The sequence below is a fragment of the Bacteroides sp. RCH18 genome (genome assembly GCF_058231005.1).
The window spans coordinates 2,537,542-2,595,212 of sequence record NZ_JBIPTC010000001.1; the positions used below are offsets into that span (position 1 = coordinate 2,537,542).

Sequence of the window (57,671 nt, forward strand, 5' to 3'; positions counted from 1 at the left end):
TACAGGTGGGTTCTTCGAAAATTCAGCAAGAAATAATGAGAAGGTAGATAAAAGCAATGCAGGCGGTGGGCGTTTCCGTGGCATCTATATGCCTACATCCAATCTGAAAATAGATATGGCTCTTAGTTATGAATATAGTGATCAGGGCGGCTATCCTTATTATTACACTGGGATTACTCAAAACGGCATAGCAGAAGCCAAAGAAAAAGGAAAAGTGCTTACTGAAGACCGGGCAGATTATATCGGAAAAATTTCATATAATGACCGGAGCAGCTACTATCGCGGACTGCTCAATACAGGTATTAACATTGAATATCAAGCTCAAAACTTTATTTTAAGTGCCGTAACAGGGTATCAGAATCTGAAAGACCGCATGTTTCTCGATCAAGACTTCACTGAACGGGATATCTTCAATATTGAACAGAAACAACGGTCTAATACCATCTCCGAAGAAATTATCCTAAAAGCTAAACCGGGGAAAAGATGGCAATGGGCAACAGGAGCTTTCGGATTCTATCAATGGCTGCACACCACAGGTCCTGTATTGTTCAAAGAAGAAGGGGTCAAAACGATGATAGAAGATAACGCTAATAATGCTTTTGCAGCAATGGAAGGCAAAGGCCCAACTATGCGCATGACTATACATAACCCCACATTGAGTGTCGGAGGCACTTTTGACACCCCCACCCTAAGCGGCGCCCTCTATCACGAATCAACTTTCAATGACCTATTTACAGAAGGACTTTCTTTCACCGCCGGACTTCGACTCGACTATGAAAAGATAAGCATGAAGTACAATTCAGTCAGCACTCCGGTCGATTTTGACTTTGACCTGAGCATGGCAATGGGGCCTGCTTCACTCAATCTTAGTGATCATAATATGAAAGCTCCTACTTCCTTTGTAGGAAAGTTATCAACAGACTATTTACAACTTCTTCCTAAATTTGCCATCCAATATGAATGGAACAAACGCAATAATATTTATGCTACTGTTGCTAAAGGATATCGTTCGGGAGGATATAATATACAAATGTTCTCTGACCTATCCCAAACAGAGATGACTCGTTCTATGATGAATGCTATTATGGAAAGTCCGAATCTTGGAAAGCATCCCCAATACGGAGCCATATTTGAACAGATGTTAAGTTCCCGGATACCCAATGAACCAGATGTAAAGAAATCCACCACATACAAGCCCGAATATTCATGGAACTATGAGTTGGGAAGCCATCTTACCTTATGGGAAGGCAAACTTTGGGCAGACTTCGCAGTATTCTACATGGATACCCGCGACCAGCAAATTTCCCAATTTGCGGCAAGCGGTCTGGGACGTATCACTATCAATGCCGGAAAAAGCCGCAGTTACGGTGCAGAAGCATCCCTCCGTGCCAGCGTGACCAACGAACTAAGTCTGAACGCAAGTTACGGATATACGTATGCCACCTTTACCGACTATATTATAAATGAAGCAGACAAGGATGGCAACCTGACTGTAAAAGCTGACTACAACGGCAAATATGTTCCCTTCGTCCCCAAGCATACGCTTAATATCGGAGGAGAATACGCCATCACCTGTAGCTCCCGTTCCATCTTCGACCGCGTTGTATTCCAAGCAAACTACAATGCTGCCGGACGCATCTACTGGACCGAACAAAATGACGTCAGCCAAGCCTTCTACGGCACACTGAACTGGCGTGCAAATCTTGAAAAAGGGAATGCAATGATCAGCTTCTGGGCACGCAACTTCCTGGACAAAGACTATGCAGCCTTCTACTTTGAAACGATGAACAAAGGATTTATGCAGAAAGGACGTCCCGTACAATTCGGAATAGATCTCCGCTGCCGATTCTAAGAAATAACAGATCAACTGTTCATATAATCCTTTGGAGACATACCAGCACAGCGCTTAAAGAACTTCCCGAAGAATGATTGATTCGAGAAGTTCAGCTGTTCGCTGATCTGCTGAATGGTCAGCTTCCCTGATTTTAATAATGTCTTTGCTTCAAGTATTACATAAGCATCAATCCACTGCCCTGCCAACTGCCGGCTGACTTTATAAACTACAGTAGAAAGATATTTAGGAGAAATGCACAACAAGTCCGCATAAAACTTCACACTGCGTTCTTTCCGATAGTGTTTCTCCACTTCACCGATGAAACGCTGAAAGATCTCTTCCTGCCGTGTGCGTGAATATTTTGATTGCGATTCTTCCTCTTTGATTACTATAGGCAGCATTCTGTAATACAAAATCTGTACGTAAGACTGCAACATAGGAATCTTGAAAGGATGATCCGACTCCTGCAAAGTCGCTTTAGCAGAACGATAGATCCGGACAAATTCTCCCGCTTCCTTTTCTGCAAAAGTGAAGCAGTGTCTATTCTGCAAACATTTATAAAAAGACATTACCTGAGTCGTCTTTTCCGTAGTAGGCATAAAGTCTGTTCGGGTAGCTATCATAAATCCACGAAAGTCATAACTGATGGAAAGGACTTCAAAAATCATTCCCGTGATTATAACACAAAACATATTCGGACGCAAGACATATTCCTTCAAAGAAATTCGTATATGTATCTCCCCCTCCAGACAAAACAGCACGATAGACATTCCCGCCTGAACAGGAAAGTTGTTTTGTGGTAACTGCTCTACAGGTTCGGAGAAAGGGACCTCTATATTGTCCGATAACACAATCTCCCCTTTTATAAAAGAAGTCATCCCCGTTTCTGTCAGATGCGAAATATCAAGCAAAAAGATACCATTACCCATACTTTATTATTTATTAGAGTATTCAGCAACAAAATTAAGCGATCCGGAACATAAAACCGCCATCATTCGACCTATTGACCAAAATGTTAGACCTTTCGGCCTTGAATCATTATTCAATCAAAAGGAAATTTCAAAGTAATAGGGAAAGGCGGGAAAGTATGGCGGGCACATTCTCTTGCACCAGTTCAAGCCACTTTGTCCCCTGCGGTGAAACTATTAGTTTCAATGCTTGAAACCATTCGTTTCAAAGGTTGAAACCAACAGTTTCATGCCTTGAAACAAAGTAAGGAAAAAGGGGTAGCCGAAAAAAACGATTAGTCTTTATCAAAGGGCAAGTATTCTTTGGTAAGCAATGCGCTCTGTCCCGTTCTTGACATAGATGATGCCACAGCGCTGAAAGCCGTATTTCGTCAGAATGTGCTGCATAACTTTGTTATCCCGATGTGTATCCACACGGATATTCTCAAAATGTTCAAAGCACCAGTTCAGACAGGCTTCCGATACGCCTTTCCTTTTACCGCTGGCAGCCATCCGGTGGATGACACCGTAAGGTTCGTCATTGAGCCACGCACCTTCATAAATATTCAGATAAGTAGGATCTTCGCCTAATATAAAGCAGAAAGTTCCCAATATCTCCCCTTGTTCGTCCGTACAGACAAAGCTATGACCGTCTTCTATCTCCTGACGGATAAATGATTCGGACGGATAGCCGTCAATCCATTGGGTCGCATTCCCATTGGCACGCATAAAAGCACGGGCATAATCATAAATCTCCATCACCAAAGGGAGATCTTTCAATTCGGTAGGTCTGATTTCCATCATTCAGAAGTATGATTTGAATATAAAAACAAGATATAAAAGATTATTCATTAATCGCTCCGCAATGGGGGCAAATACCTTTCTCCTTCAACTTCTCCCCGCAATGTCCGCAACGATACTTATAGCTGATATTCCGATGCACCTTCTTCGCAAAAACCCAGATAAAGAATGCAAGGAACAAATAACCGATATAAATATGTGTCATCAGGATAAAGAAGAAATAGCAGAAAATACAACTGGACATCAGTCCCAGCAGATAAAAGACCGCAGCCGCGGGAGTCAACTGCCGGAACAGGTCATCAAGCACCGCCAAAGCGACAATCAGAAACAACCAGATGCTCAGCAAAAAGACTGAAAGTATAAAAGGTACTTTAAAAGGCGATAAGGTGGGATTGAAATAGAAATGTTCCCACGTATCCGGCACAAAGACCTGCATCGATTCGTAAACCGTCGCACTGAAAGCCATCAGCAGGCAAAGAAACAACGGATAGACACTGTCAATATCATTAAAATAGACCAGTTGCAACTGCTTCCGGCGGAAAGCGCGAAACAGATAGACCCCAACAAACAACGCGAAGATAATCATGAAATAAGAAGCATGCGTATCACTGAAAAAATGGATAGCCTGCGAAATACTGTCCGTCGGCACAAACGATTCTTTCAATTCTGTTTCACGTATCCACCCTTGCTCCTCTTGTGTATGTGCCAGCTTTACCCAAACACTGTCCACACTATCGGCAGGGTGAATGGCAAACTCGGCAACAACCACCCGATCTCCTTTATACAATGCAATGTAGGTGTCCTTGATGGGCAGGCACTCCATTGTTACCGAGTCGGTGGTTACTTCCAGATTCGTATTCCAGGTATAATGCCGGTCATAAAGATAGTTCAGAGAATCTTTTGTCTTCTCCGACAGTTCCTCGGAAGTAAGATCGGGACGCGTATAGTGACAGGATGAAAGGAACAGCAAAGTCAACAGCAGCCCCACGACAGAACAGCACAAAGCGGTACGAAACTTATCTCCGCCGAAAACAAGCTCCGTTACACTCTGCATATCTCTGCCGGGGAATCGTTTCATTGTGCCGCTTTTACTTTCATTTGACAGTTTTTGCAATCGAATTCAAGGCGGAAACGTTTTCCGTCATTCGATACCAGATAATAGGGCTCTTTATAAGGCGAGCGCACTCGTTGATGGATAGGACACCAGCCCATGCTATAACGCAGGCAGTGTTTGCAGAACATCAGCACGGCATCTTCCACCCGTTCCTTTTCATAAGCCTCAGCCACTTGCTGCACTCCATGTTCCCGATAAAAAGAAGCTGCACGGGTGTTCATCACGTTTCCCAAATAAGTAAGTGCAGCCTGCGGAAAAGCATGTGAAGTCGGCTTCCAGACAGCCAGTTCCTGACGGTAATTGATGCGTCGGGCAGCAATCAGCTTTTCTATCGCCTGACGGCGGAAGTCCGCCAAAACAGAAGCCGGTAAGAACCAATTCTCCGAAAAGGAGATTTCGATCTTTTCCGCTTCGAAAGGCGTGTTTCCCAATTTAGCAAGCTGCGTCTTCAAGTTATCAGCCTGTGGAGTCCGAGCCGGCTCTTTCTCACGAGACAGAGTGAGCGTAACGCTGTTATCGTCCTCATCCGTCAGTGTCAGAGAGAAACCGAAGTTGTTATCTGCAAGCAGTATGCTAACGGCAATCTTCCGTTCGGCCGACTTGCGGGAAAGTATGCGTTCAAACTCCTGATCGAAGTTACGATAGAGCTTGGTACGGGGCTTGATGCGGGGCATCTCCTGAGGATAAAGTTTGTTTCCATCCACCCGATTAATCCGGAATCCCTGCAAACGTCCCTGTTCATCAATATAGCAGACACCGTCTCCGTTATTGAATGATTTCAGTCCGGCAACGGTCAGAAAGTTGCCACGGGCTTCTTTCATTGTGCCCATCTCCTCTCCCAATGATTTCGGAGTATCGAAAGAAAAAATATCCTCACTGCGGCCATGCAGGAAGTAATGAGTAAATCCGCGACTGAAGCTCTTGTCCAGCTGCGGTTTAAAGTCGAAACGGCAAGTGCCGGAAGAAGCGCGCACATATTCCGGTCGGCGGGCAAAGACGGCATCCAGCTTCTGACGATAGGCAGCCGTTACATTCTTCACATAAGACACATCTTTCAGACGTCCTTCTATTTTGAATGAGGAAGCTCCGGCATCCAGCAACCGTTCCAGTTCGTCACTCTGGTTCATATCTTTCAAAGAGAGCAAGTGCTTGTCTTTCACAATCACTTTTCCTTCCGAATCGACAAGACTGAAAGGCAAGCGGCAAAACTGCGCACACTCTCCCCGATTCGCGCTGCGCCCGAAACAAGCCTGGCTAACGTAGCACTGACCGCTATAGCTTACGCAAAGCGCCCCGTGTACAAACACTTCCAGCGGAACTTCGGGACAAGTTTCGTGTATCTTCCTTATTTCACGGATCGACAATTCCCGTGCCAGAACAACCTGACGGAAGCCCGCTTCCCAGAGGAACTTCACCCTTTCCGGTGTCCGATTGTCCATCTGCGTACTGGCATGAAGAGGTATCGGCGGAAGATTCAGTTTCGTGATTCCCATATCCTGCACAATCAGAGCATCCACGCCAACCCGATACAGGGCGTGGATCATCTCTTCCGTCTCTTTCAGCTCTTCTTCTTTCAGAATCGTATTGACTGTGACATAGATACGGGCATTATACAAGTGAGCATGTTTTACCAACGCTTCGATATCTTCCAGAGAATTCACAGCCGCTGCACGGGCGCCAAATTTAGGTGCACCGATATATACGGCATCTGCTCCGTGATTGATAGCTTCGATACCACATTCCAGATTCTTCGCCGGGGCGAGAAGTTCTATTTTACGCTGCTTGATCATTCAATATCATTAATGTTGTAAGGCGTTTCCTGATAAACAAAGTAGTTCAGCCAGTTGGAGAACAAAAGGTTGGCATGAGCGCGCCAACGGACCAACGGACCTTTGTCCGGATCATCATCTACGTAATAGTTACGGGGAACTTCGATCGGCAGTCCTTTACCCAGATCACGACGATATTCCGTATCCAAGGTATAGGGAGAGTATTCCGAATGTCCGGTCACGAAGAACTCACGTCCGCCACGTGCCATAGCCATATAAACGCCCGCATCTTTCGATTCGGAAAGCAATGTCAGTTCCGGCACTTTGAGGATGTCTTCCCTGCGTACTTCCGTATGGCGGCTATGCGGCACATAGAAGCAATCGTCAAATCCGCGGAAGATAGAATGGAAAGGTTCCAGTACCCGATGTTCGAAGATTCCGAACATTTTCTGGTCCAGTGGATACTTGGGAACTCCGTAGTGATGATACAGTCCGGCTTGCGCAGCCCAGCATATATATAAGGTAGACGTCACGTGCGTACGTGCCCAATCAAATATTTCGGTAATTTCCTCCCAATAAGTCACTTCCTCGAAGTCCATCTGTTCCACCGGAGCACCGGTGATGATCATGCCGTCGTATTTCTCATTACGCATTTGCTCGAAGTCGGTATAGAACGTTTGCATATGTTCTATCGGCGTATTCTTGGATGTATGACTTTTGATCTTCATAAACGAGATTTCTACCTGGAGAGGCGTATTCGAGAGCAGCCGCACCAAGTCTGTTTCCGTTGTAATCTTCAACGGCATCAGGTTCAGAATCACAATCCGCAACGGACGAATATCCTGTTGCGTAGCACGCGAAGTATCAATTACGAAAATATTCTCTTCCTTCAATAATTCTATTGCAGGGAGCTTATCGGGTAAATTTAAAGGCATAATCGCTATATATTAGTAATTTGGCTGCAAAAATACGAAAAATATAGCACATAATAGGGAGGTTGCTTATTTAGAAGACGTACAAATTAAGTCAATTTAATCAAAGAAGCATACCAAGTAATGAATAAAAGCTTTATTTTTGCCGAACGAATTAGTACTAATAATTTAAATCTTAAAAAAATGGCTTACGTAATTAGTGACGATTGTATTGCTTGCGGAACTTGTATCGACGAGTGTCCGGTAGAAGCTATCTCTGAAGGTGATATCTATTCTATCAACCCAGATGTATGTACTGACTGTGGAACTTGCGCAGACGTTTGCCCGTCTGAAGCTATTCACCCGGCTGAATAATACAATCTACAAAAAAGTATAGGCTGCTTTCTACGGAAGGCAGCCTTTTTTATTTTATCGCTACGGACAAAAGGAAATTGCATAAAAAAACGGTAGACTTTCTTTTTCAGGAGATAGCCTACCGTTCTATATTCTTTAAGATTGCTTATTTCAATTTAGCCAATGCTTCCTTGATTCGGCGGATAGCTTCTACAATGTTTTCATCACTTGTAGCGTAGCTCATACGAATACATTCAGGAGCACCAAAGGAAGTACCGCCTACACAAGCTACATGAGCATCTTCGAGCAGGTACATTGCCAGGTCGTCCGAGTTTTCAATCTTACGTTCGCCGTTGCTCTTTCCGAAGAAGTAGCTACATTTCGGGAACAGATAGAAAGCGCCTTGCGGTACGTTTACTTCGAAACCCGGCACTTCTTTAGCCAACTTCACGATCAGGTCACGACGACGTTCAAATGCCTTCTGCATTTCTTTCACCGGTTCTTGTGTACCTACGTAAGCAGCCTCAGCAGCTTTCTGAGATACCGAGCAAGGACCTGAAGTGTATTGTCCCTGAAGCTTGTTACAAGCTTTCACAATCCATTCCGGACCAGCAATGAAACCGATTCTCCATCCGGTCATTGCATAGGCTTTGGATACACCGTTCACGATCACTGTACGTTCTTTCATTTCCGGGAACTGAGCAATGCTCTGATGTGCACCGATATAATTGATATGTTCGTAAATCTCGTCAGCAATTACCACTACTTGCGGATACTTAGCCAGCACGGCTGCCAGTCCAGCCAGTTCTTCTTTGCTGTAAACAGAACCTGTCGGGTTGGACGGAGAACAAAGAATCAATGCTTTTGTTTTCGGAGTAATAGCTGCTTCCAGTTGTTCCGGAGTAATTTTGAAATCTTGTTCGATGCCGGCAGAAACAATGACAGGAGTACCTTCTGCCATCTTCACCATTTCCGGATAGCTCACCCAGTAAGGAGCCGGTACAATTACTTCATCACCCGGATTTACCAATACCAGGATCGCATTACATACAGATTGCTTTGCACCATTGGCACAAGAAATCTGAGCAGCAGTATATTCTAGACCGTTCTCTTTTTTCAGCTTCTCAACAATCGCATTGCGTAAAGCCGGATAACCCGGTACCGGAGAGTAGCGAGAAAAGTTATCATCAATGGCTTTCTTCGCAGCTTCTTTGATGTGGTCAGGAGTATTGAAATCCGGTTCTCCTACACTTAAGTTAATAACATCAATACCCTGCGCTTTGAGTTCGTTGCTCTTTTGCGACATGGCAAGCGTCGCCGACGGCGACAAGCTGTTCAAACGATCTGATAATTGATTCATTTTGTATCTATTTTATTGTTGTTGAGTGAAATTCGTTGCAAAATAAGCGATAATATTCGACATATGAAAACAAAATGGCATTTTACTTATTAAAATGTAATGTATGTCCCATTCTTTCTTTCTTTGTTCTCAGATATCGCTCATTATAAGGATTAGGAACTGTTTCAACAGGTACATTTTCTACAATTTCCAGTCCATAGGCTTCCAGCCCTACACGTTTCACGGGATTATTTGTCAGAAGTTTCATTTTGTGCACTCCCAGTTCACGCAGAATCTGGGCTCCCACTCCATAGTCGCGTTCGTCTGCCAGGTGTCCTAAGCAAAGGTTGGCGTCAACGGTATCCATACCGTCTTCCTGAAGTTTATATGCTTTCATCTTTTCCATCAAACCGATTCCACGACCTTCCTGATTCAGATAAACCACCACACCTTTTCCTTCTTTTTCAATCATTTCCATCGCTTTATGCAACTGCTCGCCACAGTCACAACGGTGTGAGCCAAGAATATCACCAGTAGCGCAAGATGAATGGACACGCACCAAGATAGGTTCGTCTTCATTCCATGTACCTTTAAATATAGCCATATGCTCCAGTCCATTCGATTTCTGACGGAAAGGAATCAGACGGAACATACCATGTTCGGTCGGCATATTTACCTCAACACCTTTTTCTACGATTGACTCCTGTTTCAGACGATAAGCAATCAAGTCATGAATGGAAATCAGTTTCAGTCCATGTTCATCAGCCATTGCACGAAGTTCCGGCAGACGTGCCATCGTACCGTCATCGCTCATTATTTCCATCAGAGCACCTGCAGGGTAAAGTCCGGCAAGGCGTGCCATATCAATGGTAGCTTCTGTATGTCCGGCACGACGAAGTACTCCTTTTTCCTGTGCATACAGCGGATTAATATGTCCGGGACGTCCGAAAGTAGCCGGTGTAGAAGCAGGATCGGCCAACGCCTGAATAGTAGCAGCACGGTCGGAAGCAGAAACTCCGGTACTACAACCTTCCAGTTTGTCAATTGTCACTGTAAAAGGAGTGCCCAATACAGAAGTATTATCACTGACCTGATGCGGCAAATCCAGTTCTTTACAACGCGACACCGTGATAGGTGCACAGAGCACACCACGCGCATGTTTCAACATAAAGTTAACTTTCTCAGGAGTTATCTTTTCGGCAGCTATGATTAAATCACCTTCGTTTTCACGATCTTCATCATCCACTACAATGACAAACTTGCCTTCTTTGAAATCGGCAATCGCATCTTCTATTCTATCCATTTTAATCTCTTCCATAACACTTATTTATTAATATTCTGTATGATGAATTGAATTTGTTCATTGTTTTTTATTATCCGTTCCATATCTTTCGCCAACCGGACACGGAATGCCCAGATGCGGAAATAAAAGAATAATCCTATAGGGAAAATAACCCCGGCAGCCAGATTCAGCCAATAGGTGTGGAACGGGCGTATATGAGCAGAAACGGAAATAATCGGATAATTGTTTAATGTATTCAGCAAAGTCACAGACTTCGTATTGGACATCTCCTCTATGAGTGTCTCTAACTTTTCATTGATAGATATCATCTCATCATCCTTCTCGCCCGACATCCACAGCTTAAAATAGTTCGGAGCTTTCATCAGGCGATTTTTAGCTATATACTCTTTGCACTCGTCAGTAAGCACCTGCAAATCACCCGGTATGCGAGTATAATCCGGATCGTGAATCACCACCTCTTTCTTGAATAAATGGCGTATGTTACGGATACCGACAATCTTCTTAAACCAATTGATATACGCATCGGCATTGAGCACTACAGAGTCTTTATTTGATTTGTAAGTCAGGAAAGCACCCAACGGGGCAAGCACGGCACTACTGGTCCACACTCCCATCCATACGACCCATCTGCCGTCACGTGCCATCTTATAGCCCGTATTGTCTATGATATAATAAATGATGAATACCATCACCGAAACGATGACCGGCATACCGAGTCCTCCTTTACGGATAATTCCGCCCAATGGGGCACCAATGAAGAAGAACAGCAGGCAGGAAAGTGAAATAGTGATCTTTTTATGCCACTCTATCTCATGCTTCCGCATACTATAATCATGGCTACCCATCGTATAACTCTTGAAGTTTATATCACTGCTCAGGTTTTCCGCACGACTTGCAGCGGATGAAATCACCTTCTGCTTCTGCATCAAAGGAGCTACCTCATAGAGACTGTCGATATTATATTCAGTAATATTCGCCTCCATAATCTTGACCGTATCCTCCTTTGTCAATCCATAGGTGGTACGGAAATTCCCTTCAGAAACTTCCCGGTAATATTGTCTTCCGATACTATCGCCCACCATTTTCATTGAGTCGATGGAGGCTTGCAGCATCGACATATCTTTGGCAGCAGATGTATTGCTCATAATACTGGCATCCGCCATATTAAAGTCTGAGTCAAACTCAATAATCGTATGTTTTTCCCGGAATTCTTCCCGACGATACGGCACATTCTGAGATTTCATACTCTGTGATCTCAGGTTTTCAAATAAATCACCACTGTACAAATGCAGCCAGAGATGCTGCTTGTCTGCAGTCATTTCCATTCGTCCGGAATCTGCATAAATAATATGTGCGTTCTCAAATCCGTCTTTCAGGTTATAGATCAGCACATCATACATCATACCTGTTTTCCGGTTCTTCTTGGCTATCTTCAGGTTATAATCCGGTATTTCCGAATAAAACACCCCCTCCGGGATATCCAATTCCGGAGACTTTTGTTTCATCGAAATAATCAGTGTGTATAGTTTCGTCTGAGCAATAGGCCCCACGACATTTTGGAAATAAAAAGAGACAGCAACCAAACCACAGACAAAGAAAGCCAGCGGGCGCATAATTTTAAGCAAGGATATACCCGCAGCTTTCATTGCGAGCAACTCGTAACGTTCGCCAAAGTTGCCGAAGGTTATTAAAGAAGCCAGCAATATTGCCAACGGCAACGATATTGGCACCAGTGTCAATGCGGAATAAAAGAAGAACTGAGCTATCACACTCATATCCAGTCCCTTTCCGACTAACTCGTCTACATATCTCCACAAAAACTGCATCATGAAGATGAAGAGACAGATGAAGAATGTACCTATAAAGAGCATCAGGAAGCTCTTTACGATAAATATATCTAATTTCTTTATGCGTAGCATCTTAATAGGTTCGTGCAATTAAGACGCAAAATTAGCACAAAAAAAGTAGCATAGAAAATTTTTAGTTGAAAGTTAACTAAAAACCACACGTTCTTCTCAATTTCGCCACTTGCGACTCCCACAATTCTTTCATGTCAGCAACTTCGTCCGCCTCTGCGAAGTCTGTAATTTCTAATACATAGTCACTTGTCAGCTCATTATAAGTCATTTTGATTTCAAAGTAGTCGCGTTCATTTTCGTCATCCTGCCAACGGAAGCGAATAAATGAGAAAGAACGGATCGCAATAATTTCGGCATTTCTTTGTTCAGTCTTCCCCCAATGGAATTCTACGATTTTATCATCAGATACTACTTTATCAGCAAACCAGTCCTCCAACCCGGTCGGTGTGCTAATAGCTGCCCAAAGAATATTTTTAGATGTTGCGTTCAACAAATACTCCAAATGAATTTTTTCTTTTTTCATAGCAATTTCGAATTGTTTTTACGTGTGCCAAGATAAATACTTTTTTCTAATTATGTGGCATAAATCAGACACTTTATTTAAAACTTATTTCTTTTCAAAGCCCCAAACTCCCTATTTATAGGAAAAAGAGAACCTCGTTCTAAAGAAAAAACACAAAAAAGTTATGAATTGTTTTGGAGATTACAGAAAAACATCTATCTTTGCACCCGCAATCGAGAAATGATGGCGGGATAGCTCAGCTGGTTAGAGCGCATGATTCATAATCATGAGGTCCCCGGTTCAATCCCGGGTCCCGCTACTTGATAAGAATAAGGCATTTGGGAGGCTTCCACTTCTGGGTGCCTTTTTCTTTTTTAGCTCCGGTTTGCGCTATGGTTTGCGCCAGCGTCAAATTCAATGTAACATGGTTCAACAAATTTTATCTCTACAAAGATACTATTTTACTTTCAAATTTTAATTGAAAAGATTAATAATACAATTGCACGACATTGCTATTCTATAAAAAACAGCAAATGAATTACTTCAAATGCTGTTTTCTCTTTTACTTTATATCAATGGTATCATATTCAGAAACGTTATCATACTTACCTTCTCCTATTTTCTGTAACCTATCTTTTATCCTTTTATACCGCCTAAATGAACAAGTTGAAGTATTTCTATCATAATCTATGATTTCAGCCTCTATCAGTTCTAATTCATTACATTTACTAAGCCTATCATAACTATTCAAATCCACTCTTTTAACTAAGCTATATTTATAGTAACCACCATAGTAAGCACTTCCTGTTCTTTTGTGTATTGTTATAGTTTTATTTACAGAATCAAAATCTGAATTATAATTGCTGATTTTTCCTGTTGGATTAACAAATGGCGCTTCTGTCAGTTGCTTCACTTCATTATTGGTTATCTTGTAAACATCATAGGTATTGCAATGTCTTGTACCACATCTCCAGTTATTGATAATTAATTCTTCTTCTCCGTCAAAATCCACATCAGAGAAAAAGAATGGTGAGTTATGACTCAAATACTCCTTTGTTGATTTAGGTAAATAATCCAATTCTAATATCATGTTATCTCTAACTTCTTGTTCGTTTACATAATAAAGAACACTGTCAGAAAAGCTTTCATTGTAAATATAGAATCTGTTATCTTCCTTTTCAAAATACAGTAGTGCATTTCCCCATATTTCAGTCTCCCTCTCTTTATCATAAGTATAGTTATACGGCAAACACATAACAGTTACATCAAAGCCATTTACAGGTTGCCTGTACTTTATAAAAATACGTGGTTTAAAGCATTTAAGCTCATCATCAAACAAAGTATTATACAAAAACTTTGCACATTTCATTAAGTTAGCTGCTGCTAACGAATCTTTCATATCCTGTTCACTTGGTTGTCTTTTCCTATCACAAGATAAAACAGAACATAAGAAGATTGGTAATATGCAATATAAAATTTTCCTCATGGACTTTTTTTCTAATTATTACATATAAGATAAATCGCCAAAACCACAACAGGAACGATGATATACAATGCTATTGCTCCTTCTTCAAAACTCCCATTTTCTTTACGTGGACAGGTAATATATGCTATTATCGCATAAATTATAATTCCTATTAATACTCCCATATTTACAGTTTAATTTTTCCTTTTCAACACAATGCTTTTCACATCTTGTATATTTCCCTTCCTGTATATTATCGAAATTTTAAGAACATTTCTAAAAACAGATATTTTAAACTCTTTTTGCCCATTTGCATCAATAGAATAATTAAGAAGTTTATACCCGTTATCAAGTTGCAGAGTGACAATATCTATATTAGAACTATAACATTGCCATGATACCAATACAAAGTCTCCTTCTGTTATATATGCTTTATCTGCATACAATACTATATCTTCTTTAGGTTGATACGCATTATATTCTTTATTCGGATTTTCGTCGACAAATTCTGACACTTCTCTCTTTTTTTCAGTTTTTGTTATTAAAGAAAAGATAAAACTCCCCACTATTCCTGCCAGTGCAACCATTAATAAACTTTCCATAATATATAAATTATAAGTAATTGTAAATGCTAGCCTAATAAGACTAGCATTTTGTTTTTAAACCCTATTATTGTTTTGTGTATGTAATAACCTCTCCTTCACCTTCTTCATCCATATCATCAACTAAAACTAATTTAGAGCCTGTCAGTTCTCGAACATGCATTGAATAAACATCACTCTCTCCGTCGCTATCTTCTTCCCATATCCAAGTAAAGACCTTACTGTTTTCGTCATAAGTATATCTGAAATTTTCTACTCCGTCTTTGTCTAATTGACCATTAGTATAATTAGCACTTGAACCCGTACCGTTTTCATTAATAGTCATTACTTCTTTATATTCCATAGAGTTCCTATTCTCTATATTCACCCAAGTACCTACTAATGGATTTTCATCATCATCATCGCTACAAGAAGTAAAACCTGCACATAAAGCAACAACCAATAAAGTCGCAAAAAATCTAAATGTTTTCATATTCTGTAAATAATCTTTTTGTTAATAATTTCATTTGTAGTATAAGCTGCTCAAAAATTGAGTTGGCTACTTAAAAGATAGTAGCTAAAGTTGTTTCTTAATGTCTGATTCGTAGTTATATATCGTTTTATCCACCCTGTTCCCTTTGGATAGTATTATACAATGAGAAAAGCGTGGGAACTATTGGATATTATCTAATCTGAGGCTCTCGACTGCCCATCTCCAAATAATAAACAATAGCCCACGCCAAACGATATATAGACTATCTTAACAAGATAGGTATATAACATTGACGTGAGCGTTCTTGCCTATTATTCTTGGAGATTGAAATTGTCGAGATTTCAGATTAAGAATAATATTTAAAACGCTCTTCGTTAACTAATATGTCCTTTCAGCCCTAACACATTAGGTATCTGAAATTGCCACAAAGTTACGAAAAGCGTTTGTAATAGCAAGAACTATTGTTTATTAAAAAGTAAGGCAATCATAAGTATTTAACAGCTCTTCTTGTCTCAATCCTAAATATCTCTTAGTAATAGATACACTAGAATGATTAAATAATTCCATTAGCTTAACAAGTGCCAACTCTGAATTATCGCTATTCATATTATACACCTGTCTACCAAATGTTTTTCTTAATGAATGGCATGAAAAGTTTTTAACCGATAGCTTGTATTTGATTTGCATCTTTTTCAATAATACATCAATACTTTGCACCCTGTAAACTGTTCCTTTCTGACTTACCAAAATAGGTGCATTTATTCCAATCGGTTGTATCTGTTTATAACAATCTGCAATGTGCCGTTTTAACTGCTGATTAATTCTGATAGTACGCTGCTTTCCTGTTTTCTTCTCTATTATCGTAAATTCATCAACATTTAAAATCTGTTTCCAATGCAAGGCAAGCATATCACTTATTCGTAGTCCCCAAAAACAACCTATTGCAATAAGTAGGGACATCTTATAATCTTCGTCTTTATAAAGAGAACGAACTAGGTTCATAGCTTCTCCCCATTGTAGATAATCGGCTGTTGTATTACTATATTTCAAGCTCATAAATATTCAATTTTATAAGTAAATAAATAAAAGTGAATATTCCACCAATACCACCAAGCAACCTATAAAGCTAACTTACTGATTTATAATGAAACATTCACTTTGTATATTAGTGACGATTATTCGCTTCTTCCACTTCCCATAAGCCAATTAAAAGAATAAGTAGGATTAACGGAACACAACCTGTTATAAAAGACAATACCACCCAAAAGAGCCAAACAAGTATCCTATAATAAAACATGATTCTTTGTTTTACGTAGTTAATAAAATAGGAGAATACCCATTTCTGAATATTCCCCTGTTTAATCAATCAATAAACCACTTATATTTAGTGTCTCCATGCAAAGCGGCATTTATTCCCGTTGCTATTTCAGTAGCATTTACCGCTCTATCCAAAAACGTGTCGATATAACTATTTTTACACGCTCCAGTTAACAAATTAAAGAATTCCCACATAGATAAGTCACTTCCCAAGCTACCAAAGTTCTCATCATTGATATAAGCCCTAGCCACATTGTTAATCTGTGTATCAGTAAATAACATACGTGGAATATCTTTCTGATAACTTTGTGGCAATGATTGATAAAGTCTCATTCTCCCAAGTAATTGGCAAAATTGATGTTCTGTGAGATATGAGTTACCAAGTGTTTGCATTAAATGTAGATGTTTTGCAGGTTGATAACTCTGAAACATTTCTAATACAGCCCGATATAAATCTTTGGTATTAGTAACTTCCAAGCAACTAAGAAAACCGTCTGTTGATACACACAAATTTGTGCATACTTTACAGGTAAAGCCTATAAAAGTTTTTACCCTCTCTGCTCCCTTCTTGCTATACAAATTGGTATGATTATAAGCACGAACACCACCAATAGTAAGAATTAGCTTATTTCCGTTCACCGTTTCGTAAATCGTAGGAATCTGAATAATAAAAGCACATCTTTCGTAGTAGATAGTCTTATCACTTTCAAGAAGTTGATTTGCAGGTTTGTGTATTGCCTCTGGTATACGACCCTTAATAACATGACTTACACGAATATCGGGCTTATCAATGCTTTCACCACTGAAAAAAGTATTTGCAGCGTCATAAACAGTCTCTATAAATGCAGGGTGAGAAATTGTAAGCTCATTATCTTTAGCAAATACGGGTGTAATACAATCTTCTTTCAAATGTTGCATTGTAACCTCTAGTGTATTAGCTTCCAAGAAATGAGGATTCTCTTTCTTTACCTGTGGCTGTTCTTCGATTATTACCGCTTCTTCTGCATATTCACCAAAGTTACTTTCCCTTCTTACTTGTGGCACATTGCCAATAATTTGTAGATTTCTCATAACGAATAAAATTTTAAATGATTTATAAATTGATTACGTGGAGAATAGATATTTCACTTTTCTTCCAACTACCCTAGGGGGTGTTAGAACTACTCTTCACGTGTTCATGTAACTTTCAATTCAGTAAATCATAGGAGAAATAAACTGATATATATTTGAGCTCTATTTTTATAGGTAGGGGATTATTATATATGTATTTATTGACGCATATTTTCTACTTCATAATGAATATTTAGACATTAAGAATGTGCATAACATATAACAATGTTTGAAGAATGAGTATCATTCATTTTTAGCTTCCAATTATTCGTAATTTGTGTATCCATGAAGGAAAGATTACGTATTGCATTGAGGCTTATTATCTCCATTTCAATTATACATACGGTAATTTACTTTTTCAATCTATAGATAAGCCATGTTGATAGATTTTATTGCAGTCGCTATATACTGTATTAGACGATTTCTTTTTCTCCATAAATGGAACTACTTTAGACCATTACAGAATGTGGCATAACCATATAACCAATGTTTGAAGAATGAGTATCATTCATTTTTAGCTCCCAATTATCGTAAATTTGTATCCATGAAGAAAGATACCGTATTGCATTGAGCTTATTATCTCCATTCCCAATACTACCAATACGGTAATTACCTTTTCACAATCTCCATAGATAAAGCATGTCTGATAGATTTATTGCAGTCGCTATATACTAGTATTAGACGACCTTTTTCATTTTGTAGCATAACCATAAAAAGTAGGCAATTTGACGTCTGCCTACCGCTTGTGGTTATGAAAATTTCTTCATATTACCTACCATGTCAGAAGTATATACCTATCAAGAATTACGTGAATTAGCCTTGAAACACGGAATCAGAGATAATAAAGTCCATATCGGTGTATGGTTACAGACACAAGGCTATCAGAAACAAAGAATACAGATTAACCACATTAGAAAAACATTTTATTTAAAATCCCATGATTGAGACAAGAATCCCAATAGCACCTGACACAAGTACCACCCTTTCAGATGAAACAACAGAGCATATCATTCATCGTAAAATGACAATCAAAATAGACAAAGATTATTTAAGAAAAAAGTATCCTGAACTATTCGAGCGACTAGCAAAAATAAAGCTACCACCTGCTTATAAGAAAAAATAATATATCAACACCAAAAGCCATAGTTAAGCACATTTGCTAGTATACTATATGCAATCAATTAGTAAAGACTTTATTTGTCAAGGTTCCTATTGTAAACCCATTTTATTAATAGATATATTTTCTATGCTTCACGCTTTGACTAAATACTGCGTACCACATAAACCTTAGTTAAGTATATTGTTTTTAAATTAAAGAGACATAAAAAGTATGTTATACGACAACAATTTAGATATTTATCCCATTATCTTTTTTCAAATTAAAAATGTTTTTCTAAGTTTGCATGAAAAATAAAAAGTAATTTATATGCGGGTAGATAGATTAAAATTATATAGGCAATTAGAGGAAAAAAGGAACTCTAAGTTATTGGTTTATGTCACAGGTACACGCCCAGGACTTGAAACACAAATTGCTAATGATATTTTACCTAAGATATCAAAGCATTTAGATAAAATTGGAGATGCTGAGAAAATCTCATTATATCTATACACGAATGGTGGAAACACGTTAACAGCTTGGAGTTTAGTAAATCTTATAAGAAGTTTTTGTAAGAATTTTGAAGTTATAATACCAGCTAATTGTTTTAGTTCAGGAACCCTTATTTGTCTAGGAGCTAATAACCTAGTAATGACCAAACAAGCAACACTTGGTCCAATCGACCCAAGTATAAATGGACCATTAAACCCCATGATACCTGGTATATCAGACCCTAATGCAAAGGTTCCCGTTAGTGTAGAGTATGTAAATGCTTACATTGAAATGGCAAAAAAAGACTTTGGTATAACTGACCAAAGAAGTATGACTGAAATTTTATTGCATCTTTCAGAAAAAATACACCCATTAACATTAGGACAGGTATATAAGTCTAAAAGCCAAATACAAATGTTAGCTCGAAAGTTAATGAAATGGCAAAATTTAGGGGAAGAAAAAGAGGATGCTATTATCAAGTTTCTTTGTAGTGAATCAGGCAGCCATGACTATTCTATCCGAAGAAAAGAGGCAAATGAAAGCTTAGGACTCACCATTGAAAAACCTACTACAGAACTATATTCTATCATAAAAGATATCTATGATGACATTAGTAATGAAATGGAATTAGAGAATCCATATAACCCTGCCATTATATTAAATGGTGCAAGTAATTATCCATATTCTTTTAGAAGAGGATTAATCGAGTCTTTAAATAATGGGACAGACGTTTTCTTAAGTGAAGGAACCTTATCTAAACAATCTTTCATACCTGCACCAGGTATGCCTCCTCAAATAAATCTTAGTGATGATAGAACCTTTGAAGGTTGGAAACATGAAAATTGATACACATATGGAAACAAAAAGTTATAAAATTTCAGATTCTGGATATAATCCAAAGATTCAGATAACAACAGGAGCATTTAGTACAAAATATTTTCATGAAAATTCTGCAGTTAAAAATACAACTGCTGAAATTATGAAAAATAGAACTATAACTATATCTAACACAATAAAAAAAAATAGTTTCTAAATTGACACTAATAGAATAAAATGAGGATATTTATGGCAATATTCTCATTTTATATTTATTAATCTTTCGTTATAGAAACATTCATATTACGCATAATCCTTTATATAATTGCAAAAGTAAGAATAGACATTTTTTTAACTTTCCACACATGTAAAAGCTAATTTTCTTAGTAAGTTTGTGTCAATACATAATCAAATAAATACTTTTCTACTATCTTAGCCATTATGTTTACTTTAATATTTTTTCAGTCTATCATTACCACCTGTTCAAGAAATTCCGGTAATTCAACTTCTAATGTACGTTGCCCATTGTAATAGGCATTAATATCTATAATATATATCTTATTCAGTTTTGTAATATTTTTCACCCATTCAAAATATGGACGTAAATGGGCTGCAATAGATGCTATATCACGAACTTTTTCAGTAAGAGATATAACCAATACAAGAATTCCACTTCTTTCATTTCTAAGAAAATGAGCAGCTTTTATCATATCACCAACAAAAGTTTTTCTAGAACTACCACTCTCGAATTCAAAAATTATGTACTCTTTTTCTTGATAAAGAACATAGTCCGGTCTATAGCCATAAGCAATTTCTTTACCGTCAGAATATTTTCTATAATTTTTGTATTTATGTTCCAAACGTTTAAAATCCTTATCCTTCATAGCTAAAAATATATATTATTTTATTCTATTTACCCAATATCCTTTAGCTGGCTTTCCCTCGATTCGTTTAGTTCCAGATTCTAGTTCAACCCATTTTTTTAAGTCCGTAGGCTTCTTCATTCCAAATTGTTGTGCAATCGCCTTCAGTTCCTTAGAAGGCATAAATGTACCAACCGTTAATAATGTTTTTAAGCGTTGACCAATATCACTATCAGTACAAATATTCTCTTTTTTTAAAGCTTCAAGAGCAACTTTTACAGCCTTCATACTTCTTAATTTTTTCACCTGTTCTACTCCCAATTTACACAAAGCGTCTCTTATGAAAGGATATTCTTTTTCAATGCCCTGTTTTACTTCAATATCCAAACAATATTTCATATCAGCATACAAGATAAATGTTTCCAAGAATGTAGGCTTCTTACAAACAGGCTTTATAAAGTTATCATCTAGTTGCACCCATTCCACTTTAGAATGTAATATACCTGCCCTCTCATATTCAGCAACTAAATCTTTCTGTGAACAATATATGCTATTCATTAACCTATAATTATAGAACACAACTTTAGCTGCCATATCATTAACAATAAACTCATCATTTTTTTTATCATATTTGAGAAATGAGGATTTACCTAAATCTGACTTTTGTTGCTTCTTTGCTCCTATCGAAAGTCGGTTATATACAGTAGCTCTTTCTTTAGCATATTCCAACTCTTTTTCTATCTCCTTTTTTGCCTTCTCATAATTTTCATAGTAGTCTTTTGGTCTTGTATTAAAAATATGAACAACCAAATTTCTAAACGGATTATTGGTATTTCTTATTCTCCCTGCAATTTGTGGAATATCCATATCAACGCTTAATAGAGTATGTTTATTATAAATATTACTTACCACGTAACATATACCTGTTTCAGAATAAAAATCCACTCCTTCAAACGACTTGGAAGTTATGAAATTAAATTTCTTTGGTGCATCCGTAGAACTAGATATCTGATATTCCCCTAATGTTCTACGGTTCTTGTCTTCATCAGCACAAATAATCCTGCAATCATCATTCGTAAGATGAGTATATTCTAATATTTTCTTTATTTCTGTGACACTGTTTATAAAGAAGTAAGCTTCGTATGATTTCAATTCATCTTTTTTTATATATCCCTCTCTCTGATACGCTTTAATAAGATTTGCAGTAAGCATATAAGCTCTATTGGTTTTATAAGGTAGAATCGTTAAAGGCTCTATATGTTTCCAATCTGCAATATATTCTTCCACGTTTTTTAAAGCATCCGGTTTAAAATCCATAGCAATAGGAGTGGCAGACATAAAACAATATGATTTAAACTCGTTAAAATGTTCCAATACTCCTTCTACGGCTTCTTTTCTATAAGAATATATTTTCAAGAGATTATGATATTCGTCAACTAATAACCTATATTCTTTGGGAGTAAGAAGAGAAACTAGAGAAGGCATCTTATCATAAGTACACATTATCTTTTTCGCTCCTTCTTTAGAAAGATATACTTTCAACTCTTTCTTCAACGTAGGAGTGAATGTACCATACAATCCGAAAAGATTTCTAACCGGACTCAATCCTGCCTTTCTATTTTCAGCCTTCCACACAATACTATTTCCGTTCTCATCTTTAGGTGGATAACACTTATTTTCTATTAATTCAGTGGTAGGAACTGCAATCACATAATTCTCACCATTTTTAAGAGCAATTGTTGTTCCGCCACAACCTGTGACTACCTTATTAAAGATACAATTATGAGGAAGGTCTTCTAAATCAAGAAAGCCGTCATGTTCTTGGATTTCTAGTTTTTTCATGTCTATTATTCAGAAAAAATTGTAACGCTATCATCAACTACAAAATTAATACTTTATAAATACCTGTACTACTATTTTCCTGACTTTCCATATTTTTTATATAGCCATAATCTGCAAAAAAATGTAACGAGAAAAATCGACAAAAAAATAGTATCCTCAAATAGGACATTTTTCAAACAGGGTCTATAAAAGTATTTTCCCGGTAAAAATGTCCTTCACATTATAGGATTTCCTCAATCAACATATAACATCTTTCACCTTTAACCTTACATTCGGACACCATAAAGAAATCGCTTATAGTCTTACTTGTTATAGCTTTAGGGGGATGTATATTCAATAGAGCATAAATTCTCTTTATTTCTTCTTTGGTATATTTACGAGTGTATTTTTGACCAACAGTAAATGAGTTCTTTATTAAGCGGATTACCTCTGTTCCGGTTGCCTTCTCACTGTATTCCTTCTGTATCATGGCTTCCGTGATTTTCTTCTTGGAATATTTGAGTTTTTCAATCACTTCCTTACCTACCGTATCATAAGCTTCAACAATAAATGAATCAGCCGCAATCAAATCCCGCTTGTATTCCAGTTCCATTTCAGTAACACAATCTCCCAACATCTCCAACTGGCGGACTATCTCTTTACGCTTGTCTTTAATGGATTGAGATTTATTTTCCCTCTTTAGCCGTTCAAAGTCACCTATCGAATAGTAAAATCCATGTTGATAAGAAATAAATGAATCACAATTATCGTATGCCTCGTTTAGAGAGCCTTTATCGTAATAATAATTTTTCATCAATTCCTCATCTATGTAGTTGTCTATTGCAAACCAATTCTCTCTCCCGTTCCTATCAAGCATCTTATTAAAAGGAAGACTTTCCAGTGCAGCACGGTAAGCATCACGGGAAGCCCTGTCTGTTGCACAATCATAAAAGTTCTTCATTGTTCGATATATCTCTTTGCTACAAACAATATATCCTTTTATTTCTTCTTTCGTTCTTTGTGATATACCTTCTTTAACGTTACTAATGTGTGTAATTGATGATACACCATTTCTGAATCGTCCAACCATCTGGATAGCATCAGTATAAGGGTCTATCATTGTATGTTCTGCAAAGTAAACATCGGTTAACATTATTACATGAGGTTTCTGTTCTAACTCAATATCCACAGCATTGAAAAAACGGCTAGTGAAAAAATTGTACCGTTTCATCTTATCAATGCTGCACTGTTCATAGACATTGGTAAATTTATTCCTTCTCAACTTATCAACACTCTTAGGGGCACAAAAGACTGCGGAATCTTCCAATAAATCTAGTTGCTTCATCAATGAATATATAATATCAGTTGAATTGATAAACACACAAATCGGAAGTGGTGCAGCTTCCTCATTGTTTAGCTTGGATAGTGTATCTTTAAATGCTTGCAGCGTATTATTCGTATGATGAAGCCAAATCTCCTTTTTATAATCGAAAGTCGGCTGTATTTCTATCGTCTGAAAGTTCTGCTCCTTAAATCGAGGGTCATTCAATTCTATCGGTGTGGCAGAAACCAATGCTTTTTGGTCAAACTTAAAGAAATCATCTATCGGTAGAATTATATCACTCCGGTAATCCGCATCCTTCACCAGTTTATGACATTCATCGAACAGAAGGAAGCAAGAACAATGCGCACTCATTTCCAGTTCTTCAAATGCGTCCTTTACTTTCTGAAAACTTTCGGGAGTAGTAAGTATCTTATAATACTTATTCTTGCTCTTCTCCAAATATTTTACGATATCGTCAGTATATACACCTTCATATACTCCGAACAGATTATCATCTTTATGCTTAGGGTCATTGCACTTACCGATAATAACAGGAACATTCGATTCAATGATAATCGAGTTACGTTTTGCCGTGATTTCTCCATAGGTAGCACCAAGTCCGGTCAACTTCTTACAAAGAATTGTATTCGTAGGAATTTCGGGAAGAACTTCGGTAAGGTATTGCACCTTACCGAGCTCATTAAGATTAATTTCTATTGTCATCTTCCTCATTAACGTCTATCACATCCATTCCTTCATTTTCGTACTCTTCCTGCTTGATTGCATCAAAATCAGGTGCATCTTGCAACAAATTTCCAGAAGTATTAGCTTCATTAATGAACTGGGACAATTCTTCTACTGGCTTTACATTTAACTTTTTCATAATTTTAAATTTTAATAGATTTATAAATATAGGGAAGGAATTGCGCCTTCCCCCGTTAATAATTCAATTATGCTATCAATTCTTTTTCCAATAAATAATCATATAACTCTTCTGTCCTTTCCAACCGGAAGAAAATCTTTCCTTTTCTGAAAAAAGCACTGGCAGTAATTTTCGCTCCATACTCACGAAACGTAGGAACAAATTGTAATGCTTTTCCCGCTAAAATCAATTGCTTAAAAATTGATAGTTGGAAATCCTTATCTTCTCCTTCACTATAAGCCGTAACACTATTAGGATTAAAACCAAAGTTTTCCGCTTCTCCTGTTTCCAAATAAGTACGTAACCAACTTAATCCCTCTTGATTCAATATCAAACAGAAACCTTGAATCTTTTTGGATTCAATCCAAGCACATGGATAGTTCTCTTTGTTAGTGTAAAACTTAACATTCAATTGCTCACCTCTTTTCATCATTGCCTTTACTGTTTGCATTGCGCCTTCATTGTCATAAGACTTAACTACTTTCTTTTCTACAAATTCTAAATTCATATTCGCTGTTTTTTAATTAAACATTTATGAATCTCAAACGAGGTGCGCACCTTTGTTTTTGATTACGCTGCAAAACTACGGAGAAATAGAAGCGTATGAAATGAAGAAAAAAACATAAAGAAATCCCTTTTTTTATGCTTAATTCTTTATGTAATTACAAATATCATAATTCACAATATATCAACAGATTATATGCAGTCACACAACAATCATCAATTAAATAAAGACTATCATTTTTTATCTTTATATGTTTTACCAATATGATTTTAAATGTTCAACCGGATTATTGGGAGACGTTTTGCACATGGGAATTTTCCACCAATTTGGACAAACTTCATACTTTTGTAAGTTCCTGATTGTAGCCCGTAAATTCAATATGTCATTTTTAGGACTATCCTCATCAATCAGTTTGAGATATTTCAGTAACTCAAGAATGAAATTTCCCTCGTTATCTGTTAATCCTTTACCTTTGACCGCAAATGATGAGTGACGTAGTAGATTATATATGCTAAGAGTTACTGTATCAAGTATCGCATTTTCACGTTTCCTGCCTCTTTTACCTATACTGGGATAATCTTTATCCAATTCCGTTTCTGCTTCTTCCAAAGTTGAAACTCCCAAATATTTATCAAGATATGGAGTTATCATATTGAGAAACCAGCTATCATCATTCGTAAGTTCTATTTTCTGTTTGTTATATTCAATCGTGACAATATTACTCTTGGTCTTTTTCTTCTCATGAAACATCTTGTAAAAACGTAGCATATCCGGTCTAACAGAATAACTATACTTTAGTTGCGTTGGGTCAGCAATATAATCCTCAAAATCAAAATAGCCATTGGTCTGTGTGTATTTATAGTAGATACTTACAATAAGAAGAATAGCGTAAAATACATCTTGGTCTTGCTGTTCATAGGCTTCGTCTTCATTTTTATTGTATGTATTCCACAATGTTTCAATATACTCGGCTTTAAAATTACCACTTTCAAGAACTAAATTCTTTCCCACAGTCATGCAAAACTCATATTTGTCCTCATCTGTCCCGCAATTAGGATAGGGAATCTCCTGCTCTTCCTTCTTTATTGACAAGTACAAATCCTGTATTTCCATTGGGAACTTATTACCCAAAAGATATACATCAGATATATAGTCCAGTTCATTATGAAACATTGAACGGCTGAATCCCACTTCACTATTCAACCATGATTCGATTCGTTTTATCGTATTGATTGGTATTATCTGATATTCCATATTTTCAAACTTTGTCACAAAAATAAAAAATGTCGCTTCACCATAAAAGCAAAGCGACATTTTATTTCAAAGAAGATTCTTCATTGCTTCATCTATCTGCTCATTTTCAAAGCTATCAAGATAATACTGTGTCGTTGACAAACTTGTATGTCCCAATGATTCACTTATCAATGCGATATTTACACCAGAACGTTTTAATACCGTTGCAAATGAATGACGTGCAACATAGGTTGTCAACGGAATACTAATATCCAAATGAGCACCTATCTTTTTAAGAGCTTTATTCATGCCTTTTATCACTTTTCTAATCCTGTCATATTGCTGTTGTTCAGTAATATGAAAATTACGGTCTAATATTGGGAAAACATAATCATTCAGTTGTGAGTGCGGTTTCCTATATTTATCTACAATTTGTACGGCTTGAGGTAAAAGTTGAAATGTAATAGGCTGCTTTGTCTTATGTCGTACAAAGCATATTCGATTATTCACAATATCTGAATACTTCAAATATGCTATATCAATCATATTCATACCACAACCAAGATAACTAAAAGAAAATAAGTCTTTAGTCAAATAAAGTAATGGACTATAATAAGTTGTTATCTCCATTAAATCAACATTCATTATTTTATGTATTTCAGCCTTAGTAATTGCCCTCTTACATTTACCCTTGCGATAATGAGATATTTTGAATTTTACAAAAGGATAATACTTCTCGTTCACCACATTATCTTCTATTGCTTTATTATAAACAGCACGTAATTCTCTCATTCGTATTCCAATCGTATTATCAGAATTACCACGTTTACGAAGATAAAGTTCATAACGCTTTAACCAATTTACATCAATATCCGTGAAAGGTATATCCAAGTTACCTGCGAATCTCAATACAGAATTATAACAACTAATGTAAGCTTTGGCATTACCTAACCGTTTCTCGGCAGTCATATACTGTATGATGTATTGAATATAATCTCCCACATTCTGTTTATTACAACTTCGTTCCACGTATTCAGCCAAAGATTGTGGAGTAAAGTCTTTACCAAGTGTTTTCAGTTCAAACATCATATTGACATATTCTTGTCTCGTTTGATTCATGATATTCAATAACTGTTCACGATTGGGATAGTTTCTTTTAGGTTCTTCCTTATCAAAATTCCAACAAGAAGCTTTGATTGAAATTCCCAAAGATTTAAAGTAACGTAACTTACCTTGGCTAATTCTCAACATTAACGGATGTTCTCCATTAGCTAAAACTTTTGATTTAAAACAAATAATGCCTATATTAGCATCCATAACGTAACATATTATTGTCACATTTTGGTTTGCGCTACGGTTTACACCGATAAGCAAATAGGAGATATTTTAGAAGTCAGATATAAGATTTAGCAAAAGCCAAAATCTTCATAAATGACTTATATTCAGTAGCTCTGCTGGTAGCTTTCAAAGGCTTAGCCTTTGGAAGACGCAGGTTCATAATCATGAGGTCCCCGGTTCAATCCCGGGTCCCGCTACTTGATAAGAATAAGGCATTTGAGAGGCTTCCACTCTTGGGTGCCTTTTTCTTTTATACATCAATTGGTGGCAGGTGACGCCATAGGTGACGCTAAATGCAAAAAGATAGCCCCCGAAAGTTTATATTCAGCTTCCGGGGGCTATTCTATTTAATGCTCTATACGCTTATTCCCATTCAATAGTCGCATTAGGCTTCGGCGACATATCATAGCAAACACGATTCACATTCTTCACTTCTTTCAGAATACGGTCTGTGATTTTCATCAGGATAGGCCAGTCTACCGGTTCAATAGTAGCTGTCATGGCATCTACCGTATTGACAGCGCGGATAATCACCGGCCAGTCGAAAGAACGGGCATTATCGCGTACACCAACAGATTTAAAGTCAGGCACTACGGTAAAGTATTGCCATACCTTTTTATCCAGGCCGGCAATCTGGAATTCTTCACGCAGAATAGCGTCAGATTCACGTACTGCTTCCAGACGATCGCGTGTGATAGCACCCAGACAACGTACACCTAAACCGGGACCGGGGAACGGCTGACGGTAAACCATCTCATAAGGCAAACCCAACTCCAGACCACAAGCACGAACTTCATCCTTGAACAACTGGCGCAAGGGCTCTACAAGCTGGAACTTAAGATCTTCAGGCAGACCGCCTACATTATGATGAGATTTCACCATCTTGGCAGTCTTCGTTCCGCTCTCTACAATATCCGGATAAATAGTACCCTGACCTAAGAAATCGATACCATCCAGTTTACGTGCTTCTTCTTCGAACACACGGATAAACTCACCACCGATAATCTTACGTTTCTGTTCGGGATCTTCCACACCTGCCAATTTATCCAGGAAGCGGTCTGTTACATCTACATAAACCAGATTTGCTTTCAATTGGTTACTGAATACTTCGACAACATCTTCAGACTCACCTTTACGCATCAAGCCGTGATTTACGTGCACGCATACCAAATTTTCACCGATTGCCTTCAGAAGTAAAGCAGCTACTACTGAGCTGTCAACACCACCCGACAATGCCAGCAATACTTTCTTATCACCCACCTGACGTCTGATCAGCTCGATCTGGTCATTGACAAAGTTGGCCATATTCCAGTTGGTTTCAGCCTGACAAGTATCAAATACGAAAGACTTTACAGCAGCCTTAATAGCCTCGATATCATCTGTAAATGCCGGAAGCTTCACTGCGCAAGTCGCTTTATCGTGACCGGCAGCCATAACAGGAATCCCCATCGTATAGATAGACGGATTCACGTCAATAGCAACGCCGTCGATCACGTTGTTCAGTCCACCATTGATAATAATACCCTTTACGTTGGGCAATGCTTTCAGTTCTTCTACTGTGATGTCGTGAGGATAAATCTCACTATAAACTCCTAATGCACGGATGGCACGCGCCAATACCGTATTCTCGTGACTACCCAAGTCAAGGATAACAATCATGTCCTGTTTCATCTGATTCTGGTTCTTTTAAGTTATTATATTGTATAAATTTGACTTTTACTTCAATTAGTCTGCAAATATAAAGATTTTAAAAGACGCTGCAATGTCTTGATTCCCAAAGTTTCATTTCAAATTAAATCAGCTACCACATTTATTTATCACAGCAACCGCCTCCGGACACTTTCCGAACATTCTCTTTTATGCTTTCAGTCGCATCACAAACCGGCTTCCTTTTCCCAGTTCACTTTCTACTGTCAGCGTACCGCCATGCGCTTCCACAAAGTCTCTCGAAATAGACAAACCGAGTCCGCTGCCCTGAACTTTTGTTCCGGGAACACGGAAGTAACGGTCGAAAATACTCTTGTGGTAACGGGGATCGATGCCTTTACCGAAATCCTGAACGTACAGGTCGATCATATCTCCTTCCTGCCTGGCGCCAATCACGACACGGCCGTTTTCTTTAGAATAACGGATCGCATTGCTGAGCAAATTAGTCAATACCCAAGCTATCTTTTCACTATCGACAAAGAGCTTGCCGATTTTCTCTTCCGGATACTCTACTTCTATCTGGATATTGAACTTATCCGCTTGTACCTGATTAGCTTTAATCGCATATTCTATCAGTTCAATAGGCTTCGTTATCTTCGGCATTAATTGCAGCTTGCCTGCCTCTACCTGAGTCATATTCAGCAATTCGCCCGTAATGCTCAACAGGCGTTCGCTATTTTCCTTGATGCTTTTGGACAACTGTTCCTGTTCATCATTCAGCTCACCGACACGTTTATCTTCCAATAGCTGCAGACTCATCATGATAGCCGCAATCGGAGTTTTCAATTCGTGTGAAATGGTAGAGATAAATGTAGTCTTGGCAGAATCCAGTTCCTTGAATTCCGTTATATTCTTCAGCAGAATGACATCCCCTAATTTGCTGGGTTCATCCTTCCCCGCATCCGTATTTATGATAGGAATATAGGAAGCCTTGAAATAACTCTCTTTATCATCAGCATATATCTTTAACGGCTCTTTCTGATCTCCCGGCGTCACCAGTTCACGAATCAGCCGGCGAAGCAGATCATTCTTCAAAGACAATTCTTCCGCAGATTTACGTATGACATTACCTCTTTTCAGATTCAACACGTTCAATGCTTCCTCATTAATAAACAAAATCTCACGATCCATATTCAGACCGATTATCGGATCGTCGATACTGTTCACGATGGCCTCAATAAATTTCTTGGCAGAAAGAATATCCGCTAACGTACTTGCCCGATACTCGGCCAGACGCTCCGCCATACGGTTGAAACTCTCGGCAACTTCCCGAAACTCCTGATTATTTCTCATATCCAGCCGTTCTTCATAATTATGATTGGCTATTTCAAGAATCCCTTGTTTCAGTTCCTTGATGGGTTTACTGATTGTTCGGGGCAACCAATACAGCAATGTCAATCCGGTCAATATACAAATACCGCCGGTAACGGAAATCCACAACAGAGCGCGTTCCAATGCCGGCATAGCGGCAGGGCTGTCAGGTTCTGTGGCAGTCAGCAACTGAAGGTTCACAACAGAAAGTGTTACCAGCAAAATAATCATTCCCGCCAGCATCCCGATGCCGAGAATCAGTTTTGTTTTAATATTCATATCGTTCATACGGTTAATATTATGCAAGTATAATCAAATCTACATTAGCTTGTGACAAATTATTCAAAAACTTTCGATATCCGAGTATGGAGCAAATGGCATGAGGAAATCTCAGATTAGGAGTTCCCATGCAGACAGAAGATATTTGCTTGTCCCGACAAACCTTGACAATACTCCCCAGAATGTCCTTCGACTGCACCTGGATGACCTCTCCGCCCAGTTCCGCCACCAGTTTAAAATGATTCAGCAAATAACGCTGACTGGCCAGATCAATCCGGTCCATACTCTCCCTCGGAGTCTGCACATAGAGAGCGACAAAAGTCGTATTATATCGTGTTGCCAGACGTGCCGCCTTCCGGATAATCCTCCTGGGTGTTTTCTCATGACTACTGATACAAGCCATGAACTTTTCATGCCTGATTCCGACCGAGACACCCATCACAACCTCATTTTCCACCTTCTTCTCCACCCGGAGCGCCACTTCCTTCAAAGCCAGTTCCCGCAGTTGAAGGATATTCTCGGTCCGGAAGAAATTATCCAGCGCTGTCTGAATCTTTTCCGGACGGTATATCTTTCCTGCTTTCAGACGCGAGATCAGTTCTTCCGCTGTCAAGTCGATATTCACCACTTCATCCGCTTCCTGAAGCACACTGTCCGGCACCCGTTCTTTCACCTCGATCCCTGTAATCTCCTGCACTTCTTCATTCACACTCTCGATATGCTGGATATTGATTGCGGAAATTACATTAATCCCCTCATCCAACAGAGTCATCACATCCTGCCAACGTTTCTCGTTCAAACTGCCTTCCACATTGGTATGTGCCAGTTCGTCCACAATCACAATCTCGGGATGAAGGCGGATAATGGCGTCCACATCCATTTCCTCCAACTCTTTTCCTTTATAGAATATTTTACGTCGGGGAATCACAGGCAGTCCCTGCATCAGAGCCTCCGTTCCGGCACGTCCGTGAGTTTCAATATAGCCGATTTGTACGTCCACCCCATTCTCCAGCAGTTCATGAGCCTCCTGAAGCATACGATAAGACTTCCCTACACCGGCTATCATGCCGATATAGATTTTAAATTTGCCTCGATGAGACTTCTTGATCAGATCCAAAAAATGTTGTACACTCTGTTCTCTATCCATATCCATTTCATTAATTGCTGTTTATAAACTATTTCAACCCGTAGTAATCATCACGATCACCACGGGTTTCTGCATAATAAAAATTCATGAGTTTATATCTATGGTCTTAAAGTTACGCCAAAAACCAAGAAAGCATCTTCAACACATGGATTCCATATAGCCTGTGCAAATATCGGCAATGAAAACTTATCATTAATTTTTATCTCTGTCATTCCTTTTAAAGCTACATTAATCACGGCGAAGCCACTATTCGTGTACATACCCTCCGCCTTATACGGCACTGCGCCGCAAGTTACATTTAAATCGACATTTTTCACGCTGAAAGGATAGTTCAGTTCCAGATAGGAGGAATAATTCTGCTTCAGTTCTCCGCTATCATTCAGCTTCTTGTCTTTTCCGGCAAACATCGTATACCACGCTACGGACAGGGGAAACTTCTCTACGGGCAACGTATAAGCCAATCCCGCCTCAAAATGATGTCCCGTCTCATGGCTCTTAAAATTAAAATATTTATATGCCCCTTCACCTTCCCACCACAAATCGGCAACCGTCAGCGTAGGTCCTGCCTCACCAAACTTATAGGCAAGAGTCAGATCCAGTTCTTTATTCCCTCCACTGAAATTAGTAGATCCCCATGCGGTAACAGAAAAATTATCGAGCCCAAACCCCAGCGTGGGTTGAAAAGCCGCACCTCCACCCTGATACATTCCCCGCCAGACATAGGAACTGACAATATCTCCCTGCACAGTAAATTCCTGTGCTTTTGCATCCGTTATACCCGATACGCATACAGTTGCCGCAACGCATGCTCCTACAACAATCTTCTTACTAAAAAAATTCTTCATATTTATCTTTTTATTTTATGTTTCTAAAAAAGAGCAGCGCCCTGTCCAGCCCTGTTTATTTGAACCGCAATAAATAACTAAAACGATTCGGACAGGCACGCCGCCCAGTGTTTGGTTATTTATTCTCTTCAAGTGCTATATTCAGCTTCAGCACATTTATTTTCTCCGTTCCGAAAAGTCCGAGTAAAGGCTTCTCCACACTTTGATCAACGATTTCTTTCACTTGATTTTCAGTCAGTCCACGTGCCTGTGCCACTCTCTTTACCTGCACGTATGCACATTGCGGAGTAATATTAGGGTCGAGACCGGAGGCACTCGCCGTTACCATCTCCGCCGGAACATCTTTACGGCTCAGATAAGGATGATGTACAAGGAACGTATCGATACGCGCTTCCACTTCAGCCAGATATTCTGGATTCGTGGGTCCCTTGTTGCTGCCGGACGAACTAGAAGCATCATAACCGTCTCCGGCACACGAAGGACGTCCCCAGAAATAAATATCTTTTGTAAACATCTGACCGACATTGGCCGCACCCACCACTTTTCCATCCAGTGTGGCAACTTCAGCATTTCCCTTATTAGGTCCTGCCACTTGTGCAAACAACCACAAAATAAGAATATAGAATACGGAGAAAAAGACACAGAAAACAAGAGTTATCTTTAGTGATTTAAATAAAGTTTTCATCGCTATTGTTTTTTAATTAAAAGAATAAACCTACTAATAAATCAATCAGTTTAATTCCGATAAACGGAGCAATCACACCACCTACACCGTAAATCAGCAGATTCCGGCGAAGCAAAGCACTTGCACCTATCGGCTTGTACTGAACGCCACGCAAAGCCAACGGAATCAGGATCGGAATAATAATCGCATTGAAGATGACTGCCGAAAGGATCGCACTCTCAGGACTATGCAACTGCATGATATTCAACGCCGCCAGTTCGGGGATAGCCACCATAAACAAGGCGGGGACAATGGCAAAATATTTAGCCACATCATTGGCGATAGAGAAAGTAGTCAGTGTTCCACGGGTCATCAGCAACTGCTTACCGATTTCCACAATCTCGATCAGTTTGGTAGGATCATTATCCAGATCTACCATATTGCCGGCTTCCTTTGCAGCCTGCGTACCACTGTTCATTGCCACTCCGACATTCGCCTGAGCCAAAGCGGGAGCATCATTCGTACCGTCCCCCATCATTGCCACCAGTTTGCCGGACTGTTGTTCCTTCTTGATATATTCCATTTTATCTTCCGGCTTCGCTTCGGCAATAAAATCATCGACACCTGCCTTTTCTGCAATATATTTGGCAGTCAGCGGGTTATCACCGGTCACCATCACTGTCTTCACTCCCATTTTGCGCAAGCGTTCGAAACGTTCCTGAATACCCGGCTTGATGATATCCTGCAATTCGATAACACCCGTCACTTTCCGATTAACACATACCACCAACGGCGTACCACCATTACTTGAAATAGCAGCGATCACCTTTTCCACTTCTTCGGGGAATTTGTTTCCGGCAGTTTCCACAATCTTACGGATAGCATCAAAAGCCCCTTTACGAATCTGAGTTCCGTCCGGCAAATCGACACCCGAGCATTTGGTTTCGGCTGTAAACTTAATCATTCGCGCGCCTGTCGTATTCAGGCTGCGCATACGGATACCGGATTCACGTCCCAGCTCAACGATTGATTTGCCTTCCGGCGTTTCATCGGATAAAGAGGAAAGCAGACAGGTCTCTACAAAATCGTGCAAATCGATGCCCGGGGCCGTGTGAAAGTGAGTCGCTTTACGATTACCGATAGTGATGGTTCCGGTCTTATCCAGCAGCAATGTGTCGATATCACCGGCAGTTTCCACAGCTTTACCCGATTTCGTAATCACATTGGCACGCAGCGCACGGTCCATACCGGCAATACCGATGGCAGAAAGAAGTCCGCCGATAGTTGTCGGAATGAGGCACACGAACAAAGAAATAAGTGAAGCAATGGTGATGACAGTATTGCTGTAATCGGCAAATGGTTTCAACGTAACACACACAATGACAAAGACAAGTGTAAAACCAGCCAGCAGAATAGTCAACGCTATCTCATTCGGAGTTTTCTGACGGGACGCACCTTCTACCAGTGCAATCATTTTATCCAGAAAACTTTCTCCCGGTTGGGTGGTCACCATTACTTTTATATGATCGGACAGCACTTTCGTACCTCCCGTCACTGAGCTTTTATCGCCGCCTGCTTCCCGGATCACCGGAGCGGACTCACCTGTAATCGCACTTTCATCAATAGAGGCCAATCCTTCGATTATTTCCCCATCGGACGGAATCACGTCTCCGGCTTCACAGACAAACACGTCTCCTTTCTTTAGCTGCGAAGAACTTACAATCACTATTTGATTACCTTCCACCTTTTTGGCTGGTGTCTCTTCCCGTGTTTTACGCAGGCTGTCGGCTTGCGCTTTTCCCCGTGCTTCGGCAATCGCTTCGGCAAAATTGGCAAACAGCAGTGTAATAAACAAAATGATAAACACAGCTATGTTGTAGGCAAACGAACCCTGAGAGGGATTGATGATGGAGTAAAGTGTCACAAACAACATGACCACTGTAGCCACCTCTACCGTATACATGATCGGGTTCTTTATCATCAGTCGCGGGTTTAGCTTCACGAATGATTGTTTCAGGCTTTCTATAACTTGCTCCTTTTGAAACAAAGAAGCTGATTTCATATTTTTCATATCTTCTCTAATTCAGAATTACAAACTTAAATGTTCGGCAATTGTACTCAAAGCGTGTACCGGGAAGAAGGACAGAGCAGCCACGATGAAGATAACGACAAACGTCATTATTCCGAAAGTCAGCGTATCAGTCTTCAGTGTTCCGGCACTCTCGGGAATAAACTTCTTCTGAGCCAGCAGACCGGCAATGGCAACTTGTCCGATAATAGGCAGGAATCGGCTAAGGATAAGCACAATACCACAGGTCCAGTTCCAGAAATAAGTATTATCTCCCAGTCCTTCAAAGCCGGACCCATTGTTAGCGGCACAAGATGTATACTCATAAAGCTGCTCACTCAAGCCGTGGAATCCGAGATTGTTCAGCCAACCGCCCTCGCTTTCCACAAAGTCAGGATGATGTACATATATATAACTTGAGATTGCTGTGAATACTAATATGACGAATGGATGAAGCAGTGCTACTATCGTAGCTATTTTCATTTCACGGGCTTCTACTTTCTTTCCGAGAAATTCCGGTGTGCGACCTACCATCAAACCGCTGATAAATACCGCGATAATAATGAATGTATAATAATTCATCCAACCTACGCCTACACCGCCGAACCAGGTATTAATCTGCATATTCAGCATCTCCATCATACCGGACAACGGCATAGTAGAATCATGCATACCATTCACCGAACCATTGGAAGTAACAGTAGTCACAACGCTCCAAAGTGCTGTAGCTCCGGCACCCAGCCGAACTTCCTTACCTTCCATCGCACCGTTATCCTGCGCAATTCCCAGCTCATCGATACGGGGATTTCCACCCATTTCTTGACTGACATTGATACAGACGCCTACCAGGAAAGCAAAGAGCATCACTCCGAAAATACTATAAGCCAGTTTCTTTCTACGAGTATAAAACCCTAATGCCAGTACCATTGCCATCGGAATAATCAAGATAGACCAGCACTCCACCATATTGGTAAGATAAGTCGGATTTTCCAACGGATGAGAAGAGTTCACACCAAAGTAACCACCTCCATTTGTTCCTAATTGTTTAATGGGCACAATGGCAGCCGCAGGTCCTTGCGAAACCATCTGTTCCTGTCCTTCGAGGGTAGTCACCTTCATTTTTCCGTCGAATCCCATCGGAGTTCCCTGAAGAATCAGGATAAAACCTACGACCAAAGAAAGCGGTAACAGGATACGGGTACAGCTCACTACCAAAAAATGCCAGAAGTTACCGATTGTTTTTGCTGTCTTGGCAGCCATACTCTTCATTATACCAGCCATAGCAGCCATACCGGTTGCAGCGGTAATAAACTGGAAGAGCATAATGACAAACAATTGTGTGAAGTAAGTCAATCCGCTTTCGCCACTATAGTGCTGCAAGTTACAGTTGACCATAAAACTGATACAGGTATTAAAAGCCTGATCCGGCGTTTGGGGTCCGTTGCCATCCGGATTTAAAGGTAACCATCCTTGCGAAACCAGCAATACCATTCCCCATACGAACCAAAAAGCATTCAATATCAATAATGCTTTCAGAAACTGTTTCCAGTTCATTTCTTCTTTAGGGTCAATTCCGCATACTTTATAAATGACTCTTTCAATAGGAGCCATGAAATCCGACCAGGTTTTCTCTCCTTTATAAACCTTGGCAATGTATCTTCCTAGTGGATAAGCCAAAATCACCATCAAGGCAACTTGTGCGACCACACCTAAAATTTCTGTATTCATACTTTTACCTTAAACTGTATAACTTTAAAACTTTTCGGGTCTGATGAGTACATACATCAAATAACCGAAGATTGCAATACCTAATACAAATAGTGCTGTGTACATAATTAATTCTCCTTTCCTCTTCTAGATCTTTTCAAACCAATCTACACATTTCCAAAATAGCCAGAAGCAGGCAAAGCCGCTCAAGAGGCAAAAAACAAATGATAGTGTTATCTCCATGTCTTTAATCTTTTAAATATTTGTTATTATAATACTTGCAATGTATTATGCCAAATGCGTGCCAAAACTCTAAAAGGAATGACAATGAATTGATTTTCAAACACATATAAAGAAGAAGGAAATATATAATAACAGAGCCGACCTTTCCATTTTGAAAAAGTAGTTCAATTTTGAAAGGGTATTTAGTCTTGGCAGAATATGGGATTTTAAATAAAACAGAAGGAAAAAGAATGAAATTGCAGGAAAAAGAGGCTGAAAAGGATACTGAAAAGTAGTATTGTTAAAAGATTGTCCAGTCTCGTTTGTTTTTTAGCAGAACAGGAGATTTGAAGTATGTGGATGATGTGTACTTAAATTCCGAAAGTATCCAACACAATAAAGCCCTTCTGGTATTTCTACCTGAAGGGCTTCTCTAAAAATGGCGGCTACCTACTCTCCCACTGTTACGCAGTACCATCGGCGTGACGAGGCTTAACTTCTCTGTTCGGAATGGGGAAGAGGTGGAACCCTCGTGCTATAACCACCTGAATAAATTCAATAAGGTTATGACATGATGAAAAGTAAAACTTAAGTAAGATATCAGAGTCAAATGAATGAACTTACTGATACGCTCGCTAAACGTATATATCGCGATCCGCACCGTCCGAAAGAAAGTGAACGGGCAATTAGTAATGCTCGGCTTTGATGTTACCACCTTTACACCTGCATCCTATCAACGTCATCGTCTTTAACGACCCTAAGAAATCTAATCTTGTGGCTGGCTTCGTACTTAGATGCTTTCAGCACTTATCCAATCCCGACTTAGATACCCAGCAATGCACCTGGCGGCACAACTGGTAAACCAGCGGTCAGTCCAACACGGTCCTCTCGTACTAGTGTCAGAGCCACGCAAATTTCATACGCCCACGATAGATAGAGACCGAACTGTCTCACGACGTTCTGAACCCAGCTCGCGTGCCACTTTAATGGGCGAACAGCCCAACCCTTGGGACCTTCTCCAGCCCCAGGATGTGACGAGCCGACATCGAGGTGCCAAACCCCTCCGTCGATATGAGCTCTTGGGAGGGATCAGCCTGTTATCCCCGGAGTACCTTTTATCCTTTGAGCGATGTCCCTTCCATACGGAAACACCGGATCACTATGCTCTAGTTTCCTACCTGATCGACTTGTTAGTCTCCCAGTCAAGCGCCCTTATGCCATTACACTCTGCCGACGGTTACCAATCGTCGTGAGGGCACCTTTAGAAGCCTCCGTTACTATTTTGGAGGCGACCACCCCAGTCAAACTACCCACCAAACAGTGTCCTCGTAACAACGAGTTAGAACTCAAATAATCAAAGGGCCGTATTTCAACAGCGACTCCACAAATACTGGCGTACCTGCTTCAAAGTCTCCGGCCTATCCTACACATCAATTACCCAAATTCAATGTTAAGCTATAGTAAAGGTTCACGGGGTCTTTTCGTCCCATCGCGGGTAATCGGCATCTTCACCGATACTACAATTTCACTGAGCTCACGGTTGAGACAGTGTCCAGATCATTACACCATTCGTGCAGGTCGGAACTTACCCGACAAGGAATTTCGCTACCTTAGGACCGTTATAGTTACGGCCGCCGTTTACTGGGGCTTCAATTCAATGCTTCTCTTGCGATGACATCTCCTCTTAACCTTCCAGCACCGGGCAGGTGTCAGGCTGTATACGTAATCTTTCAATTTGGCACAGCCCTGTGTTTTTGTTAAACAGTTGCCTGGACCTATTCTCTGCGCCCAACTCTCGTTGGGACCCTTTATCCCGAAGTTACAGGGTCAATTTGCCTAGTTCCTTAACCGTGAATCACTCAAGCGCCTTAGTATATTCAACCCGACTACGTGTGTCCGTTTGCGGTACGGGTACCTCAAGGATTAAGTTTAGCGGATTTTCTTGGGAGTATGATTACACGCACTATTGGATTGTTCCGAAGAACGCTCCATACTATCAGGTTCGACTCTTATCCTGGATTTGCCTGGGATAATCAACATCTACACCCTTCAACGGACTATTCCGTCAGTCCGCGGCGCTGTCACTGCTCCGTCTCCACGTCACTCCTTAAGGTAGTACAGGAATATTAACCTGTTCTGCCATCGGCCTCACCGTTCGGCTGAGCCTTAGGACCCGACTAACCCTGATCCGATTAGCGTTGATCAGGAAACCTTAGTCTTTCGGCGAGGGGGTTTCTCACCCCCTTTATCGTTACTTATACCTACATTTGCTTTTCCACACGCTCCAGCAAAGCTCACGCTTCACCTTCGACGCAGAGTGGAATGCTCCCCTACCGATCATTACTGATCCCATAGCTTCGGTAAAACACTTAATGCCCGATTATTATCCACGCCAAACTCCTCGACTAGTGAGCTGTTACGCACTCTTTAAATGAATGGCTGCTTCCAAGCCAACATCCTAGCTGTCTTAGCAATCTGACTTCGTTAGTTCAACTTAGTGTTTATTTGGGGACCTTAGCTGATGGTCTGGATTCTTCTCCTTTAGGACATGGACCTTAGCACCCATGCCCTCACTCCTGTGATAGAACTAATGCGCATTCGGAGTTTATCAAGACTTGATAGGCGGTGAAGCCCTCGCATCTTATCAGTCGCTCTACCTCACATTAGTAACTCACAAGGCTGCACCTAAATGCATTTCGGGGAGTACGAGCTATCTCCAAGTTTGATTAGCCTTTCACCCCCACCCTCAGTTCATCCGGAAGCTTTTCAACGCTTATCGGTTCGGTCCTCCAGTTAGTGTTACCTAACCTTCAACCTGACCAAGGGTAGATCACTTGGTTTCGCGTCTACTCCTTCCGACTCGACGCCCTGTTCAGACTCGCTTTCGCTTCGGCTGCGCATCTCAAGATGCTTAACCTTGCCGGAAAAAGTAACTCGTAGGTTCATTATGCAAAAGGCACGCCGTCACAGCTTACGCTGCTCCGACCGCTTGTAGGCGCACGGTTTCAGGGACTATTTCACTCTTCTATTCGAAGTGCTTTTCACCTTTCCTTCACAGTACTGGTTCGCTATCGGTCTCTCGGGAGTATTTAGCCTTACCGGATGGTCCCGGCAGATTCACGCAAGATTTCTCGTGTCCCGCGCTACTCAGGATACCACTACGCTTAATTTGACTTCATGTACCGGACTATCACCGTCTATGGTCCCACTTTCCAGAGGATTCTATTCATCAAATGTCTTGCGATATCGTGGTCCTACAACCCCACACATGCCGTAACATGGGTGGTTTGGGCTATTCCCCGTTCGCTCGCCACTACTAGGGGAATCATTATTATTTTCTTTTCCTACAGGTACTAAGATGTTTCAGTTCCCTGCGTTAGCTTCCATCAAAGATGGATGACATTCCTTCAGAATGCCGGGTTGTCCCATTCGGAAATCTCTGGATCAAAGGTTATTTGCACCTACCCAGAGCTTATCGCAGCTTATCACGTCCTTCATCGCCTCCGAGAGCCAAGGCATCCGCCATGCGCCCTTGCTTACTTTCTTTCAAACTTACTTAATGGATAATGGAGAATGGAAAATGGATAATGCAGAAGCTTTATCAATCGCCATGTACCATATCTATTACGTACGGTTCGATATATACTTTTAGCTCTTTACTAAATTTTACTTTTTGTACATCATGTCAAAGATCGTTTCTCTTTTTCAGAGATGGTGGAGAATAACGGATTCGAACCGTTGACCCTCTGCGTGCAAGGCAGATGCTCTAGCCAGCTGAGCTAATCCCCCAAGAGTAATTGAACATTCCAACACTGTATTGGCAACGACAATTTTTGTTCGGAGTAGTCCCAGGCAGAGTTGAACTGCCGACCTCTACATTATCAGTGTAGCGCTCTAACCAACTGAGCTATAGGACTATGTTCTACGCATTATCGGCTGCTTTCGGCATAATCGATGCAAGCATCGCTTCTGCTCTCTCTTGCTCGATAATTCAACCTTGTCTACCTGATGTTAGACTCGGCTTCTTTCTTTCTCTTGTTTATCTCTATCTATACTTCTATAGATGGTTGATCTATATGTTATAAATAAACAAGTACCAGTAGTACAATAATAGAACCAATGAAATCGTTGCAACGACATCGCTCCAGAAAGGAGGTGTTCCAGCCGCACCTTCCGGTACGGCTACCTTGTTACGACTTAGCCCCAATTACCAGTTTTACCCTAGGACGCTCCTTGCGGTTACGTACTTCAGGTACCCCCGGCTTTCATGGCTTGACGGGCGGTGTGTACAAGGCCCGGGAACGTATTCACCGCGCCATGGCTGATGCGCGATTACTAGCGAATCCAGCTTCACGAAGTCGGGTTGCAGACTTCGATCCGAACTGAGAGAGGCTTTTGGGATTAGCATCCTGTCACCAGGTAGCTGCCTTCTGTACCCCCCATTGTAACACGTGTGTAGCCCCGGACGTAAGGGCCGTGCTGATTTGACGTCATCCCCACCTTCCTCACATCTTACGACGGCAGTCTCTCTAGAGTCCTCAGCATAACCTGTTAGTAACTAAAGATAAGGGTTGCGCTCGTTATGGCACTTAAGCCGACACCTCACGGCACGAGCTGACGACAACCATGCAGCACCTTCACAAATGCCTTGCGGCTAACCTGTTTCCAGATTATTCATTTGCAATTTAAGCCCGGGTAAGGTTCCTCGCGTATCATCGAATTAAACCACATGTTCCTCCGCTTGTGCGGGCCCCCGTCAATTCCTTTGAGTTTCACCGTTGCCGGCGTACTCCCCAGGTGGAATACTTAATGCTTTCGCTTGGCCGCTTACTGTATATCGCAAACAGCGAGTATTCATCGTTTACTGTGTGGACTACCAGGGTATCTAATCCTGTTTGATACCCACACTTTCGAGCATCAGTGTCAGTTGCAGTCCAGTGAGCTGCCTTCGCAATCGGAGTTCTTCGTGATATCTAAGCATTTCACCGCTACACCACGAATTCCGCCCACCTCTACTGTACTCAAGACAGCCAGTATCAACTGCAATTTTACGGTTGAGCCGCAAACTTTCACAACTGACTTAACTGTCCACCTACGCTCCCTTTAAACCCAATAAATCCGGATAACGCTCGGATCCTCCGTATTACCGCGGCTGCTGGCACGGAGTTAGCCGATCCTTATTCATATGGTACATACAAAATTCCACACGTGGAAAACTTTATTCCCATATAAAAGAAGTTTACAACCCATAGGGCAGTCATCCTTCACGCTACTTGGCTGGTTCAGGCTCTCGCCCATTGACCAATATTCCTCACTGCTGCCTCCCGTAGGAGTTTGGACCGTGTCTCAGTTCCAATGTGGGGGACCTTCCTCTCAGAACCCCTATCCATCGAAGGTTTGGTGAGCCGTTACCTCACCAACTGCCTAATGGAACGCATCCCCATCGATAACCGAAATTCTTTAATAATCAAACCATGCGGTCTAATTATGCCATCGGGTATTAATCTTTCTTTCGAAAGGCTATCCCCGAGTTATCGGCAGGTTGGATACGTGTTACTCACCCGTGCGCCGGTCGCCATCTCCAGTTTGCAAGCAAACTGAAATGCTGCCCCTCGACTTGCATGTGTTAAGCCTGTAGCTAGCGTTCATCCTGAGCCAGGATCAAACTCTTCATTGTAAAAGTATTGTTAATCAGCATTGCTGCTGCTTTTTGCTCTGTTCAGGATGCCGTACAATTTATTGACTTCATTAATACCTTACGTCTCACACACATTACTATATATAAGACAAGTATTGACGGTTCTATTTTTTTCTTGTACTACTTGTATTGTTTATCAATATTTCAAAGAACATCTTGCTTTCGTTTTAAAAGCGGGTGCAAAGGTAAGAGGTTTTATTTTAACTACCAAATGTTTTCGGAAGTTTTTTTTTCGTTTTTCTTTTTCTATCATTTCTCAGACTCTCTTAGCGAAAGGGAAAGAAGGTAAAGAAGAAAAGCGTAACACCTTTTCTTTGCGAATCGGACTGCAAAGATAAGAACTTTAAGCATTATCCTCCAAACTTTATCGGAAGTTTTTTTGTTCTTATGGTTAAGCAGACCCTTGCTTTTACACTAAGTCAATTTATCAAGGCTTTCTTCTCTTGGAAAGCGGGTGCAAAAGTAGCCCCTTTTCAAATATACTCCAAACTTAAACCACTCTTTTTTTGAATTATTTTTGAAAAGACTCGCTAAAGTGTTGAATCATAAGGATGTTGTAGAACATATTTTTCTCGGATACAGGAGGAACAGAGGAAAGGCATACACATTATTATATTCATACGCGCGTTAGGCAGGCCGCGGGCAGGTGGATACACCAGGGAAATGAAGAGGAAATAGGGGGAAGAACAAAGTTTGAAAAAAAACTCTGCCATCCGCAACAATTGGATTAACATTCTTAGGGGGACTGACTAAAAAGTCGGTTCTACCTCTATTGGCGCTGACTAAAAAGTCAATAGTATCTTAAATCTCCTCCTTCCCGAAGGAGGAGTACCCGTAGGGGGAGGTGGTAGGTGAATACATAATCATTTCATTTACAAAGAAATAGGAACAAACATTATTTATCCTACCACCTCGGTCTGCGACCACTCCTCCTTCCAGAAGGAGGAGAATGGAGATACTACCGACTTTTCAGTCAACCCCTACTTACGTGTCAGCCAGGCTCTCTATGAAAATAAAAAACTATAATTTGCTGTCATCTGTCACGTTGTTGGGGATAATAATTTGAATATGAGTGATTAATGAGGTGACGGCAGTAGGTGATGGCAGTGTGACGGCAAATTTTGCTGTCACACTGCCTTGTTGTCAATGGTTACTTATGGGCTGTTGGTTGGTCTATATAGAGCTTTTTAGTTTCTCCCGTTTGAAACTTTTGTTTCTCCAGCTTGGAACTAAAGTTCCATCGGCTTGAAACTAAAGTTTCAAAGCCGTGAAACCAAGGTTTCGGACGCTTGAAAACAGTGCTTCAAGCGTAGGGAATGAGTGAAACAAGGCAGGAACTGATGCCTTACTTATATGATTCAATTAACTTGACCGCACCAACTGTTCGATTAACCTGCTCTTCCAAGAAACAATAAATCATTTATCACTCAAAAACAGATGAGTTATCAACCATTAAAGACTGATTTCTCAATTATTAATGTCTGAAACATCAATCGTTAATAATTGATACCTCAGATATTAACACACTGTAAATCAAATGACAATATCAAACAAATGACAGATAATGATACATGGAAGAGTGAGAGCAAACACTTGCTCTCACTCTGCTACCATTGGTTCTCTAACTGCTAAAACATCGATGAATAAAGGCATACAGACGAACTGTTAGAGCATGAGAGCAAAACGGCTATCAAATCACTGTGGAAAAATAAATATAGACGGCTATCATATTAAGCAAAAAACGGTCAAAAAGAGCAGGAAATAAATGATAGTACATAAGATACCTATTCCGATCCCCGTGATTTTTGTTTTAACTGTAATATCAACAGAATCTATTTGCTTGATTTTGAACAACTTTCTTTCTAGCACAAAGAATACTGTAGAGTACAAAAGTGGAAGAATATAAAAGACTACTGGATTTAACTCTATAAAAATGGCATAAAACGGAAACATAGCTCTAAAAAAGACCATAAACACCAATACCTGCGTTAAAATCCAATATATCTTTCTATTTTTCCAATAACTGAGTCCTGTCAGTATAACAATTATCCAGAAAAATGCCGGACAAAACACATTCTCTTTATACTTACAAAAATCAGCAAGCCCCCCATACAGTGCATCAGCTTCGGCCATAGAATACAAAGTACGATAGTCATGAATCTCCAAACAGAGAAAAATGATTCCTGCAATAATTTCTATATAAGGAATCAATTTTAGTATATTCTTTTTAACTGGAGACCGCTCTTTCATGTATCAAATTATTTTTCAAACAAATATAGTTTTTATTAATTGAAAAAACAAATACATAATTATCAGATACAGGCAAATAAAGATTGGGCATTCCCGAGCAAAATCCACCTTCAGTTGTTATTCAAAGACAAGGATATTTTATACTCTAAAAAGTCAATGTCATGGAAAAAAACATTTTTAAGTTAGATAATGAACAGCTCAAAGCGATTGTATGCTCATTTCGGGATAAAACAGAAGAAGGGTTAAAAACGGAAAATGCAGAGATACAATGCATTCCTACTTTCATTACTCCAAAAACAACCCATATTAAAGGAAAGTCACTGGTACTTGACCTGGGAGGAACCAATTATCGGGTGGCAATCGTAGATTTCGACAGGGAAACGCCAGCCGTTCACCCGAACAATGGCTGGAAAAAAGATATGTCAATTATGAAGTCCGTCGGATATACCCGCGAAGAGTTATTCAAAGAATTGACCGATATGATTATAGGAATCAAACGTGAGGAAGAAATGCCTATCGGTTATTGTTTCTCTTATCCGGCCGAGTCCGTACCGGGTGGAGACGCCAAACTGTTACGCTGGACAAAAGGAGTAGATATTAAAGAAATGGTTGGAGACTTTATCGGAAAACCTTTACTCGACTATCTGAATGAAAGAAACAAAATTAAGTTTACAGGCATCAAGGTAGTAAACGATACTATAGCCAGTTTATTCGCCGGTCTCACAGACAATAGTTATGATGCATATATCGGCCTCATCGTAGGGACAGGAACCAATATGGCAACTTTTATCCCTGCCGATAAAATTGAAAAACTGGATCAGTCATGCAATGCACATGGATTGATTCCTGTCAATCTGGAATCAGGCAATTTCCATCCGCCCTTTCTGACCGCGGTAGATGATACCGTTGACGCTATTTCCGGTAATCCGGGAAAGCAACGTTTTGAGAAAGCGGTATCCGGTATGTATCTGGGAGACATACTGAAAACAGCCTTTCCGCTGGAAGAGTTTGAAGAGAAATTCGACGCACAGAAACTGACTTCCATTATGAATTACCCGGACATCTACAAGGATGTATATGTACAGGTAGCACAATGGATTTATGGCAGATCCGCACAATTGGTTGCCGCCTCACTGACCGGGCTTATCATGTTACTGAAATCCTATAATAAGGATATACGAAAGGTTTGCCTGGTAGCCGAAGGCAGTCTTTTCTGGAGTGAAAACAGGAAGGATAAAAACTATAACATTCTCGTTATGGAAAAACTGAGAGAACTACTTCAGTTATTCGGCCTGGAAGATATTGAAGTGGATATAAAAAGTATGAATAACGCAAACCTGATAGGGACAGGCATTGCGGCATTATCATAGTTTACTCCTGATGCTGTCGGCATCCGCACAATTCTATGAAGCATTTTAATGTAGCGGATTCATCAGTAAACTTTTCTTAAAGTTTATGATGAATCACGACTACATTTGAAAAATCATAGACAAACACAAAGACTGGTAAAACCAAGTCATAAAACCGATGTTGCTACAACCGTGTTTACCTCATTTAAAGAAATGTCCGCCCGATATTATTTATTATAAGGAATCACACTTAAACTATAATTACCATCAGGCAACAAATCCGAATCAAATTCTATTTCAATATCTTTAGACTCTCCTTTCAACAATGTGAAATAATTATCATTCATCAGAGCAGGTAATATACGCTCACCATCAGAAGAGCGAATAGCCTGTACGTGAATAGCAAAAGCGACTGATGATCCCACATTTTCGATCTTTGCTTTAATCACTTTCTTACCATTACTATCCACTAAGCTTGATGTTGTACGCAATTTGGCTTTCGGCAAATTATTCAATGCTTTATAGTCTCCCGGTTTATTGGAACGCCAATAAAAGTTATCAGAAAGCAGTTGCCCGTTTTCATCGTTCAGTTCCAACTTGATGAAATGCACAGGAGTCAAATCCGTTGGCTTCTTTTTTCTACCATATAATTCAAATTCATAAAGTGAATATCCCCACATAGTAGCCTGTTTCAACCCTTGCATTTTCACATAACGAGTACGAACAGGTTTTATCTTAATCTCTTCGACACCGCCTTTAGAGTCCTCATTGATATAAATTTCTTTCCAGTTTATTGCATCATCCGAAATCAACAGTTTATAAGCTTTTGCATGAGCAGCCTCCCAGTTCAATATGACAGAGGCTATTTCAGTTGGTTCACCCAGATCAACATAAATCCATTCTTCATCACGGGGTTCACTCGCCCAACGACTGCCATCACTGGCATCAATCGCGGCACTTGGCTCTCCGGCATCTGCCGAAATGGAGGAAGCAACCGCTTTCTTACCGAAAGCAAGGTTGTCTGTTGTAAAATTCAGATGGAAACAATAGGAATCCTTATTAGCGGCGGCATCCAAAACTACAGACTGACTATAACGCCCCATTTCTTTCCCATCCAGATTATAGACTTTACCTGTAGCCGTAAGTCCTTTCTGCTCTTTCAAAGTAGTATTGATCAGTTTTACACTATTATCAGCATAACTCCACTGAATATGAACCGGTTCACACGCCTTTCTGATTCCCCAGTAAGCCCCGGTCAAGTCATAATAATAATCATAGGTTTGCCATACCAATGAAGGATAAGCCGACTGCCCCATCCAAGTCAATATGCCGGAAGCATCTTCCCAAATATGATGTTGAAAGCCTTCGTACATCGCTTTATTCACCTCAACATTCACTAATTGAGCTTTCCGGCAAAAATCTTCAATACCTTTCGCTTTACCATAATTGAACTCTACGGTAGAGAAATATTTGTCGGGACTGGCGTTCCCCGCCGAATTGCCAAAGAAATGCTTGTCCCACATTTCATTACGTGGCCACCAATCTTTTTCGGGCATAAATTTCTTAAAGCTATCGAAAGTAGTAAAGACAGCTGTACCTATTTCTGTACGGAATCCCCATCCTTTGGTTATGTTGGCACCATATCCATAAGGGGCTTTGGTAAAATACCAGTTAGGATGAGAATTAGTCCAAGGTCCACTCCCGGAAAGGCCGTCGCTATGGGAATTGGCATGATAGGCACGATCTCCCCCATCGTATGTTCTAACGTCTTCCTCCAGCCACTTATTAAGAGGCGGTAACGGATATCCCTCATTATCACCACACCACACTGCAATACAAGCATGATTACGCAAACGCTTGATCTTTTCCACTGCATTCATATTGAAAGCAAAAACATCATCCGGAAGATTCGAGTTTGAATTTAACCAGAAGTCGTCCCACACCATAATGCCGTATTTATCGCAAGCTTCATAAAACTCATCATCCGTAACAGAACCGATCCAATTGCGTATCATATTAAAATGCATCTCATTGTGAAGTTTCAATTTAAGATCATATTCTTCACCCCGACAACGCAACATATATTCGCTCATTCCCCAGTTTCCTCCTTTTACATAAACAGGTTCACCATTTATTTTAAGATGAAGAACACCATCAACCAGCTCGGAACCGTATTCACGAATACCAAATGTAATATTCTGTTTATCAGAAGTCTTACCATTCACCATATAAGTCAGTTCGCAGGTATAAAGATTCGGCTGTCCGTAACCATTAGGCCACCACAAAGCAGGATTCTGAATTATAAATTGACTGAACTTGCTATCATCCAGAAGAAAAGTCCGCTGCTTGCCTGCCTCAATTACCAAATCTTCGGTAAATTCAATGTTGCCCGGCTGAATGATACCTTTCAACACTCCTTTCTGCTCTATATCTGTATGATTCCGTAGTTCCAGCTGCAAGCTTAAAACCGCTTTGTTTTTAGAAGGAACTTTCGAACGTACCCAAGGATCGACGATAGACACCTCGCCGGTTTTTGTCAAATAGACATCGTCAGTAATACCAGTCAAAAGACCGGGAACATAAGGCATCCAATCCCAGCCGGCACATGACATATAAGTAGGACTTGCATAATTGGGAACCGGAGTGCCTACCCAATGCACAAGGACGGCAAGCACATTCTTACCGTTTTTTGACAGCAAATCAGTTATATCGAAATTCCCCCGATGCATAAATCCATCAAGCAATCCGAGACGCGTCCCATTAAAAAATATTTCTCCTTTACGGTTAACCCCTTCAAAATTTAGCCATACCCTTTCTCCGTTTTCCACCTCCGGCGAATTAAACTCTGTACGATACCAGAAGTTACGGTCATATTTTGCTTTATCGACTTTATACGCATTATCAGCAAAATTCGGATCAGGCTCCAGTCCTTCTAATACATACGAACCAAACACCGTTCCCGGCACAGTTGCTTTGACCCAATCCCTCGTGTCATATCGGGTAGTCATCATATCAGAAGGATGCTCAATTTCTGCCTGAGCTTTCACTTTCCATATCGTCAGATTTCCATCACTATTCAATGAAATTTTTACTTTTTGTGCATGAACGGTGATACCAGTAAATAATAAAACAAGTAACAGTGTAGTCTTCCAAATATTCATATCTTCTATTTCTTTTTCACATTACAGATCAGTATATGAACGATTAATCGCTCATATACCCCTAAAAAAGAAATCAGATAGTCATATTATTATATTTTGTATTCCTCTATCTTCCTGTACAAAGTGGTAAGACCGATTTTCAGCAAGCGGGCGGTTTCCGTCTTGTTGCCTTTCGTATATTCCAGGACGCGGGCAATATGCCTCCGTTCCATAGCAGCCAGTTCAAAACTACCGATAGTATCATCCGAACATTCATAATGAGTATTCTGAATCTCCAGCGGAAGATCGCACACATCCAGGTGCCCGCCTTCGCAGACAATCAGACTCCGCTCTATCACATTCCGCAATTCACGGATATTTCCTTTCCAGGGTTGTTGTTCCAACGCATGAAGAAAAGCAGGAGTCATCTCATTGACCGCATACGAAAGTTTCTCGGAAAAGCTCTTTGCAAAGGCAGTGGCAAGAATTCTGATATCACCGGTACGTTCGCGAAGTGCCGGCAGATGTACCTGAAATACCGAAAGACGATAAAACAGGTCTTCACGGAAACGTCCCGCCTTGATTTCCTCTGTCAGATTGCGGTTGGTAGCAGCAATAATACGAACATTCACGTGCGTCGGTTTCGTATCTCCTATCTTTATATATTCGCCTGTTTCGAGAATACGCAGCAATTTGGCCTGTAGTTCAAAAGCCATTTCTCCGATTTCATCCAAAAAGATCGTACCGTTGTTGGCTTCTTCGAAGAGTCCTTTCTTGTCCTTCAAAGCTCCGGTGAAGGATCCGGCTTTATGCCCGAACATTTCACTCTCCAGCAGTTCCTTACTGAAAGACGAACAGTTCACGGCAACAAAGCTCTGTTTGCTCCGCTTACTATTATAATGTATGGCTTGTGCAAATACTTCTTTTCCGGTCCCCGTTTCTCCGGTCAACAACACCGGAACATCAGTCACCGAAACCTTCTGTGCCAGCATAACAGCTTCTTTCAGCACTTTCGATTCTCCCAGAATGGAATCAAAAGAATATAGCTGACTGACTTTCTTTTCCAGTTTCTCTAACCGGACATTCATCTTAGCCTTCTCAACGGCACGACTGATCAGAGGGATAATCTTATTATTATCGTCCCCTTTGGTTATATAATCAAATGCACCGTTCTTGATTGCCTGCACTCCGTCGGGTATATTACCGTGAGCGGTAAGAAGAATGACTTCCACATTCGGAGCTGTCTTTTTAATGTTCAGCACCAGATCGACCCCGTTTCCATCGGGAAGAAAGACATCACACAAAGCCACATCCGGCTGTTGAATTTCCAACTGTCTGATAGCTGCCTTGCAATCACCCGCCTGACACACCTCATAACCCTCCAGTCCGAGCATACGAGCCAACAGGCTACGAATCTGAACCTCATCGTCAATGATAAGAATTTTACTCATAATTAATTTATAAAAAATGAAGAAAGACAAACAGGGTGCGCAAATATAAGTCTTTTTTCTATGATCCGAGAACAATTCTCCCTACTTTATTGTTATTTCCAAAGGAAACTATTTACGCAACAAACTTATGAAGATCATTATTATTGGAGGCGTTGCCGGAGGAGCTACCACTGCTGCCCGGATCAGACGCACAAACGAAGCAGCTGAAATCATCCTTTTAGAAAAAGGAAAGTACATCTCTTATGCCAATTGCGGACTACCGTATTACATCGGAGGCGTGATCAAAGAACGGGAAAAACTGTTTGTACAGACGCCCGAAGCATTTTCTACGCGCTTTCGTGTAGACGTACGAACTGAAAATGAAGTAATCTTCATCGACCGGAAGAGAAAAACAGTAACGGTGAGACAAAGTAGCGGAGACACTTATGAGGAAAGCTACGACAAATTACTGATATCGACCGGAGCCTCCCCTGTGCGTCCTCCCCTGCCGGGAATCGACCTGAACGGAATCTTCACACTCAGGAATGTAGCCGACACAGACCGAATCAAAGAATATATCAACAGTCATGCTCCCCGAAAGGCTGTTGTCATCGGAGCCGGATTTATCGGGTTGGAAATGGCAGAGAACCTGCACGCACAAGGAGCTAAAGTTTCTATTGTGGAAATGGGCAATCAAGTGATGGCTCCCATCGACTTCTCCATGGCATCCCTTGTACACCAGCATTTGATGGACAAAGGAGTGAACTTGTATCTGGAGCAGGCAGTAGCTTCTTTCGAAAGAGACGGAAAAGGATTGAAAGTCATCTTCAAGAACGGACAGTCCATCTCTGCCGACATCGTTATCCTTTCCATCGGCGTACGTCCGGAAACGACACTGGCACGTGCCGCAGAGCTGAAGATCGGCGAAGCCGGAGGAATCGCCGTCAACGACTACCTGCAAACATCGGACGAATCGATTTACGCCATCGGTGACGCTATCGAATTCCGCCACCCGATCACCGGAAAACCGTGGCTCAATTACCTTGCTGGTCCCGCCAATCGTCAGGGACGAATTGTCGCAGACAACATTCAGGGAGCACACATCCCTTATGAAGGAGCCATCGGAACTTCCATTGCAAAAGTATTCGACATGACTGTTGCTTCTACCGGATTACCCGGCAAACGATTGCGGCAGGCAGAAATCAATTATATGTCTTCGACCATCCATCCGTCCTCTCACGCAGGATATTACCCGGATGCCATGCCGATGAGTATTAAAATCACTTTCGACCCGAAGACAGGTAAACTGTACGGCGGACAGATCGTCGGCTATGACGGTGTAGACAAACGAATTGACGAAATCGCGCTTGTTATCAAGCATGAAGGTACGATCTATGATCTGATGAAAGTGGAGCAAGCTTACGCCCCTCCGTTCTCTTCTGCCAAAGATCCGGTAGCCGTTGCAGGATACGTAGCCGAAAACATCATAACAGGGAAAGTACAACCCGTCTATTGGAGACAGTTGAGGGATATCGAGATGGAAAACAATTTCCTGCTGGATGTACGTACTCCTGACGAATTCTCGCTCAATACACTGCCGGGTGCAGTGAACATTCCGCTGGACGAACTGCGTGACCGGCTGGATGAACTGCCGAAAGACAAGATGATCTATACATTCTGTGCCGTCGGCCTCAGAGGATACCTTGCTTATCGCATTCTGGTACAGCATGGATTTGAAAAGGTACGCAACCTTTCCGGAGGATTGAAAACATACCACGCTGCCGCAGCCCCCATTATTCTGAGAGAAGAAAGTGAGAACGAAGTACCTGCACAACCGAACGCAAACATACAACAGCCGGCAGATGCGCAACCTCAAAAGACAGTTTCACCAGTTGAAGCAGTGAAGACAATCCGTGTAGACGCTTGCGGACTGCAATGTCCGGGTCCGATTCTGAAAATGAAAAAGACAATGGATTCGCTGGTTTCCGGCGACCGGGTAGAAATTACCTCAACCGATCCGGGATTCCCACGTGATGCTGCCGCATGGTGCAACTCGACAGGAAATCAGTTGATTTCCAAAGAGGCGGCAGGAGGAAAATCTGTAGTAGTGATCGAAAAGGGCGAACCTAAATCCTGCAATATTGTTACCTCCTGTGAAGGCAAAGGAAAAACTTTCATCATGTTCAGTGATGATTTAGACAAAGCTTTAGCTACCTTTGTGCTCGCTAATGGCGCAGCTGCCACCGGACAAAAGGTAACGATCTTTTTCACCTTCTGGGGACTGAACGTTATCAAGAAGCTGCATAAGCCGAACGTCGAAAAAGATATCTTTGGAAAAATGTTCGGCATGATGCTCCCTTCCAGTTCCCGAAAGCTGAAACTCTCTAAAATGAGCATGGGAGGAATAGGAGGAAAAATGATGCGGTACATCATGAACCGGAAAGGAATCGACTCTCTGGAGTCCTTACGCCAACAAGCTCTGGAGAACGGTGTGGAATTTATCGCCTGCCAAATGTCCATGGACGTTATGGGAGTGAAACAGGAAGAACTTCTGGACGAAGTGACAATAGGCGGAGTAGCAACATACATGGAACGGGCGGATAATGCAAATATCAACCTGTTTATATAGAAAAAGAACAAACAAAAAAACAAGTAGCATATGAAGACAATATGTGTAATGCGCGATGTATTCAAAGCAATGGCAAGATTTGAAGATGCATTTGAAAAAGTGTATCAGGTATCATTAAATGAAGCGATGATATTATGTGCCCTGCAAGAAGCCTCGCCCAATAATATGACGGCCACGAGCCTGTCCAAACGAACGGAGCTGACACCCTCGCACGCTTCAAAGATGCTCCGGATTCTGGAAGAAAAAGAACTGATTGTCAGAACACTCGGGGAAGAGGACCGGAGGCTGATGCAGTTCCATCTCAGTCAGAGCGGTAAAAAACTAGTCCGACAATTAGCACTTGAAAAAGTGGAAATACCGGAATTACTGAAACCGCTATTCGAATCGGTAGATTCCTAAATCAAGCAGCCCGATATATGTAATATCGGCTTGCAGAAGAATAAAACGGTGAACCGCCTGTATCATATATTACAGGTTGTTCACCGTTTCTCGTTTCGTCATTCTTCAAGCCACCCTCTAAGAAGAGACATCACTTTCTGCTTCTGATCTTCGGACATTGTACCGATGCGTGCAAGATGACTGCCTCCCGGCTCTACAAAGACATGAATATTCTTTTTATTCTTCAGCCATGTTACTCCGGCAGCTGTCCAGGGATCATTCTGACCATAGATAAAAATCATCTTCGGATCGTTCTTCTTCAAGAACCGCACAATCTTATTGCTCAGTGTCTTATCAAATTTCATCTTCCGCATATCTTCCGGCAACATCAGTCTTCTCAGATAATCCTTGCTGGTCTTTATAGAAAGGTAAGGTTTAAAAGGAGCGATATCGTATCCATAATACCCCAATTCGCGGGCAGCCTGCACGAAGAAAGAAAGAGTCGGGCTGTCTACTATAAAATAAGAAGGTCCGCTGATTGCCAGCAAATGATCCAGCAGTGTATCGTCAGAAGCCGAGGTTTCCGGTATACTACGGATATCCGTTCCCCATTGCCAGATAGAGAAAGAGTATTCCAGCACACAGAAATCGTATATTTCTTCCAGAGGAGCGCGGAATGTATAGTTCTTTTCAGTACACATTTTTTCAAAACGGGGCAACAAACGGGCCTTTCGCTTCAATACTTCCAACTGGAAATCTTCTATTTTTTTCCTATCGGCTTCCGTACCTACCCGGCGGAGGAAAGGTTCGTGCCGACCGTCTTCACGCGCATAACAAAGAGGAGCAACATAAGGCACGGAAACATCCACATCGTCGGGGAAGAAAACACGGTATAATAAGGAGGTCTGCCCACCCTTGCTGATCCCCGTACTGATCCATTTGCCAGGATATAAAGTCTTGAAAGCGGTTGTCACGGCATGCAAATCCTCGGCAGAATTCTCTGCGGTCAGGTATTGCCAGTCGCACGGTTCGGGAGTGGATTCGAGAAAGTAGCGATGCTCCACAAAGATCATATTGGCATCGAACAATTCAGAAAGTTCTTCCCGATAAGTGGGGCGCAAAGCATACCCTGCCCCATATCCTTCAGTGACAATCACTGTGGGACGGTCATAACCGACGTGTCCCACAATCACACGCTGGCGGAAACTTCCCTTTTCGGGATGTCGATGATCCAGCGGCTGAGTCAGGTACATTACATACTTTTCCGGGAAGCGGCTGGTGTCGAGCGACTTTATTCCGCTGACGGACTTATTTTTTTCGATCTTCTGAATAAACGATTCCTGCGCCGACAATGAGACGGGCGCAACTGCGATCAGCAGCACGATTGAGAACCATACGAAAAGAGGTATCCGAATGTGTTTCATAAGCATTTGAGTGTTAATTTTCTCGCAAAGATAATCATTTGCACGAACCTTTTTACACATTTCTTGTTGTTTGTAACAAAAGCCCCAAGGTACCAGGGCGTGATTTTTATATAACCTAAACATTATAAAAGATATGAAGAAATTAATTCCTATTTTATTGGCGGTCTTTGCACTCGCTTCTTGCGAAAAAGACCCGGACATGGGTAAGCTGGATGACAACTATCTGGTATACACTAACTACGACAAGCAAGCCAACTTCAAAGACTTCAGCACATTCTATCTGGCTGACAAAATCTTGGTTATCTCTGACAGCAAAGAACCGGAATATCTCGAAGGAGAAGGCGCTGAGCAAATTCTGGCTGCTTACACAGAAAATATGGAAGCGAAAGGTTATCAACCGGCTACCGATAAAGAAAGTGCCGATCTTGGTATTCAGGTAAGCTACATCGCAAGTACTTATTATTTCACCAACTATTCTCAACCCGAATGGTGGTGGGGATATCCCGGCTACTGGGGACCCAGCTACTGGGGTAACTGGGGCGGATGGTACTATCCATACGCTGTGACTTACAGCTATAGCACCAACTCATTCATTACAGAAATGGTGAACCTGAAAGCAGATGAAGGTGAAGGCAAAAAACTTCCTGTAGTCTGGACAAGCTATCTGACTGGATTTGAAACAGGCTCTAAAGCTATCAACCGCACTCTTGCTATTGAAGCAGTGAACCAGTCATTCACTCAGTCACCTTATCTTACTAACAAATAAACAACTACAACTGTTATGAAAACAAGAAAGAATATATATTTCAAGGTAGTGGCGCTAGCAGCCATTGCCATCGCCTTTGCCATGCCGGCTAAGGCACAGCTATCAGACAATGGATATGCTAATATAGACTGGCAGTTCAATGTTCCATTGAGCAACAATTTTGCAGACAAAGCCAGCGGTTGGGGTATGAACTTTGAAGGTGGTTATTTCGTTACCCCTAACTTGGGTCTGGGTCTTTTCCTGAACTATCACAGCAACCACGAGTATATTCCTCGCGAAACATTCAAGATGGGTGCAGGTGACGTTACAACTGATCAGCAACACACAATGTTCCAGTTGCCTTTCGGTGCTGCCGCCCGCTACCAATGGAATCGCGGTGGAGCCGTACAACCTTATGTCAGTGCAAAATTAGGTGCTGAATATGCTAAGATCCGTTCCAACTTCAATATGTTGGAAGCCAGAGAAAACAGCTGGGGATTCTACGCTTCTCCTGAAGTAGGTGTCAATGTATTCCCTTGGGTTTACGGACCGGGTCTGCACTTTGCTCT

The 57,671-nt window shown here is 40.8% G+C and carries 43 protein-coding genes, 3 tRNA genes, 3 rRNA genes and 2 pseudogenes (2 of these 51 only partly in view); 12 read left to right on the forward strand and 39 right to left on the reverse strand.

The window, feature by feature from the left end:
* A protein-coding gene (locus ACHLI0_RS10080) for a TonB-dependent receptor (RefSeq protein ID WP_413554786.1) crosses the window boundary here: on the forward strand, positions 1-1,852 show its 3' portion. Its footprint begins 605 nt before the window's first position; the window shows 1,852 of its 2,457 coding nt (coding positions 606-2,457); its start codon lies off the left edge, out of view; it ends in the stop codon at positions 1,850-1,852.
* Between the two features lie 11 nt (positions 1,853-1,863).
* Here the strand turns inward: ACHLI0_RS10080 and ACHLI0_RS10085 are convergent, their stop codons facing one another.
* From ACHLI0_RS10085 to metA, 5 genes are all read right to left on the reverse strand, one after another.
* Positions 1,864-2,763 (reverse strand): helix-turn-helix domain-containing protein, encoded by a 900-nt coding sequence (locus ACHLI0_RS10085; RefSeq protein WP_490749066.1) that lies wholly within the window; start codon positions 2,761-2,763, stop codon positions 1,864-1,866.
* A gap of 324 nt (positions 2,764-3,087) precedes the next feature.
* Complete coding sequence (locus tag ACHLI0_RS10090) at positions 3,088-3,582, reverse strand: GNAT family N-acetyltransferase (RefSeq protein ID WP_490749568.1); 495 nt, start codon at positions 3,580-3,582, stop codon at positions 3,088-3,090.
* 43 nt (positions 3,583-3,625) lie between these two features.
* The gene (locus ACHLI0_RS10095; RefSeq protein WP_490749067.1) at positions 3,626-4,660 is read right to left on the reverse strand and encodes a hypothetical protein; all 1,035 of its coding nucleotides are present in this window, start codon (positions 4,658-4,660) and stop codon (positions 3,626-3,628) included.
* Entirely contained in the window at positions 4,657-6,486 is a 1,830-nt protein-coding gene (locus ACHLI0_RS10100; RefSeq protein WP_490749068.1) for a peptidase U32 family protein, read from the reverse strand. The genes ACHLI0_RS10095 and ACHLI0_RS10100 overlap by 4 nt, the downstream gene beginning before the upstream one ends.
* On the reverse strand, positions 6,483-7,400 hold the full coding sequence (metA, locus tag ACHLI0_RS10105; RefSeq protein WP_490749069.1) for a homoserine O-acetyltransferase MetA: 918 nt from the start codon (positions 7,398-7,400) through the stop codon (positions 6,483-6,485). The genes ACHLI0_RS10100 and metA overlap by 4 nt, the downstream gene beginning before the upstream one ends.
* 180 nt (positions 7,401-7,580) lie before the next feature.
* On the opposite strand from metA, the gene fdxA reads away from it, so the two are divergent.
* Positions 7,581-7,751 (forward strand): 4Fe-4S ferredoxin, encoded by a 171-nt coding sequence (gene fdxA / locus ACHLI0_RS10110; protein WP_002559159.1) that lies wholly within the window; start codon positions 7,581-7,583, stop codon positions 7,749-7,751.
* Between the two features lie 145 nt (positions 7,752-7,896).
* On the opposite strand, the gene ACHLI0_RS10115 is transcribed toward fdxA, so the two are convergent.
* From ACHLI0_RS10115 to ACHLI0_RS10130, 4 genes are all read right to left on the reverse strand, one after another.
* Positions 7,897-9,090 carry a pyridoxal phosphate-dependent aminotransferase gene (locus ACHLI0_RS10115; protein WP_008763747.1) on the reverse strand — a complete coding sequence of 398 codons (1,194 nt, stop codon included), beginning with the start codon at positions 9,088-9,090 and terminating at the stop codon, positions 7,897-7,899.
* 82 nt (positions 9,091-9,172) lie between these two features.
* A complete protein-coding gene (locus ACHLI0_RS10120; protein ID WP_008763746.1) occupies positions 9,173-10,387 on the reverse strand; it encodes a bifunctional 3,4-dihydroxy-2-butanone-4-phosphate synthase/GTP cyclohydrolase II in 1,215 nt (404 codons plus the stop codon).
* A 5-nt stretch (positions 10,388-10,392) separates the two neighbouring features.
* Complete coding sequence (locus ACHLI0_RS10125; RefSeq protein ID WP_103878253.1) at positions 10,393-12,291, reverse strand: LptF/LptG family permease; 1,899 nt, start codon at positions 12,289-12,291, stop codon at positions 10,393-10,395.
* 76 nt (positions 12,292-12,367) lie between these two features.
* Positions 12,368-12,754: an START-like domain-containing protein gene (locus ACHLI0_RS10130; protein WP_008763744.1), complete on the reverse strand. Its 387-nt coding sequence runs from the start codon at positions 12,752-12,754 to the stop codon at positions 12,368-12,370.
* A gap of 224 nt (positions 12,755-12,978) precedes the next feature.
* Here ACHLI0_RS10130 and ACHLI0_RS10135 point away from each other — a divergent pair.
* Positions 12,979-13,052: transfer RNA gene (locus ACHLI0_RS10135), tRNA-Met, on the forward strand.
* Between the two features lie 243 nt (positions 13,053-13,295).
* Here ACHLI0_RS10135 and ACHLI0_RS10140 read toward each other — a convergent pair.
* The 6 genes from ACHLI0_RS10140 to ACHLI0_RS10165 all read right to left on the reverse strand — a co-directional run bounded on the left by ACHLI0_RS10140 (position 13,296) and on the right by ACHLI0_RS10165 (position 17,660).
* On the reverse strand, positions 13,296-14,132 hold the full coding sequence (locus ACHLI0_RS10140; RefSeq protein ID WP_490749070.1) for a hypothetical protein: 837 nt from the start codon (positions 14,130-14,132) through the stop codon (positions 13,296-13,298).
* A gap of 98 nt (positions 14,133-14,230) precedes the next feature.
* The gene (locus ACHLI0_RS10145; protein ID WP_004303481.1) at positions 14,231-14,383 is read right to left on the reverse strand and encodes a hypothetical protein; all 153 of its coding nucleotides are present in this window, start codon (positions 14,381-14,383) and stop codon (positions 14,231-14,233) included.
* Between the two features lie 9 nt (positions 14,384-14,392).
* On the reverse strand, positions 14,393-14,800 hold the full coding sequence (locus tag ACHLI0_RS10150; RefSeq protein WP_004303483.1) for a hypothetical protein: 408 nt from the start codon (positions 14,798-14,800) through the stop codon (positions 14,393-14,395).
* Between the two features lie 67 nt (positions 14,801-14,867).
* Complete coding sequence (locus tag ACHLI0_RS10155; RefSeq protein ID WP_490749071.1) at positions 14,868-15,272, reverse strand: hypothetical protein; 405 nt, start codon at positions 15,270-15,272, stop codon at positions 14,868-14,870.
* Positions 15,273-15,740: 468 nt separating this feature from the next.
* Complete coding sequence (locus ACHLI0_RS10160) at positions 15,741-16,328, reverse strand: tyrosine-type recombinase/integrase (protein ID WP_049703544.1); 588 nt, start codon at positions 16,326-16,328, stop codon at positions 15,741-15,743.
* Between the two features lie 306 nt (positions 16,329-16,634).
* Positions 16,635-17,660: a DUF3871 family protein gene (locus ACHLI0_RS10165; protein WP_490749072.1), complete on the reverse strand. Its 1,026-nt coding sequence runs from the start codon at positions 17,658-17,660 to the stop codon at positions 16,635-16,637.
* A gap of 976 nt (positions 17,661-18,636) precedes the next feature.
* Between ACHLI0_RS10165 and ACHLI0_RS10170 the strand changes: the two genes are divergently transcribed.
* The 3 genes from ACHLI0_RS10170 to ACHLI0_RS10180 all read left to right on the forward strand — a co-directional run bounded on the left by ACHLI0_RS10170 (position 18,637) and on the right by ACHLI0_RS10180 (position 20,320).
* Positions 18,637-18,822: a hypothetical protein gene (locus ACHLI0_RS10170; RefSeq protein ID WP_490749073.1), complete on the forward strand. Its 186-nt coding sequence runs from the start codon at positions 18,637-18,639 to the stop codon at positions 18,820-18,822.
* A 303-nt stretch (positions 18,823-19,125) separates the two neighbouring features.
* Positions 19,126-20,133 (forward strand): SDH family Clp fold serine proteinase, encoded by a 1,008-nt coding sequence (locus tag ACHLI0_RS10175; protein WP_022471227.1) that lies wholly within the window; start codon positions 19,126-19,128, stop codon positions 20,131-20,133.
* 7 nt (positions 20,134-20,140) lie between these two features.
* Positions 20,141-20,320 (forward strand): hypothetical protein, encoded by a 180-nt coding sequence (locus ACHLI0_RS10180; protein ID WP_490749074.1) that lies wholly within the window; start codon positions 20,141-20,143, stop codon positions 20,318-20,320.
* Between the two features lie 244 nt (positions 20,321-20,564).
* Here ACHLI0_RS10180 and ACHLI0_RS10185 read toward each other — a convergent pair whose 3' ends face one another.
* The 21 genes from ACHLI0_RS10185 to ACHLI0_RS10285 form a co-directional block, all read right to left on the reverse strand.
* The gene (locus ACHLI0_RS10185) at positions 20,565-20,987 is read right to left on the reverse strand and encodes a hypothetical protein (RefSeq protein WP_022471229.1); all 423 of its coding nucleotides are present in this window, start codon (positions 20,985-20,987) and stop codon (positions 20,565-20,567) included.
* A 15-nt stretch (positions 20,988-21,002) separates the two neighbouring features.
* Positions 21,003-22,808: a DEAD/DEAH box helicase family protein gene (locus tag ACHLI0_RS10190; RefSeq protein WP_490749076.1), complete on the reverse strand. Its 1,806-nt coding sequence runs from the start codon at positions 22,806-22,808 to the stop codon at positions 21,003-21,005.
* A 220-nt stretch (positions 22,809-23,028) separates the two neighbouring features.
* Complete coding sequence (locus ACHLI0_RS10195; RefSeq protein WP_490749077.1) at positions 23,029-24,834, reverse strand: DEAD/DEAH box helicase family protein; 1,806 nt, start codon at positions 24,832-24,834, stop codon at positions 23,029-23,031.
* Complete coding sequence (locus ACHLI0_RS10200) at positions 24,818-24,994, reverse strand: calmodulin (RefSeq protein WP_490749079.1); 177 nt, start codon at positions 24,992-24,994, stop codon at positions 24,818-24,820. Before ACHLI0_RS10200 ends, ACHLI0_RS10195 begins: the two co-directional genes overlap by 17 nt.
* A 67-nt stretch (positions 24,995-25,061) precedes the next feature.
* A complete protein-coding gene (locus tag ACHLI0_RS10205; protein ID WP_490749080.1) occupies positions 25,062-25,541 on the reverse strand; it encodes a hypothetical protein in 480 nt (159 codons plus the stop codon).
* 252 nt (positions 25,542-25,793) lie between these two features.
* Positions 25,794-26,792 carry a hypothetical protein gene (locus ACHLI0_RS10210; protein ID WP_490749081.1) on the reverse strand — a complete coding sequence of 333 codons (999 nt, stop codon included), beginning with the start codon at positions 26,790-26,792 and terminating at the stop codon, positions 25,794-25,796.
* Between the two features lie 66 nt (positions 26,793-26,858).
* Entirely contained in the window at positions 26,859-28,088 is a 1,230-nt protein-coding gene (locus tag ACHLI0_RS10215) for a site-specific integrase (protein ID WP_143869036.1), read from the reverse strand.
* Between the two features lie 384 nt (positions 28,089-28,472).
* On the reverse strand, positions 28,473-29,780 hold the full coding sequence (gene guaA / locus ACHLI0_RS10220) for a glutamine-hydrolyzing GMP synthase (protein ID WP_490749082.1): 1,308 nt from the start codon (positions 29,778-29,780) through the stop codon (positions 28,473-28,475).
* Positions 29,781-29,966: 186 nt separating this feature from the next.
* Complete coding sequence (locus ACHLI0_RS10225; RefSeq protein ID WP_008764093.1) at positions 29,967-31,406, reverse strand: HAMP domain-containing sensor histidine kinase; 1,440 nt, start codon at positions 31,404-31,406, stop codon at positions 29,967-29,969.
* A gap of 19 nt (positions 31,407-31,425) precedes the next feature.
* A complete protein-coding gene (locus ACHLI0_RS10230) occupies positions 31,426-32,553 on the reverse strand; it encodes a sensor protein KdpD (RefSeq protein WP_032813994.1) in 1,128 nt (375 codons plus the stop codon).
* A 98-nt stretch (positions 32,554-32,651) separates the two neighbouring features.
* Positions 32,652-33,398 (reverse strand): hypothetical protein, encoded by a 747-nt coding sequence (locus tag ACHLI0_RS10235; protein WP_490749083.1) that lies wholly within the window; start codon positions 33,396-33,398, stop codon positions 32,652-32,654.
* Between the two features lie 115 nt (positions 33,399-33,513).
* Entirely contained in the window at positions 33,514-34,083 is a 570-nt protein-coding gene (locus ACHLI0_RS10240) for a K(+)-transporting ATPase subunit C (RefSeq protein ID WP_072066129.1), read from the reverse strand.
* Positions 34,084-34,099: 16 nt separating this feature from the next.
* On the reverse strand, positions 34,100-36,133 hold the full coding sequence (gene kdpB, locus ACHLI0_RS10245; RefSeq protein WP_490749085.1) for a potassium-transporting ATPase subunit KdpB: 2,034 nt from the start codon (positions 36,131-36,133) through the stop codon (positions 34,100-34,102).
* A gap of 18 nt (positions 36,134-36,151) precedes the next feature.
* Complete coding sequence (gene kdpA / locus ACHLI0_RS10250) at positions 36,152-37,858, reverse strand: potassium-transporting ATPase subunit KdpA (protein ID WP_490749086.1); 1,707 nt, start codon at positions 37,856-37,858, stop codon at positions 36,152-36,154.
* 24 nt (positions 37,859-37,882) lie between these two features.
* Positions 37,883-37,963: a K(+)-transporting ATPase subunit F gene (gene kdpF, locus ACHLI0_RS10255; RefSeq protein WP_050581211.1), complete on the reverse strand. Its 81-nt coding sequence runs from the start codon at positions 37,961-37,963 to the stop codon at positions 37,883-37,885.
* Between the two features lie 533 nt (positions 37,964-38,496).
* Positions 38,497-38,608: ribosomal RNA gene (rrf, locus tag ACHLI0_RS10260) — 5S ribosomal RNA — on the reverse strand.
* 117 nt (positions 38,609-38,725) lie between these two features.
* Positions 38,726-41,605 (reverse strand): 23S ribosomal RNA (locus ACHLI0_RS10265).
* 166 nt (positions 41,606-41,771) lie between these two features.
* Positions 41,772-41,848, reverse strand: a tRNA-Ala gene (locus tag ACHLI0_RS10270).
* Positions 41,849-41,902: 54 nt separating this feature from the next.
* Positions 41,903-41,976 (reverse strand) — tRNA-Ile (locus ACHLI0_RS10275).
* Between the two features lie 231 nt (positions 41,977-42,207).
* Positions 42,208-43,736, reverse strand: a 16S ribosomal RNA gene (locus ACHLI0_RS10280).
* Together the 16S, 23S and 5S rRNA genes with 2 tRNA genes alongside form the textbook arrangement of a ribosomal RNA operon.
* A 1,746-nt stretch (positions 43,737-45,482) precedes the next feature.
* Positions 45,483-46,007, reverse strand: a complete 525-nt coding sequence (locus tag ACHLI0_RS10285) for a hypothetical protein (protein ID WP_490749087.1) — start codon at positions 46,005-46,007, stop codon at positions 45,483-45,485.
* A 161-nt stretch (positions 46,008-46,168) separates the two neighbouring features.
* On the opposite strand from ACHLI0_RS10285, the gene ACHLI0_RS10290 reads away from it, so the two are divergent.
* Positions 46,169-47,377 (forward strand): hexokinase family protein, encoded by a 1,209-nt coding sequence (locus ACHLI0_RS10290; protein WP_490749088.1) that lies wholly within the window; start codon positions 46,169-46,171, stop codon positions 47,375-47,377.
* A 206-nt stretch (positions 47,378-47,583) separates the two neighbouring features.
* Here the strand turns inward: ACHLI0_RS10290 and ACHLI0_RS10295 are convergent, their stop codons facing one another.
* Together ACHLI0_RS10295 and ACHLI0_RS10300 are read right to left on the reverse strand one after the other, a co-directional pair.
* Complete coding sequence (locus ACHLI0_RS10295; protein WP_490749089.1) at positions 47,584-50,517, reverse strand: discoidin domain-containing protein; 2,934 nt, start codon at positions 50,515-50,517, stop codon at positions 47,584-47,586.
* An 89-nt stretch (positions 50,518-50,606) separates the two neighbouring features.
* Entirely contained in the window at positions 50,607-51,947 is a 1,341-nt protein-coding gene (locus tag ACHLI0_RS10300; RefSeq protein WP_490749090.1) for a sigma-54-dependent transcriptional regulator, read from the reverse strand.
* A 127-nt stretch (positions 51,948-52,074) separates the two neighbouring features.
* Between ACHLI0_RS10300 and ACHLI0_RS10305 the strand changes: the two are divergent.
* The 3 genes and pseudogenes from ACHLI0_RS10305 to ACHLI0_RS10315 form a co-directional block, all read left to right on the forward strand.
* Positions 52,075-53,737, forward strand: a pseudogene (locus ACHLI0_RS10305) (FAD-dependent oxidoreductase); the annotation flags it as partial.
* Between the two features lie 92 nt (positions 53,738-53,829).
* Positions 53,830-54,555, forward strand: a pseudogene (locus ACHLI0_RS10310) (DsrE/DsrF/DrsH-like family protein); the annotation flags it as partial.
* Between the two features lie 30 nt (positions 54,556-54,585).
* Complete coding sequence (locus tag ACHLI0_RS10315; protein WP_008765135.1) at positions 54,586-54,954, forward strand: MarR family transcriptional regulator; 369 nt, start codon at positions 54,586-54,588, stop codon at positions 54,952-54,954.
* 98 nt (positions 54,955-55,052) lie between these two features.
* Here ACHLI0_RS10315 and ACHLI0_RS10320 read toward each other — a convergent pair whose 3' ends face one another.
* A complete protein-coding gene (locus ACHLI0_RS10320) occupies positions 55,053-56,357 on the reverse strand; it encodes a S28 family serine protease (protein WP_055301269.1) in 1,305 nt (434 codons plus the stop codon).
* A 133-nt stretch (positions 56,358-56,490) separates the two neighbouring features.
* On the opposite strand from ACHLI0_RS10320, the gene ACHLI0_RS10325 reads away from it, so the two are divergent.
* Together ACHLI0_RS10325 and ACHLI0_RS10330 are read left to right on the forward strand one after the other, a co-directional pair.
* Entirely contained in the window at positions 56,491-57,123 is a 633-nt protein-coding gene (locus tag ACHLI0_RS10325; protein WP_258982743.1) for a DUF4136 domain-containing protein, read from the forward strand.
* A gap of 15 nt (positions 57,124-57,138) precedes the next feature.
* Positions 57,139-57,671, forward strand: the 5' portion of a protein-coding gene (locus ACHLI0_RS10330; protein ID WP_055221726.1) for a porin family protein. Its footprint extends 94 nt past the window's final position; the window shows 533 of its 627 coding nt (coding positions 1-533); its start codon is at positions 57,139-57,141; its stop codon lies off the right edge, out of view.

Excerpts from the sequence above, each read along its gene's own strand:
- ACHLI0_RS10085 (WP_490749066.1), bottom strand. The coding sequence starts at position 2,763 with ATGGGTAATGGTATCTTTTTGCTTGATATTTCGCATCTGACAGAAACG.
- ACHLI0_RS10090 (WP_490749568.1), bottom strand. The coding sequence starts at position 3,582 with ATGGAAATCAGACCTACCGAATTGAAAGATCTCCCTTTGGTGATGGAG.
- ACHLI0_RS10095 (WP_490749067.1), bottom strand. The coding sequence starts at position 4,660 with ATGAAACGATTCCCCGGCAGAGATATGCAGAGTGTAACGGAGCTTGTT.
- ACHLI0_RS10100 (WP_490749068.1), bottom strand. The coding sequence starts at position 6,486 with ATGATCAAGCAGCGTAAAATAGAACTTCTCGCCCCGGCGAAGAATCTG.
- metA (WP_490749069.1), bottom strand. The coding sequence starts at position 7,400 with ATGCCTTTAAATTTACCCGATAAGCTCCCTGCAATAGAATTATTGAAG.
- fdxA (WP_002559159.1), top strand. The coding sequence starts at position 7,581 with ATGGCTTACGTAATTAGTGACGATTGTATTGCTTGCGGAACTTGTATC.
- ACHLI0_RS10115 (WP_008763747.1), bottom strand. The coding sequence starts at position 9,090 with ATGAATCAATTATCAGATCGTTTGAACAGCTTGTCGCCGTCGGCGACG.
- ACHLI0_RS10120 (WP_008763746.1), bottom strand. The coding sequence starts at position 10,387 with ATGGAAGAGATTAAAATGGATAGAATAGAAGATGCGATTGCCGATTTC.
- ACHLI0_RS10125 (WP_103878253.1), bottom strand. The coding sequence starts at position 12,291 with ATGCTACGCATAAAGAAATTAGATATATTTATCGTAAAGAGCTTCCTG.
- ACHLI0_RS10130 (WP_008763744.1), bottom strand. The coding sequence starts at position 12,754 with ATGAAAAAAGAAAAAATTCATTTGGAGTATTTGTTGAACGCAACATCT.
- ACHLI0_RS10140 (WP_490749070.1), bottom strand. The coding sequence starts at position 14,132 with ATGAAAGATTCGTTAGCAGCAGCTAACTTAATGAAATGTGCAAAGTTT.
- ACHLI0_RS10145 (WP_004303481.1), bottom strand. The coding sequence starts at position 14,383 with ATGGGAGTATTAATAGGAATTATAATTTATGCGATAATAGCATATATT.
- ACHLI0_RS10150 (WP_004303483.1), bottom strand. The coding sequence starts at position 14,800 with ATGGAAAGTTTATTAATGGTTGCACTGGCAGGAATAGTGGGGAGTTTT.
- ACHLI0_RS10155 (WP_490749071.1), bottom strand. The coding sequence starts at position 15,272 with ATGAAAACATTTAGATTTTTTGCGACTTTATTGGTTGTTGCTTTATGT.
- ACHLI0_RS10160 (WP_049703544.1), bottom strand. The coding sequence starts at position 16,328 with ATGAGCTTGAAATATAGTAATACAACAGCCGATTATCTACAATGGGGA.
- ACHLI0_RS10165 (WP_490749072.1), bottom strand. The coding sequence starts at position 17,660 with ATGAGAAATCTACAAATTATTGGCAATGTGCCACAAGTAAGAAGGGAA.
- ACHLI0_RS10170 (WP_490749073.1), top strand. The coding sequence starts at position 18,637 with ATGATTGAGACAAGAATCCCAATAGCACCTGACACAAGTACCACCCTT.
- ACHLI0_RS10175 (WP_022471227.1), top strand. The coding sequence starts at position 19,126 with ATGCGGGTAGATAGATTAAAATTATATAGGCAATTAGAGGAAAAAAGG.
- ACHLI0_RS10180 (WP_490749074.1), top strand. The coding sequence starts at position 20,141 with ATGGAAACAAAAAGTTATAAAATTTCAGATTCTGGATATAATCCAAAG.
- ACHLI0_RS10185 (WP_022471229.1), bottom strand. The coding sequence starts at position 20,987 with ATGAAGGATAAGGATTTTAAACGTTTGGAACATAAATACAAAAATTAT.
- ACHLI0_RS10190 (WP_490749076.1), bottom strand. The coding sequence starts at position 22,808 with ATGAAAAAACTAGAAATCCAAGAACATGACGGCTTTCTTGATTTAGAA.
- ACHLI0_RS10195 (WP_490749077.1), bottom strand. The coding sequence starts at position 24,834 with ATGACAATAGAAATTAATCTTAATGAGCTCGGTAAGGTGCAATACCTT.
- ACHLI0_RS10200 (WP_490749079.1), bottom strand. The coding sequence starts at position 24,994 with ATGAAAAAGTTAAATGTAAAGCCAGTAGAAGAATTGTCCCAGTTCATT.
- ACHLI0_RS10205 (WP_490749080.1), bottom strand. The coding sequence starts at position 25,541 with ATGAATTTAGAATTTGTAGAAAAGAAAGTAGTTAAGTCTTATGACAAT.
- ACHLI0_RS10210 (WP_490749081.1), bottom strand. The coding sequence starts at position 26,792 with ATGGAATATCAGATAATACCAATCAATACGATAAAACGAATCGAATCA.
- ACHLI0_RS10215 (WP_143869036.1), bottom strand. The coding sequence starts at position 28,088 with ATGGATGCTAATATAGGCATTATTTGTTTTAAATCAAAAGTTTTAGCT.
- guaA (WP_490749082.1), bottom strand. The coding sequence starts at position 29,780 with ATGAAACAGGACATGATTGTTATCCTTGACTTGGGTAGTCACGAGAAT.
- ACHLI0_RS10225 (WP_008764093.1), bottom strand. The coding sequence starts at position 31,406 with ATGAATATTAAAACAAAACTGATTCTCGGCATCGGGATGCTGGCGGGA.
- ACHLI0_RS10230 (WP_032813994.1), bottom strand. The coding sequence starts at position 32,553 with ATGGATAGAGAACAGAGTGTACAACATTTTTTGGATCTGATCAAGAAG.
- ACHLI0_RS10235 (WP_490749083.1), bottom strand. The coding sequence starts at position 33,398 with ATGAAGAATTTTTTTAGTAAGAAGATTGTTGTAGGAGCATGCGTTGCG.
- ACHLI0_RS10240 (WP_072066129.1), bottom strand. The coding sequence starts at position 34,083 with ATGAAAACTTTATTTAAATCACTAAAGATAACTCTTGTTTTCTGTGTC.
- kdpB (WP_490749085.1), bottom strand. The coding sequence starts at position 36,133 with ATGAAAAATATGAAATCAGCTTCTTTGTTTCAAAAGGAGCAAGTTATA.
- kdpA (WP_490749086.1), bottom strand. The coding sequence starts at position 37,858 with ATGAATACAGAAATTTTAGGTGTGGTCGCACAAGTTGCCTTGATGGTG.
- kdpF (WP_050581211.1), bottom strand. The coding sequence starts at position 37,963 with ATGTACACAGCACTATTTGTATTAGGTATTGCAATCTTCGGTTATTTG.
- ACHLI0_RS10285 (WP_490749087.1), bottom strand. The coding sequence starts at position 46,007 with ATGAAAGAGCGGTCTCCAGTTAAAAAGAATATACTAAAATTGATTCCT.
- ACHLI0_RS10290 (WP_490749088.1), top strand. The coding sequence starts at position 46,169 with ATGGAAAAAAACATTTTTAAGTTAGATAATGAACAGCTCAAAGCGATT.
- ACHLI0_RS10295 (WP_490749089.1), bottom strand. The coding sequence starts at position 50,517 with ATGAATATTTGGAAGACTACACTGTTACTTGTTTTATTATTTACTGGT.
- ACHLI0_RS10300 (WP_490749090.1), bottom strand. The coding sequence starts at position 51,947 with ATGAGTAAAATTCTTATCATTGACGATGAGGTTCAGATTCGTAGCCTG.
- ACHLI0_RS10315 (WP_008765135.1), top strand. The coding sequence starts at position 54,586 with ATGAAGACAATATGTGTAATGCGCGATGTATTCAAAGCAATGGCAAGA.
- ACHLI0_RS10320 (WP_055301269.1), bottom strand. The coding sequence starts at position 56,357 with ATGAAACACATTCGGATACCTCTTTTCGTATGGTTCTCAATCGTGCTG.
- ACHLI0_RS10325 (WP_258982743.1), top strand. The coding sequence starts at position 56,491 with ATGAAGAAATTAATTCCTATTTTATTGGCGGTCTTTGCACTCGCTTCT.